General features: G+C 49.9%; 49 protein-coding genes, 4 tRNA genes, 1 other RNA gene and 1 pseudogene (1 of these 55 running past the window's edge). 34 read left to right on the top strand and 21 right to left on the bottom strand.

Annotated features, from left to right (window positions below; genetic code table 11):
• Positions 1 to 536, top strand: the final stretch of a protein-coding gene (gene arsJ / locus BZG84_RS11985) for an organoarsenical effux MFS transporter ArsJ (RefSeq protein ID WP_077479053.1). It extends 694 nt beyond the left edge of the window; 536 of the gene's 1,230 nt are visible here — the last part of the coding sequence; its start codon lies off the left edge, out of view; its stop codon occupies positions 534 to 536.
• Between the two features lie 47 nt (positions 537 to 583).
• Here the strand turns inward: arsJ and BZG84_RS11980 are convergent, their stop codons facing one another.
• On the bottom strand, positions 584 to 2,512 hold the full coding sequence (locus BZG84_RS11980; protein ID WP_077479020.1) for a methyl-accepting chemotaxis protein: 1,929 nt from the start codon (positions 2,510 to 2,512) through the stop codon (positions 584 to 586).
• 242 nt (positions 2,513 to 2,754) lie between these two features.
• Between BZG84_RS11980 and BZG84_RS11975 the strand changes: the two genes are divergently transcribed.
• Positions 2,755 to 3,729, top strand: a complete 975-nt coding sequence (locus BZG84_RS11975) for a glutathione S-transferase family protein (protein WP_077678256.1) — start codon at positions 2,755 to 2,757, stop codon at positions 3,727 to 3,729.
• Positions 3,730 to 3,786: 57 nt separating this feature from the next.
• Here BZG84_RS11975 and BZG84_RS11970 read toward each other — a convergent pair.
• From BZG84_RS11970 to BZG84_RS11955, 4 genes are all read right to left on the bottom strand, one after another.
• Positions 3,787 to 3,871: transfer RNA gene (locus BZG84_RS11970), tRNA-Tyr, on the bottom strand.
• A 19-nt stretch (positions 3,872 to 3,890) separates the two neighbouring features.
• Positions 3,891 to 3,975: transfer RNA gene (locus BZG84_RS11965), tRNA-Tyr, on the bottom strand.
• 22 nt (positions 3,976 to 3,997) lie between these two features.
• Positions 3,998 to 4,082 (bottom strand) — tRNA-Tyr (locus tag BZG84_RS11960).
• 22 nt (positions 4,083 to 4,104) lie between these two features.
• Positions 4,105 to 4,189: transfer RNA gene (locus BZG84_RS11955), tRNA-Tyr, on the bottom strand.
• Between the two features lie 356 nt (positions 4,190 to 4,545).
• Here BZG84_RS11955 and BZG84_RS11950 point away from each other — a divergent pair.
• Complete coding sequence (locus BZG84_RS11950) at positions 4,546 to 5,667, top strand: efflux RND transporter periplasmic adaptor subunit (protein WP_077479018.1); 1,122 nt, start codon at positions 4,546 to 4,548, stop codon at positions 5,665 to 5,667.
• On the top strand, positions 5,667 to 8,816 hold the full coding sequence (locus BZG84_RS11945) for a multidrug efflux RND transporter permease subunit (protein ID WP_077479017.1): 3,150 nt from the start codon (positions 5,667 to 5,669) through the stop codon (positions 8,814 to 8,816). Before BZG84_RS11950 ends, BZG84_RS11945 begins: the two co-directional genes overlap by 1 nt.
• Before the next feature lie 73 nt (positions 8,817 to 8,889).
• Here BZG84_RS11945 and queC read toward each other — a convergent pair whose 3' ends face one another.
• The gene (gene queC, locus BZG84_RS11940; RefSeq protein ID WP_077479016.1) at positions 8,890 to 9,585 is read right to left on the bottom strand and encodes a 7-cyano-7-deazaguanine synthase QueC; all 696 of its coding nucleotides are present in this window, start codon (positions 9,583 to 9,585) and stop codon (positions 8,890 to 8,892) included.
• A gap of 181 nt (positions 9,586 to 9,766) precedes the next feature.
• On the opposite strand from queC, the gene BZG84_RS11935 reads away from it, so the two are divergent.
• Positions 9,767 to 10,291: an RES family NAD+ phosphorylase gene (locus BZG84_RS11935; protein WP_077678255.1), complete on the top strand. Its 525-nt coding sequence runs from the start codon at positions 9,767 to 9,769 to the stop codon at positions 10,289 to 10,291.
• A gap of 2 nt (positions 10,292 to 10,293) precedes the next feature.
• Here the strand turns inward: BZG84_RS11935 and BZG84_RS11930 are convergent, their stop codons facing one another.
• A complete protein-coding gene (locus tag BZG84_RS11930) occupies positions 10,294 to 10,728 on the bottom strand; it encodes an acyl-CoA thioesterase (RefSeq protein WP_231637397.1) in 435 nt (144 codons plus the stop codon).
• A gap of 244 nt (positions 10,729 to 10,972) precedes the next feature.
• Here BZG84_RS11930 and dbpA point away from each other — a divergent pair, with 244 nt between their 5' ends.
• The 4 genes from dbpA (at position 10,973) to BZG84_RS11910 (ending at position 14,151) form a co-directional block, all read left to right on the top strand.
• Entirely contained in the window at positions 10,973 to 12,355 is a 1,383-nt protein-coding gene (gene dbpA / locus BZG84_RS11925; protein WP_077678258.1) for an ATP-dependent RNA helicase DbpA, read from the top strand.
• Between the two features lie 39 nt (positions 12,356 to 12,394).
• The gene (locus BZG84_RS11920; RefSeq protein WP_077678254.1) at positions 12,395 to 12,778 is read left to right on the top strand and encodes a nuclear transport factor 2 family protein; all 384 of its coding nucleotides are present in this window, start codon (positions 12,395 to 12,397) and stop codon (positions 12,776 to 12,778) included.
• Complete coding sequence (locus tag BZG84_RS11915) at positions 12,771 to 13,574, top strand: phosphotransferase family protein (RefSeq protein WP_108743619.1); 804 nt, start codon at positions 12,771 to 12,773, stop codon at positions 13,572 to 13,574. Before BZG84_RS11920 ends, BZG84_RS11915 begins: the two co-directional genes overlap by 8 nt.
• 79 nt (positions 13,575 to 13,653) lie before the next feature.
• A complete protein-coding gene (locus BZG84_RS11910) occupies positions 13,654 to 14,151 on the top strand; it encodes a DUF1003 domain-containing protein (protein ID WP_077479012.1) in 498 nt (165 codons plus the stop codon).
• A 42-nt stretch (positions 14,152 to 14,193) separates the two neighbouring features.
• Here the strand turns inward: BZG84_RS11910 and BZG84_RS11905 are convergent, their stop codons facing one another.
• Positions 14,194 to 15,255 carry a PLP-dependent cysteine synthase family protein gene (locus tag BZG84_RS11905; protein WP_077479011.1) on the bottom strand — a complete coding sequence of 354 codons (1,062 nt, stop codon included), beginning with the start codon at positions 15,253 to 15,255 and terminating at the stop codon, positions 14,194 to 14,196.
• A gap of 133 nt (positions 15,256 to 15,388) precedes the next feature.
• Here BZG84_RS11905 and BZG84_RS11900 point away from each other — a divergent pair, with 133 nt between their 5' ends.
• The 3 genes from BZG84_RS11900 to BZG84_RS11890 are packed head-to-tail and all read left to right on the top strand — an operon-like array spanning position 15,389 to position 19,412.
• Positions 15,389 to 15,856 carry an Lrp/AsnC family transcriptional regulator gene (locus tag BZG84_RS11900; RefSeq protein ID WP_077479010.1) on the top strand — a complete coding sequence of 156 codons (468 nt, stop codon included), beginning with the start codon at positions 15,389 to 15,391 and terminating at the stop codon, positions 15,854 to 15,856.
• A 42-nt stretch (positions 15,857 to 15,898) separates the two neighbouring features.
• A complete protein-coding gene (locus BZG84_RS11895; protein ID WP_077678253.1) occupies positions 15,899 to 17,659 on the top strand; it encodes an ABC transporter transmembrane domain-containing protein in 1,761 nt (586 codons plus the stop codon).
• On the top strand, positions 17,652 to 19,412 hold the full coding sequence (locus tag BZG84_RS11890) for an ABC transporter transmembrane domain-containing protein (protein ID WP_069588012.1): 1,761 nt from the start codon (positions 17,652 to 17,654) through the stop codon (positions 19,410 to 19,412). The genes BZG84_RS11895 and BZG84_RS11890 overlap by 8 nt, the downstream gene beginning before the upstream one ends.
• Before the next feature lie 89 nt (positions 19,413 to 19,501).
• Here BZG84_RS11890 and tesB read toward each other — a convergent pair whose 3' ends face one another.
• On the bottom strand, positions 19,502 to 20,365 hold the full coding sequence (gene tesB, locus BZG84_RS11885) for an acyl-CoA thioesterase II (RefSeq protein WP_077479008.1): 864 nt from the start codon (positions 20,363 to 20,365) through the stop codon (positions 19,502 to 19,504).
• A gap of 99 nt (positions 20,366 to 20,464) precedes the next feature.
• Here tesB and BZG84_RS11880 point away from each other — a divergent pair, with 99 nt between their 5' ends.
• The 7 genes from BZG84_RS11880 (at position 20,465) to BZG84_RS11850 (ending at position 27,306) form a co-directional block, all read left to right on the top strand.
• Positions 20,465 to 20,884, top strand: coding sequence for a YbaY family lipoprotein (locus BZG84_RS11880; RefSeq protein WP_077479007.1), 420 nt, complete (start codon positions 20,465 to 20,467; stop codon positions 20,882 to 20,884).
• Between the two features lie 41 nt (positions 20,885 to 20,925).
• A complete protein-coding gene (locus BZG84_RS11875) occupies positions 20,926 to 21,654 on the top strand; it encodes a hypothetical protein (RefSeq protein ID WP_077479006.1) in 729 nt (242 codons plus the stop codon).
• A gap of 128 nt (positions 21,655 to 21,782) precedes the next feature.
• Positions 21,783 to 21,879: signal recognition particle sRNA small type (gene ffs / locus BZG84_RS11870), an RNA gene on the top strand.
• Between the two features lie 178 nt (positions 21,880 to 22,057).
• Positions 22,058 to 23,455 (top strand): ATP-binding protein, encoded by a 1,398-nt coding sequence (locus BZG84_RS11865; RefSeq protein WP_077479005.1) that lies wholly within the window; start codon positions 22,058 to 22,060, stop codon positions 23,453 to 23,455.
• Positions 23,452 to 24,096, top strand: coding sequence for a response regulator transcription factor (locus tag BZG84_RS11860; protein ID WP_077479004.1), 645 nt, complete (start codon positions 23,452 to 23,454; stop codon positions 24,094 to 24,096). The genes BZG84_RS11865 and BZG84_RS11860 overlap by 4 nt, the downstream gene beginning before the upstream one ends.
• On the top strand, positions 24,093 to 24,971 hold the full coding sequence (locus BZG84_RS11855) for a DUF2861 family protein (protein WP_077479003.1): 879 nt from the start codon (positions 24,093 to 24,095) through the stop codon (positions 24,969 to 24,971). The genes BZG84_RS11860 and BZG84_RS11855 overlap by 4 nt, the downstream gene beginning before the upstream one ends.
• A 205-nt stretch (positions 24,972 to 25,176) precedes the next feature.
• Positions 25,177 to 27,306 carry a glycoside hydrolase gene (locus tag BZG84_RS11850; RefSeq protein WP_241825785.1) on the top strand — a complete coding sequence of 710 codons (2,130 nt, stop codon included), beginning with the start codon at positions 25,177 to 25,179 and terminating at the stop codon, positions 27,304 to 27,306.
• Positions 27,307 to 27,380: 74 nt separating this feature from the next.
• On the opposite strand, the gene BZG84_RS11845 is transcribed toward BZG84_RS11850, so the two are convergent.
• The 3 genes from BZG84_RS11845 to BZG84_RS16550 form a co-directional block, all read right to left on the bottom strand.
• Positions 27,381 to 27,857, bottom strand: coding sequence for a Dps family protein (locus tag BZG84_RS11845; RefSeq protein ID WP_069588020.1), 477 nt, complete (start codon positions 27,855 to 27,857; stop codon positions 27,381 to 27,383).
• A 156-nt stretch (positions 27,858 to 28,013) separates the two neighbouring features.
• Complete coding sequence (locus BZG84_RS11840; RefSeq protein ID WP_241825788.1) at positions 28,014 to 29,330, bottom strand: HD-GYP domain-containing protein; 1,317 nt, start codon at positions 29,328 to 29,330, stop codon at positions 28,014 to 28,016.
• A 168-nt stretch (positions 29,331 to 29,498) separates the two neighbouring features.
• Positions 29,499 to 30,794, bottom strand: coding sequence for a methyl-accepting chemotaxis protein (locus tag BZG84_RS16550; protein WP_077479000.1), 1,296 nt, complete (start codon positions 30,792 to 30,794; stop codon positions 29,499 to 29,501).
• A 422-nt stretch (positions 30,795 to 31,216) separates the two neighbouring features.
• Here BZG84_RS16550 and BZG84_RS11830 point away from each other — a divergent pair, with 422 nt between their 5' ends.
• The 10 genes and pseudogenes from BZG84_RS11830 (at position 31,217) to choV (ending at position 41,963) form a co-directional block, all read left to right on the top strand.
• On the top strand, positions 31,217 to 31,780 hold the full coding sequence (locus tag BZG84_RS11830; RefSeq protein ID WP_069588024.1) for a GbsR/MarR family transcriptional regulator: 564 nt from the start codon (positions 31,217 to 31,219) through the stop codon (positions 31,778 to 31,780).
• Between the two features lie 18 nt (positions 31,781 to 31,798).
• A complete protein-coding gene (locus BZG84_RS11825) occupies positions 31,799 to 33,142 on the top strand; it encodes a cytochrome ubiquinol oxidase subunit I (protein WP_077478999.1) in 1,344 nt (447 codons plus the stop codon).
• Positions 33,139 to 34,137 carry a cytochrome d ubiquinol oxidase subunit II gene (cydB, locus tag BZG84_RS11820; protein ID WP_069588028.1) on the top strand — a complete coding sequence of 333 codons (999 nt, stop codon included), beginning with the start codon at positions 33,139 to 33,141 and terminating at the stop codon, positions 34,135 to 34,137. The genes BZG84_RS11825 and cydB overlap by 4 nt, the downstream gene beginning before the upstream one ends.
• Before the next feature lie 665 nt (positions 34,138 to 34,802).
• A pseudogene (locus tag BZG84_RS16225) lies at positions 34,803 to 34,940 on the top strand (transcriptional regulator BetI); the annotation flags it as partial.
• 68 nt (positions 34,941 to 35,008) lie between these two features.
• Complete coding sequence (gene betI, locus BZG84_RS11815) at positions 35,009 to 35,611, top strand: transcriptional regulator BetI (RefSeq protein WP_069588030.1); 603 nt, start codon at positions 35,009 to 35,011, stop codon at positions 35,609 to 35,611.
• A gap of 54 nt (positions 35,612 to 35,665) precedes the next feature.
• Positions 35,666 to 37,126 (top strand): betaine-aldehyde dehydrogenase, encoded by a 1,461-nt coding sequence (betB, locus tag BZG84_RS11810; protein ID WP_077479145.1) that lies wholly within the window; start codon positions 35,666 to 35,668, stop codon positions 37,124 to 37,126.
• A gap of 23 nt (positions 37,127 to 37,149) precedes the next feature.
• The gene (gene betA, locus BZG84_RS11805) at positions 37,150 to 38,874 is read left to right on the top strand and encodes a choline dehydrogenase (protein WP_077678252.1); all 1,725 of its coding nucleotides are present in this window, start codon (positions 37,150 to 37,152) and stop codon (positions 38,872 to 38,874) included.
• 19 nt (positions 38,875 to 38,893) lie between these two features.
• Complete coding sequence (locus BZG84_RS11800; protein ID WP_077678251.1) at positions 38,894 to 39,853, top strand: choline ABC transporter substrate-binding protein; 960 nt, start codon at positions 38,894 to 38,896, stop codon at positions 39,851 to 39,853.
• A 54-nt stretch (positions 39,854 to 39,907) separates the two neighbouring features.
• Positions 39,908 to 40,750, top strand: coding sequence for a choline ABC transporter permease subunit (gene choW / locus BZG84_RS11795; protein ID WP_077479142.1), 843 nt, complete (start codon positions 39,908 to 39,910; stop codon positions 40,748 to 40,750).
• Between the two features lie 10 nt (positions 40,751 to 40,760).
• On the top strand, positions 40,761 to 41,963 hold the full coding sequence (choV, locus tag BZG84_RS11790) for a choline ABC transporter ATP-binding protein (RefSeq protein ID WP_077661769.1): 1,203 nt from the start codon (positions 40,761 to 40,763) through the stop codon (positions 41,961 to 41,963).
• 127 nt (positions 41,964 to 42,090) lie between these two features.
• Here the strand turns inward: choV and BZG84_RS11785 are convergent, their stop codons facing one another.
• Complete coding sequence (locus BZG84_RS11785) at positions 42,091 to 42,585, bottom strand: fasciclin domain-containing protein (RefSeq protein ID WP_077479140.1); 495 nt, start codon at positions 42,583 to 42,585, stop codon at positions 42,091 to 42,093.
• 371 nt (positions 42,586 to 42,956) lie between these two features.
• On the opposite strand from BZG84_RS11785, the gene BZG84_RS11780 reads away from it, so the two are divergent.
• Entirely contained in the window at positions 42,957 to 43,262 is a 306-nt protein-coding gene (locus tag BZG84_RS11780) for a hypothetical protein (protein ID WP_077479139.1), read from the top strand.
• A gap of 67 nt (positions 43,263 to 43,329) precedes the next feature.
• Here BZG84_RS11780 and yjjG read toward each other — a convergent pair whose 3' ends face one another.
• The gene (gene yjjG / locus BZG84_RS11775; RefSeq protein WP_077678250.1) at positions 43,330 to 44,013 is read right to left on the bottom strand and encodes a pyrimidine 5'-nucleotidase; all 684 of its coding nucleotides are present in this window, start codon (positions 44,011 to 44,013) and stop codon (positions 43,330 to 43,332) included.
• A gap of 143 nt (positions 44,014 to 44,156) precedes the next feature.
• Complete coding sequence (locus BZG84_RS11770; protein ID WP_077678249.1) at positions 44,157 to 45,380, bottom strand: NupC/NupG family nucleoside CNT transporter; 1,224 nt, start codon at positions 45,378 to 45,380, stop codon at positions 44,157 to 44,159.
• A gap of 641 nt (positions 45,381 to 46,021) precedes the next feature.
• Between BZG84_RS11770 and BZG84_RS11765 the strand changes: the two genes are divergently transcribed.
• The 4 genes from BZG84_RS11765 to BZG84_RS11750 all read left to right on the top strand — a co-directional run bounded on the left by BZG84_RS11765 (position 46,022) and on the right by BZG84_RS11750 (position 50,783).
• A complete protein-coding gene (locus BZG84_RS11765) occupies positions 46,022 to 47,638 on the top strand; it encodes a BCCT family transporter (protein WP_443216364.1) in 1,617 nt (538 codons plus the stop codon).
• Positions 47,639 to 47,815: 177 nt separating this feature from the next.
• Positions 47,816 to 49,693 carry a DUF294 nucleotidyltransferase-like domain-containing protein gene (locus BZG84_RS11760; RefSeq protein WP_077661764.1) on the top strand — a complete coding sequence of 626 codons (1,878 nt, stop codon included), beginning with the start codon at positions 47,816 to 47,818 and terminating at the stop codon, positions 49,691 to 49,693.
• Between the two features lie 9 nt (positions 49,694 to 49,702).
• Complete coding sequence (locus BZG84_RS11755; RefSeq protein ID WP_077479134.1) at positions 49,703 to 50,434, top strand: 3'-5' exonuclease; 732 nt, start codon at positions 49,703 to 49,705, stop codon at positions 50,432 to 50,434.
• Positions 50,435 to 50,579: 145 nt separating this feature from the next.
• On the top strand, positions 50,580 to 50,783 hold the full coding sequence (locus BZG84_RS11750) for a hypothetical protein (protein ID WP_069591341.1): 204 nt from the start codon (positions 50,580 to 50,582) through the stop codon (positions 50,781 to 50,783).
• A 78-nt stretch (positions 50,784 to 50,861) separates the two neighbouring features.
• Here BZG84_RS11750 and BZG84_RS11745 read toward each other — a convergent pair whose 3' ends face one another.
• The 6 genes from BZG84_RS11745 to dinG all read right to left on the bottom strand — a co-directional run bounded on the left by BZG84_RS11745 (position 50,862) and on the right by dinG (position 57,485).
• Positions 50,862 to 52,292: an alanine/glycine:cation symporter family protein gene (locus tag BZG84_RS11745; RefSeq protein ID WP_077456478.1), complete on the bottom strand. Its 1,431-nt coding sequence runs from the start codon at positions 52,290 to 52,292 to the stop codon at positions 50,862 to 50,864.
• Between the two features lie 577 nt (positions 52,293 to 52,869).
• Positions 52,870 to 53,055 carry a DUF2496 domain-containing protein gene (locus BZG84_RS11740; protein WP_077479133.1) on the bottom strand — a complete coding sequence of 62 codons (186 nt, stop codon included), beginning with the start codon at positions 53,053 to 53,055 and terminating at the stop codon, positions 52,870 to 52,872.
• Between the two features lie 9 nt (positions 53,056 to 53,064).
• Complete coding sequence (locus BZG84_RS11735; protein WP_077479132.1) at positions 53,065 to 53,970, bottom strand: histone deacetylase family protein; 906 nt, start codon at positions 53,968 to 53,970, stop codon at positions 53,065 to 53,067.
• A gap of 83 nt (positions 53,971 to 54,053) precedes the next feature.
• The gene (locus tag BZG84_RS11730; RefSeq protein ID WP_077479131.1) at positions 54,054 to 54,608 is read right to left on the bottom strand and encodes a primosomal replication protein; all 555 of its coding nucleotides are present in this window, start codon (positions 54,606 to 54,608) and stop codon (positions 54,054 to 54,056) included.
• Positions 54,609 to 54,623: 15 nt separating this feature from the next.
• Positions 54,624 to 55,397, bottom strand: a complete 774-nt coding sequence (locus BZG84_RS11725; protein ID WP_077479130.1) for a sulfite exporter TauE/SafE family protein — start codon at positions 55,395 to 55,397, stop codon at positions 54,624 to 54,626.
• 15 nt (positions 55,398 to 55,412) lie between these two features.
• Positions 55,413 to 57,485, bottom strand: coding sequence for an ATP-dependent DNA helicase DinG (dinG, locus tag BZG84_RS11720; protein ID WP_077678248.1), 2,073 nt, complete (start codon positions 57,483 to 57,485; stop codon positions 55,413 to 55,415).
• Between the last annotated feature and the right edge of the window lie 186 nt (positions 57,486 to 57,671).

Genomic DNA, 57,671 nt, shown 5'->3' with positions numbered 1-57,671 from the left:
TTGTGGTGGCGTTGCCAATTTATCTTGGCACCACATTTGGTTGGAGCCACAGTGCGGTGGGCGGCTTTCTTGCCCTTTGGGTGATCGCTTACGGCATGGTGCAAGGGATTGCGCCGAAAATCACTGGGCGCCAAGCTGGCCATTCGCCGGGCAGTAAGGCGGCGCTCGGTTGGTCATGTTTACTGGCGGTGGTAACTGGCATCATTGCTTACGCAATTGGCGAACAGTGGCATCCGCAAGGGGTGATTATCGTCGGGCTTATGGTGTTCGGAGCGATCTTTGCGATTAACTCTTCACTGCATTCTTACTTGATTGTCAGCTACGCCAAAGGCGACGGCGTGTCGCTGGATGTGGGGTTCTATTATATGGCAAACGCCATGGGACGCTTAATTGGTACTGTGTTATCCGGTTGGGTGTTCCAAGTGTGGGGGCTGGCGGCATGCCTTTGGGTGTCGTTTGGATTTCTCACCGTAACCACGGTCATTTCGCTGTGGTTACCGAACCGTCAACCACAGCCTCTGCAGCCTTCGTCATAAGCGCAGAATGAGATAAATGCCACCCAGCAGGCTGGGTGGCAATTCGGTTACCATTTAAACACGGTACTGAGGCGACGCAGCTCTTCGCCGACGGATGCCAAGTCTTGGCTGGCCACCGAGGTCTGCTCGGAGGCTTGCGAGGTTTGGTCGGCCACATCTTGAATGGTATTCATGCGTTGGCTGACATCTTCCGCCGCGTGCCCTTGCTCTTTGACGGCTTGTGCGATTTGGGTGTTCATTTCCGTGATATTGCTAATTTCTGCTGAAATAGACTCAAGGGCTTCACGAACTTGTTCGGTTTGCTCGACCACTTCTTCGACTTGTTGCTTACTTTTCACCATTTCACTCACGGCGGATTCGGCACCTGCTTTAAGGGTCTCGATCATTTTTTCAATCTCGACGGTCGATTCTTGGGTTTTCTGTGCCAGTGAACGGACTTCGTCGGCCACTACCGCAAAGCCACGACCTTGCTCACCCGCGCGGGCGGCTTCGATGGCGGCATTGAGTGCGAGTAAGTTGGTTTGATCCGAAATTCCTTTGATCACATCCAAGATAGACGCGATGTTTTCACTGTCGTCTTTCACCGTGTTAATGACCGACTCGGACTGTCCAATGGCTTCCGCTAAGGTCGAAATACCGGCGACTGTGGTGCTCACTAACGCGTTACCGCGTTGCGCTTGATCGTTCGCCTGATGGGCGGAGTCCGAGGTTGCCTCGGCTTTATGCGCCACTTCTTGTGCCGAGGCGCTCATTTGTGTTGCTGCTGCGGCCACTTGTTCAATGTCCTGTTTCTGCGTCTTCACGCCGTGGGAGGTTTCGTTGGTCAGCGAAGATAATTCCTCTGACGAGTTGGCGATGCGGGTAATGTTGTCCGACAAATCGCCAATCATGGTTTTTAGACGGGTCGACATGGTGGAAATGGATCCGAGCAGCTCACCAATTTCATCTTTCCTGTCGGTCGCAATGTTGACGCTTAAATCGCCATTGGCGATTTGTTGGCTGGCTGCCACTGCGCGCTGTAAGGGTGGCACGATCATGGCAGTCATCAGCCAAGAGACACCGATACCGATTACAACTGCGGCGACGGCTAGCACGACATTACTAACCAGTAAACTTTGCTCATTTTCAGAGAGCTCTTGTTTGCCTATATCACGGCCTTTCTCGGCGAGATCTTCCACGGCTCTCGCTTTGGTTAACATGGTGTCGTTAATTGTTTGGCTTTGTTGATATGTGCTGACGTAGGTTTGGAATGCGTTGCGATAGGACGCGATGCCTTGTCGAACGGCTGACTTGTCTATTTCATCCGGAAGGGTATCGATCAACTTGTCCATGTCGACCAAGGTTTTATTGACGGCATCCATGAACTGCGTATCGTTCGAAAGAAGAAAATTCTTCTCGGCGCGACGAGATTCGAGCATCCATTTAATTAAGCGATTTGCTTCATCGGCAATTTTCAAAGTATCGATGACCACTTCCGGCGCGCGCCCTTGGGCAAGATAACGGTTGACGCGATCCTTTTGTGTTTGGCGAATGTCTATCAGCGCTTGCTCAACCCGCCGAGCCTGATCGCGCATCCCTGTTTCCGCTTGCGCGAGCTTATCAAACTGCGCCACATACTGATCCATCGCCGCTTGGTAGGCTTTATTTTCAGTCATGATTTGCGAAAGCAGTGTGAGGATTTCTTGCTCATTGACTTTGGCGGTTGTGGTGGTTACTTGCTGATTGATGGTGTCAGTAAGTTGTTTGATTTCATCCACGTAGCTGTTATCGCGACGTAAAATATAATTCTTTTCGGTAATCCGCACTTCTTTTATGTATTTAACAATTCGATTGAGATCATCGGCAGCCGAGACATCATCATTCAGCTCATCCACACCTGTGACAGCGTTCAGCGTCACTAATGCAGTTAATAACACCAAAATACCAAATGCGATCATGAGCTTAAGCCGCACTTTAAGGTTATACATCCATTTCATTGGGCGCCTATTCAGTTAAGATCGGACCTATTTAATATAGTGGAATTTTACTAACTGGCATGTTTTCAGTCTGACAGGTCACTATGGTGCGTGCTATGGCTTATGATTTTTCGGTGGCCTCGTACTCCTTTCATTCTGCGACGATCAGCCACTTGAACAGCTTTTTCGAATAACTCCAACAAGTTGAATGGCCGACTTTCTCGTTGTGGCTTTTTATACTGCAAAGAGAAAAAGGAGGACGTATGGGAAAACTGATCGATGGTGTGTGGCACGATGTGTGGTATGACACCCAATCATCCGGCGGCCGATTTATCCGTGAAGACGCAGGGTTTCGTCATTGGATAACGCCTGATGGTGATTCAGAGTCCAGCGGGAGCGCGGGCTTTAAAGCAGAATCAGGACGTTATCATCTCTATGTCTCTTTGGCATGCCCGTGGGCGCATCGCACCCTGATTATGCGTCATTTGAAAGGGCTTGAGCCTCATATTGCTGTCACTGTGGTGGCGCCTGAGATGCTAGAACATGGCTGGACGTTTTCGAAGCCAGAGCCCTTATATGGGTTTGACTACGCGCACCAGTTGTATACCAAAGCCAAACCTGACTACACCGGACGGGTCACTGTGCCAATTTTATGGGACAAGCAAACCGAGACGATTGTCAGTAATGAATCCGCCGACATTATTCGAATGTTCAATTCGGCGTTTAATGGTATTACGGGCAATCATGACGATTATTACCCAGAAAACCTACGTGCGGCGATTGATCAGTGGAATGAATTTGTTTACCCCAATGTAAACAATGGCGTGTACAAATGTGGCTTTGCCACCGAGCAAGCGGCCTATGAAGACGCTTTTGATAAGTTATTTACTGCCTTGACGGTGTTGGATGATCATTTAAGTCGCAACCGTTATCTTGCCGGAAACCAGATCACAGAAGCCGATTGGCGTTTGTTCACCACCCTGATTCGTTTTGATCCTGTCTACGTGGGCCACTTTAAATGTAACAAGCAACGTATTGCCGATTACTGCAATTTGTTTTGCTACATGAAAGAGCTGTTTCAAGTGCCAGGGGTGGCTGAGACCGTCGATATGCAGCACATCAAAACCCATTACTATTACAGCCACGGGAATATCAATCCAACCCGAATTGTACCGAAAGGACCGGAGCAAGATTTATGGTCGCCGCATGGGCGAGCATCACTAACATGCGGGAAATAATAGGGCTGCTAACGACACAACAACGAAAAAGGGCCAGCAGATGCTGGCCCTTAAAGATGGTGGTGGAGGAAGGATTCGAACCTTCGAAGGCTGAGCCGTCAGATTTACAGTCTGATCCCTTTGACCGCTCGGGAACTCCACCGGAGTCTTACTTTGTAAAGTGGTGGTGGGAGAAGGATTCGAACCTTCGAAGGCTGAGCCGTCAGATTTACAGTCTGATCCCTTTGACCGCTCGGGAATCCCACCACGGGGTATTGCTTTGTAAAAGTGGTGGTGGAGGAAGGATTCGAACCTTCGAAGGCTGAGCCGTCAGATTTACAGTCTGATCCCTTTGACCGCTCGGGAACTCCACCACGGAGTATTGCTTGGTAAAAATGGTGGTGGGAGAAGGATTCGAACCTTCGAAGGCTGAGCCGTCAGATTTACAGTCTGATCCCTTTGACCGCTCGGGAATCCCACCACGCGAACGGGGCGAATATTATCAAACCGATTGGTGCTGTAAAGGATTTTCTTGATCCCGTGTAGCGGTTGATGTTTTTTTCAACGCTTTACGGTGTTTTTGACCGCCAACATCGAATTTTATGCGTTTTTTGAAACCGTTGCTTATTGCCGCAGTCTCATGCCCAGTCTCGATGATGCGTGGGTAGGTCACAACCCATATATCGCAGAAAGATCAATCATAAAGCAATTATGAGTTCTGATCGAATCTCATATTTCAATGTAATAAGTATAAAAAATAGCGTCTTTACAATTCTTTAAGGACAAAAAGAAGCAGATCAGTACACTGGTGCTATTCAAATTATGAGGTGTGATGCAATGAAAAAAGGGATGCTAGTGGGCGCCGTGATATTGGGCGGCGTTGCGTTCTGGTTATGGAATGGGTCGGGGCCCACGAACGAAGATATCGTAGCCTCAGCACCGGGGGCACGATCTGTGGATGTGATGACGGCGGAAGTGGAAACCAAACCGATTGCGCCGTCGTTGTCATTGGTGGGCAATGTTAAAGCCCATCAGCAGATTGATATTGAATCAGAAGTCTCGGCGCGCATTGAAACTGTGCATGTAAAACCGGGCGAGACGGTTGAAAAAGGGGCGCCTTTGGTGACCTTTAATCGCGCCAAAGCTCAAGCCGCGGTGCTGGAGGCGTCGGCTTACCTCAATGATGAGCAGCGCAAGCTAAAGGAGTACACCAAGCTGGCGCAACGTGGTGCCTTAACACAAACCGAGTTGGATGCGCAGCAAGCCAGTGTCAATATTGCCAAGGCCCGTTTGCAATCGGCGCAATCTGATCTAGATGATCATCGTTTAATCGCGCCTTTTTCTGGTCGCATTGGTTTGTTTGATTTAAGCGTCGGCCAGCGCGTGGATGTGGGCGAAACTCTTTTTAGTCTCGACAACCTGTCACGCATGAACCTCGATATTCAGGTGCCAGAGCAATACATCGGACTGCTTTATCCCAATATGCCAGTGGCCGTCACGTCGCAAGCCTATCCCGATGAGGCCTTTACCGGCACGGTGAGTGTGGTGGACTCTCGGGTAGATAAAGACGCGTTATCGGTCAGTGTTCGCGTTGCGCTGGATAACCCTGAACGCCAATTGCAGCCCGGTATGCTGATGGAGGCGAAACTGACTTTGCCTGAGCAATACGCGGTGATAGTGCCTGTACAAGCTCTGCAGTATTCCGGTACGCGCCGCTATGTCTTCCGCGTTGATAACGAAGGCATTGCCCATCGTACCGAAATTACCCTTGGCGCGCGGATTGATAATCAGGTAGTGGTGAGTAAAGGACTCGAGCCGGGTCAGCACATTGTGGTGCAAGGTTTAGTGAACATGCGTGATGGGGCGCAAGTCTCGGTATTAAATGCGGAAGCGCGTAAAAACCAAGCTGATGATCAAAGCCGTGTGACTGAGACCGTTTCTGAGACGGAGGCCAGCTAATGTGGTTGTCTGATGTCTCGGTAAAACGGCCAGTGATGGCGATCGTATTGAGTTTGCTGTTATGTGTCTTTGGCGCGGTTTCTTTCTCGACCTTATCAGTGCGTGAAATGCCTGATATCGATAGCCCGGTGGTGAGTATTTACACCGGCTATTCTGGCGCCTCGGCCAGCATTATGGAAAGCCAAGTCACGCAGTTGATTGAAGATGAGCTTTCTGGCATCAGTGGCATTGAAGAGATCACCTCGGTCAGCCGCAATGGCTCATCACGGATCACGGTGGAATTTAAACTCGATCACCCGCTGACCGAGGGGGTGAGTGATGTGCGTGATGCCGTGGCGCGCGCGCAAGGGGGATTGCCTGATGATGCCAACGATCCGATTGTGTACAAAGACAACGGCACTGGCGAAGCGGCGGTCTATATTAACTTAGCCTCGTCAGAGATGGACCGTAACCAACTGACGGAATATGCCCAACGTACGTTGGAAGATAGATTCAGCTTGATCTCTGGGGTGAGCTCGGTCGATTTATACGGCGCGCTGTATAAAGTGATGTATGTGAAGCTGGATCCTACCCAAATGGCGGGGCACGGTGTCACCACCCAAGATATTCTTGACGCATTGCGGGATGAAAACTTAGAAAGTCCGGGCGGGGAAATCCGCAATGACGTGATGACCATGCCGGTACGTAGCGATCGTTTATATCGTGACGCAGAGGACTTTAAACAACTGGTGGTACGCACCACGGCGAACGGCACTGCGATTTATTTGTCGGATGTCGCGGAGGTGGCAATTGGTTCACGTAATGAAGATGCCACCTATAAAAACAATGGTATTAATAATTTAAGTTTGGCGCTGATCCCACAATCCGATGCCAATCCGCTCGATATATCCGCACGGGCGCATAAACTTGTCGATGAGATGCAGGCCTTCCTGCCCGAAGGTACACGTCTTTGGGTGGATTACGATACCACGGTATTTATTGATCGCTCGATTGAGGAAGTGTATAGCACGCTATTTATTACTGGGGCGCTGGTGGTATTAGTGTTGTATATCTTTATTGGCCAAGCGCGCGCCACCTTGATCCCAGCAGTGACTGTGCCGGTATCCTTGATTTCCGCCTTTATCGTTGCCTCAGCAATGGGCTTTTCGATTAACCTATTGACTTTAATGGCGCTCATTCTCGCGATTGGTCTGGTGGTGGATGATGCCATTGTGGTGGTCGAAAATATCTTCCACCACTTACAACAAGGCGATCCACCCTTGGTGGCCGCTTACCGTGGTGCACGGGAAGTGGGCTTTGCGGTGATCGCCACCACCGCGGTGTTGGTGATGGTGTTTCTCCCCATTACCTATATGGATGGCATGATTGGTAAGTTGTTCACCGAGTTTGCCGTGATGCTTGCTGTCACCGTGCTCTGTTCGTCCTTAATAGCGTTAACGCTCACGCCGGTGCTTGGTAGTAAATTACTGCGCTTAAATGTGGCATCTACTCCCGTGAACCGCGTGATCACCCGTGGGTTTGATGTGCTTGAAAGTTACTATCGCCGAGTGCTGGCACATGTCCTGCGTTGGCGTTGGGTGGCTCCGGTAGTAATTCTGCTTTGTATTGGTGGCAGTGGCGTGCTGATGCAGCACTTACCGTCGCAATTAGTGCCACAAGAAGATCGCGGGGTGCTGCTGGCGTTTGTCCGTGGTGCGGAAGGCACGGCGTACAACCGTATGGTGGGCAATATCGAGCAAATTGAGCAGCGTTTAATGCCCTTGGTCGAGGCGGGTACTCTGAGCTCGGTTAGCTTACAAACACCAGCGTTTGGTGGCCGAGCTGGGGATCAAACAGGCTTTGTGATCATGCTATTGCCGGATTGGGATGAGCGCGATCGCTCCGCACAAGATATCTTGGCGGAAGTCCGGCAGGTGTTAAATGGTGTGCCAGATGTGCAAGTGTTCCCGTTTGCGCCTGGCTTTGGGGGCGGTAGTTCAGAGCCCGTGCAGTTTGTGTTAAGTGGTCCAGACTATCCTGAACTTCATCGCTGGGCGGAAAAATTGGGCGAAATGGGCCGCGAGGCAGGCATGATTGACAGCCCTGATTATGACTACAACCAAAACACCCCTGAGTTGGTGGTCAAAGTAGACCGTCGTCGCGCCTCAGAACTTGGGATTTCGGTGCGGGATGTCTCCGATACCTTAGAGGTGATGCTCGGTGGCCGGGCCCAGACCAGCTATGTGGATCGTGGTGAAGAATACGATGTGTATGTACGCGGCGATGAAAAGGCCTTTAGCAGCAAAGGGGATCTCAGTCGTATTTATATGCGCAGCCGCAGCGGCAAGTTGGTCTCGCTCGATGCAGTGAGCACGGTGGAAGAAACAGCATCCGCGCAGCGCTTGAGCCATACCAACAAGCAAAAGTCGATCACCTTATCGGCGCATTTAGGCGATGATGTGACACTGGGTCAAGCACTCGATTATCTGGATCAAATCGCGGCTGAGAACTTGCCGGCCGATATCTCGGTGGGCTATTCAGGGGAGTCGAAAGATTTTCGTGACAACCAAACCAGTGTGCTGGTGGTGTTCGGTTTAGCGCTCTTGGTGTCTTACTTGGTGTTAGCGGCGCAATTTGAAAGCTTTATTAACCCCTTGGTGGTGATGTTGACGGTGCCCATGGGGATGCTAGGCGGCTTTTTAGGCCTGTGGCTGACCAACCAAGGGATCAATATCTACAGTCAAATTGGTTTGATTATGCTGATTGGGATGGTGACGAAAAACGGTATCTTGATCGTGGAGTTTGCTAACCAACTGCGTGACCGTGGCATTGCATTTGAAAAAGCGATTATCGATGCGTCAGTCCGTCGCTTGCGACCGATTCTGATGACGGCGTTTACCACCTTGGCAGGGATGATCCCACTGATCCTCTCCACTGGCGCGGGGGCGGAAAGTCGTATTGCGGTTGGGACAGTGATCTTCACCGGCATGGCCTTTGCGACCTTTGTTACCTTGCTGGTGATCCCTGCGATGTATCGCTTACTCTCCATTCATACTCACTCGCCTGAGTATGTGGCGCAGCAATTGGATAAAGCGCTCGCGGTGGAAACTGTGCATCGGGCCAGTCATGGTGAGTTTGATACCCATCCGCATGATGAGCCGCATAAATAACCGCTGTTGTATTCTCGATACAAAAACCGCCTCTTCATAATGAGGCGGTTTTTTATTTCTTGTCGCTGCGCTATTACGCGTTTTCGGCTTGTTTGCGTTGCAGCGCGGCTTGTACGTCTGCTTGGTTGGCGAGGTACTCATCTAAGCCACGCTGACGCAAGTGACAGGCTGGACACTCGCCACAGCCAGTGCCTTTAATGCCGTTATAACAGGTTAGGGTGTGGTCGCGTACAAAATCGAGGGCGTGATACTGGTCGGCCAGTGCCCAAGTCTCGGCTTTATTCAGCCACATCAGTGGTGTGACTAAGGCGAGTTTTCTATCCATGCCTTGCTCAAGGGCTTGCTGCATTGATTGAATAAAATCGTTACGACAATCTGGGTAGCCAGAAAAGTCAGTTTCGCAGACACCGGTGATCACCGCCTCAGCGCCAATTTGATAGGCGTAAATGCCCGCCAAAGTCAAAAACAAGATATTACGACCCGGCACAAAGGAATTGGGCAGGCCGTTTTCGTTCAGTGCATTGGAAACAGGAATATTGTCGCGTGTGAGCGAGCTAATCGCCAATTCATTGAGCAAACCAACATCCAGTACCTTGTGCGCACTGACGTTGCGGTTTGCAGCAATCTCACGGGCAACATCAATTTCTTGCTTGTGGCGCTGGTTATAGTCGAAAGTGAGGCAATGCACTTCGTCGTATTCTGCCTGCGCTTGAATCAAACAGGTGGTTGAATCCTGTCCTCCGCTAAATACCACAACGGCTTTTTTCATTGGTTTGTCCTTTGGCGGTGCTACTTACCCAGTGTTACACAGAGCACGGATGGTACCCCTGTGCGGTATCGACAGCAAGCCAGATGCGATGATGCAATCCGTTAGTCGGCACGCAATTTGCGTCCTCTTTGTTTGCTAAGCTACGCCTTGATGGTTGATTTATAAAGGACATTCACAAGTTATGGACGTACTTGAACCGCAAGCAATCCCCCGCCTGTGCCGCACACCTATCTCGGGTATTTTTGTCAGAGTATGTCACCCTGAGCATATCGACGCTGCCTTGATGCGAGAAAGTAAATACAGACCGAACGGTCGGTATAATCGTCAGGGTGAAAGTGCGCTGTATTTAACCGAGAGTGCAGAGAGTGCGCGCGTAGCCATGCAAAAGTACGCCAGCCAGATCACAACGCCACGCGTGCTTGTGCGGTATCAGGTTGACCCCTGTGAGCTGGTAGATTTGCGTCATCCTGAACTCCAGCAATACAAAATCTTATCCAGCGTTGATTGGCAAGCGGCCTTAGCAAAAGGCGAATCACCATCCAGTTGGTTGGTGGCCGATACGCTGAGAAGTGGTAATGAAATTGGCTTGATTGACCCGTCGCGAAAAGATCCCAGCACTTGGCATATCACCTTGTTTCGCTGGAACGCCCCAGGCGCGCCGTCTGTAACCAGAGTGGGCGAGCCTGAAGAGGTTAGTTTGGAATAAAGTTACTGTTTCGCCACAAAAGCTTTTAACCCTTCGAGCGTCTCGGCTGGGATAGGGCAGCTTTTACCGGTTTTAAAATCGCAATAGACAATCAAGGCCTCGCCCTCGGCCACACAGCGTTCTTGATTGTGACTGTAGATTTCATACTTCATCGCATAGCGCTTTTCTTGAATATCCTCGACCCAAGCGACGGTGGTGATGGTATCTGGATACACCAAAGGGGCGCGATAATCGCAGCGAGTTGAGGCGACCACGGGGCCTACATGCAGCCGTTTGGCTAGCTCGAATACTTCCAGTTTTTCAAGCATCACCACACGCACATCTTCAAAATAGCGAAAGTACACGGTGTTATTGATGTGTTGCAGGGCATCCATGTCGTTCCAGACAATCGCCTGCGTATGAGAGAGCGGGTAGTTTTCTACTGGGATATTTGCCACAAGACAATCCTCCTTAATTGTGTGTCTTGATTGCACACCAAGCACAATGACAAGACAAGCCGCGCAAAGGTAAATACGGAGCTTGGTCTAACAATTACGCAACAAAATACATGAGGCGACAAAGCGGTTATCAAGAGTGTGGCGCTAATTGGTTAATGTGGCAGCAATCAGACTCTGGTATGATACGCCCCCTTTTTGGCCGTGCTTGGGCGCGGCATGATTTACTTTTGCTGTGGATACGACTTTGACTGATACCGCTTTTTCCTCGCTCGCGTTACCTGCTGATTTACTCGATAACTTGGCAACCTTGGGTTATACGCAGATGACGCCCATTCAGGCGCAGAGTTTACCGTCTGTGCTCAGTGGCAAAGACATTATTGCCCAAGCTAAAACTGGCTCGGGGAAAACGGCGGCATTTAGCTTAGGTGTGTTAGCCAAACTGAACGTAAAACGCTTTCGCGTGCAATCTTTGGTGCTGTGTCCAACCCGTGAGCTGGCCGAGCAAGTGGCGGTTGAGATGCGTAAGTTGGCGCGTGGTCGCCATAATGTCAAAGCGCTGACGCTGTGTGGCGGTGTATCGATTGGCCCACAAATTGGCTCATTGGAGCATGGTGCACACATTATTGTCGGCACTCCAGGGCGTGTGGATGACCATTTACGCAAAGGCACCTTGCGCCTTGATGATGTTGAGACCTTGGTGTTGGATGAAGCCGATCAGATGCTGGATATGGGCTTCCAAGATACCTTGGATGCTATCATTGCGCGTGTTCCAGCTCATCGCCAAACCTTGTTATTTAGCGCCACTTTCCCGCGCTCGATCAATGCGATTGCCCAGCGAGTGCTGAGCCACCCTGTCTCCGTTAAAGTGGATGAGGTGCAAACGCAAAGTACAATCTCGCAACACGTTTATAAAGTCGATGACAATAAGCAACGTTATCAAGCGTTAAAGCTACTGTTATTGCACTTTCAGCCGCAAAGCTGCGTGGTGTTCTGTACGACCAAAGCTCAAACACAACAAGTTTGCGATAACCTAGAAGATGATGGTTTTAGCGCCGTTGCCTTGCATGGCGATATTGAACAGCGTGGCCGTGAGCGCACCTTGGTAAAATTTGCCAACAAAAGTGCGTCTGTGCTGGTGGCCACTGATGTGGCCGCGCGCGGCTTAGACATTGATGACATGGATATGGTGATCAACTATCAACTCGCCCACGATCCACAAACTCATGTACACCGTGTCGGCCGTACCGGTCGCGCTGGCAAAAAAGGGGTGGCGTGTTCGTTATATAACGATGCCGAGCACTATAAATTGGCGATGATTGGCGATCAATATGATCGTGATTTTCTCCCCGAAGCCCTGCCGCCGCAAGATTTGCTCGACACTGCGCCTTACCAGCCTGAAATGGCAACCTTGATGATTGACTCAGGTAAAAAACAAAAAGTACGCGCGGGTGATATTTTGGGCGCGCTGACGGGCCAAGCGGGCATTGATGGTAAGCAGGTCGGCAAAATCAATGTACTCGACAATGTGGCGTTTATTGCCGTGTCACAATCTTGCGTTAAAGCTGCATTGCGTAAGCTCAATGATGGAAAAGTGAAAGGCCGCACCATCCGCGCCCGCCGGATTTAGTTTGTAAGGACATATCAAAGACATAACCAAGGAATAAGCATGACGAACAAGGATGTTGTTCTCGCGTTTTGGGAAGCCATGCAACGAAATGACTTCTCAAAAGCGAGTGAGTACTTCAGTGATGACTATCAATGCTTCTGGCCTCAGTCAGGAGAATTGATCGTTGGGCGCGATGACTTTGTCGCACTAAACACGGCCTATCCTGCAAATGGTCTATGGACATTCTCCGTTTACTCTTGTATTGCTGAAGGCGATAGGGTGGTGACAGATGTTGGAGWGACTGATGGTGTTGTTAACGATCGAGTAATTACTTTTCATACACTGAAGGCTGGTCGTATCGCGTATCAACAAGAGTTTTGGCCTGACGACATGCCAGCACCTGAATGGCGATCCAACTGGGTGAGGTGTGTTGGCAATGAATAGACAAAACCTAGCTCAAATGGGGGAGGCGTCGGTCTGCCGTTCAACGTATCAGGGTCGGGCTTGTATCACCAAAACTCATGCAACCTCAGTTGAGCGGGACTTTTACCTATCCGTTGCGCCTTATATCAACGAAGTCGGTGTGAACACGCCAGCCTTGTTCGAGGTGAGTGAGACGACTCTCTGTATGGAATGGATTCCACATGCGGTTTCGATAGAAGAACTTGCGCAAGATACCAATACGTTTGAGCAATTAGCTCGCCTACATGGTATCGAGCTACCTATCCAGCCACACTTCAAACACCACCAATGGTCTTTACCGCAAACACAATTCGCGCTTGAACAGCTCAGCTTGACTCCCGAGCTTGAAAGTATGCTGTATCAGTTACAACATCACAGCGATGTATTGTTCACGCCCCGTTGTGTACTCTCTGGTGATACTAATCCGGGCAACTGGGGAAGACGTGAAGACGGTACATTAGTGCTGTTTGATTGGGAGCGCTTTGGGCAAGGTTCACCAGTGATTGATTTAGCACCTTTGGTCGCGGGAATGGGAGATAAAACAGCCTATCAAGCGATAATCGCGCTCTACAAAGCAGCAATTCCAAGTGTGGATAGTCATTCACTGTTTGTTGAGCTTGTCTTGGCAAAAGCATGGATAGTTGTAGAAGTCGTTAACCTATTGACCCAGCGTGGCACACCCAATCGCGACCGCTATTTTAATTGGTATAATTCAGTCTTACCGCAGTGGTTGCCTCAGGCTTTCGGGTGGGCATCACTTGCGGAGTCCCTACGTTAATCTACTCTATTTCAATCGCTTAATGATAAGCGCTGCATCATACCCCGTTGGTATTGTGCGTGTTGGCATGGAGTCATAGATGAAAAAATATTTTGAGAACTTAGCCAAAGCTTTGCTCGGCCAGCCATTTGGTAGCCTTAGTTCGGGAGAACAAAAAGTTATTGAAAGCATTGCCAATAACACCGCAGTGTCTGAGAACGTCAACAAGTCCTTCCACGAAAGTTTGACCACTGGGCAAATGGTGGCGGACAAAATTGCCTCATTTGGTGGCTCTTGGTCATTTATCGGGCTTTTCTTCGCATTCATCATTGGCTGGATTGTCGTGAATACGGCTTGGTTAGTGGGAGACGCGTCATTCGATCCCTATCCCTTTATTTTACTGAACCTTGGGTTATCCAGTCTGGCGGCTTTCCAAGCGCCGATCATCATGATGTCGCAAAACCGCCAAGCGGCAAAAGACAGGATGGAGCAAAAAGCCACCTACGAGATCAATCTAAAACTCGAGCTTGAACTAATGCGCCTGCACGACAAATTTGATGCCTTGCAGGCCGATGTCCGTCGAGGCGAGCGAGAATAATTCACTCGCCTTTTTGTGAACCTAGTTGGAGACGATGACGCGTTACCCCAACACCGTCTGCAAATCATGGGTCGCTTGGTCGAGATCCCCAATGTGCTCGCGTACCCAATCAGGGTTGTAATAGGTGTCTAGGTAGCGCTCGCCGCTGTCACACAGCAAGGTGACAATAGAGCCTTTCTCGCCGTTGGCGCGCATTTCATTTGCTAACATCAAGACGCCGTACAGGTTGGTACCGGTAGACGCGCCGGCTTTGCGGCCAAGCTGGCTTTCTAGCCAGTGAATGGTGGCGATACTGTGAGTGTCCGGCACTGTGGTCATTCTATCAATCACGCCGGGAATAAAGCTGGGCTCGACACGTGGCCGTCCAATCCCTTCAATGCGGCTGCTTTTATCGGTGGTTAATGCACTGTCGCCAGTGAGGTAGTAATCGTGAAACACCGAATGCTCAGCATCGGCCACCATCAGCTGAGTCGGTTGACAACGATAACGAATGTAGCGGCCAATGGTCGCTGAGGTGCCACCGGTGCCCGGGCTCATCACAATCCAGCTAGGGATCGGAAAGCGCTCGTACTGCATTTGATCAAAAATGCGGTTGGCAATGTTGTTATTGCTACGCCAGTCGGTCGCTCGCTCGGCATAGGTAAACTGGTCCATGTAATGGCCATTGAGCTCCTTAGCAAGGCGACGAGACTCGGCATAGATCTGATCTGACCGCTCGACAAAGTGCGCTTCACCGCCATAAAAACGGATTTGCTCAATCTTCTTACACGCGGTGTTTTTGGGCACTACGGCAATAAAACGTAAGCCAAGCAGACGGGCAAAATACGCTTCGGAAATGGCAGTACTGCCTGACGAGCTTTCAATGATGGTGGTGTGCTCATCAATCCAACCATTACACAAGCCGTACAAAAACAAAGAACGCGCCAAGCGGTGCTTCAAGCTACCGGTTGGATGGGTGCTTTCGTCTTTCAGATAAATATCAATGTCTGTAAAGCTAGGGAGATCGAGCTTAATTAAATGGGTATCTGCAGAGCGTTTAAAGTCGGCTTCAATCAGGCGAATCGCGTTACCGACCCAAGTATGGCAAGGATGTGAGGTTGTCATCATGCGTCTCCGAATGCGTAATTAGCACCAGTTTACGTAAAGTGTGGGATAAAAACCTTGCTATTTTTGCTCTATAATGCCACCAAAAGAGAAAAATAAACTCACGTATAGCACTTAATGGAAATAATTTTTCATGACTGTCACTTTAGATGAGATAGATCGCACTTTACTCGCGGCGCTACAGGAAGATGCCAACTGGTCTGTGGCTGCGTTGGCCGAACGGGTGAATTTAACCACGACTCCCTGTTGGAAGCGGCTGAAACGGCTGGAATCACAAGGGGTGATCCGCGGGCGGGTGGCATTGCTTGACCCCGAAACCGTTGGCCTCGCATTTACCGCTTTCGTCCATATCAAAACCAATGACCACAGTGAGCAGTGGTACAAGACCTTTACCGAGGTGGTGACCGAGTTCCCTGAGGTGATGGAATTCTACCGTATGGCGGGAGAATATGATTACATGATGAAGGTGCAGGTGGCTGATATGACTCGATTTGATCATTTTTATAAAAAGCTGGTCAATTCTGTGCCAAGTCTGAATAATGTGACATCAACATTCGCCATGGAAGCGCTTAAGTACACCACCGCCTTACCGATCCGATAGGTCGTTCTGATGATAAAAAGGCGGGGATAAAAAGGAGACCTCATGAAGGTGTTTTGGCAGTTAGGCTGGTTTTTTAAACGTGAATGGCGTCGTTATGTCGGCGCCATGATTATTTTGGTATTTGTCTCTGTCTTCGAGCTCATTCCACCGATGGCTGTGGGCCATGTGGTCGATGGCGTGGTCGCGGGCGAGATTTCCACTGAGCTATTGATGTGGTTACTTGCGGGTATGCTAGCCATTTGGGTGGTGGTATATGTGCTACGCATTGTGTGGCGAGTCTGGCTATTTGGTGCCGCGGCCGAGCTAGGTACTGTGCTGCGCAACCGGCTTTATGATCATTTTACTCGCCAATCACCGCATTTTTTCCGTCGCTATCCGAGTGGCGATATCATGGCTCGCTCTACCAATGATGTAAAAGCAGTGGTAATGACCGCCGGTGAAGGAGTCCTGACCGCTGGGGATTCTATTATCACAGGTGCGGCCGTGCTCATTGTGATGGTGAGCCAAATTAGCTGGCAGCTCACACTCTTAGCCCTGTTACCGATGCCGGTAATGGCAGTACTGGTCAATCGCTTTGGCCGTCGTTTGCACCATACCTTCACCGAATCACAAGCTGCGTTTTCTGAGCTGTCAGAGGTGAGTCAGTCCTCACTGTCGGCGGTGCGTATGGTACGTGCATTCGGCTTAGAGCAGCACCAGATGAATCAGTTTGATCAAGTTGCCGATCGTACTGGGGAGAAAAACCTCGCGGTGGCACGGGTTGATGCGCTGTTTTCGCCGGTGATCCAAGGCACCATTGGCGCCTCGTTTTTCCTAACCGTGTCTGGCGGTGGCTACTTGGTCGCTAACGGTGAGATTTCGCTTGGGGATCTTACCGCATTTACCTTGTATCAAGGCTTGATGATCTGGCCGATGCTCGCGGTGGCGTGGCTGTTTAATATCATTGAGCGTGGGCGCGCGGCTTGGACGCGGATTGATGCGTTGCTGCAAGAGCAACCAGACATTGTTGGCGGTGACACGCCGCTGCCTGACACCATGCAGCCGCTAGCACTGGCCATTGAGCAGTTTAAGTGGCAACCGGATGACAGTTTTGCCCTCAAAGATATCCATGTGACGCTTCCGCCTGGGGCCATGCTGGGGATTGCCGGCCCAGTCGGCAGTGGTAAATCAACCTTATTGCAATTGCTGCTTCATCTGACCCAGCTTGAAAAGGGCGATATTCGCTATGGTGATGTGTCGATAGCGGAGGCTGACTTGTCGTCATGGCGACAACGTTTCGCGGTGGTGACGCAAACGCCGTTTTTGTTTTCGCGCTCGATTGCGGAAAACATCGCCCTTGGTCGTCCGGATGCGACCCAAGCAGAAATCGAGCAGGCGGCGACACTTGCCTGCATTGATGAAGACATCCGTCAGCTGCCGCACGGGTATGAAACCGCGGTGGGTGAAAAAGGGATCACCTTATCTGGCGGTCAAAAGCAGCGTATTTCCATTGCCCGCGCCTTGTTGGTGGAAGCGGAGTGCTTGATTTTGGATGATGCCTTGTCGGCGGTTGATGGTGACACCGAGCACCGCATTTTGCAGAACCTGCAACAGCATCAGCATACCCGTACCACGATAGTGATTGCCCACCGCTTATCGGCACTCGAAAACGCCGATGAAATTGTGGTACTCAGCCACGGGCAAGTCCGAGAGCGTGGCCAGCATCGCCAATTGATTCAACAGCCAGGATGGTATCAAGAAATGCACCAATATCAGCAGCTGGAAGCGGCATTGGAAGCCGATGAGGAGCCGCGCCATGACTAAGCGAGAGATCTTATTTCGATTGCTAAGCTACATGCGCCGCGACAGGCGTCAATTTGTGATTGCCACGATTTTCTTGCTGGTGGCGGCTGTGGCCGAAGTAACAGGGCCTTATTTGGTGCAAATCTTTCTCGATAATTATGTCGCCAAAGACCATTATCCGGCGATGATCATGTGGGCACTGGCAGTCGGTTATATCGTATCGACCATTGTCTCCGCGGGCTTTCAGTATCAGTACGAGCTGCGTTTTAACACTATGGCGGTGGCCATCATTCAACGTATTCGCAAAGCGGTGTTCGCCAATGTGATTAAACAGCCTCTGTCAGCTTTTGATTATGTGCCAATGGGGCGGATTGTATCGCGCTTGACCAATGACACCGAGTCGTTGAAAGAGCTGTATGTGTCGGTGCTTTCTACCTTTTTACGCAACATCGCACTGATTGGTGTGATGCTGGTGGCGATGCTGATGCTCAGTGTGCAACTGACAATGGTGGTTTTGGTGCTACTGCCGTGTGTGGTGCTGGTGATGGCGCGCTATCAAAAACGCTCAGCGCCTGCGTATCGTCGGGCGCGAGATCGGCTAGCAGATATCAACGGGGTGATGAATGAATCTGTGCTCGGTATGAATTTGATCCAGCTAATGCAGCAAGAGCGGGCGTTCTCCTCGCGATTCAGTGATATGACTGCGGATCACTTGGATGCCATGGTCACCATTCAGCGCCTGAACGGGATCTATCTCCGCCCTTTGATTGATTTATTGGCGGGGGCCGCCTTGCTGTCTTTGGTGGCTATCTTCGGCTTTAGCGGCACAGCAGTGATTGGTGTTGGGGTGCTGTACGCCTTTTTAAGCTATTTGGGGCGGATCACCGAGCCATTAATTGAAATGATGCAGCAACTGTCACTGCTTCAGCAGGCTATCTCGGCCGGTGAGCGGCTTTTCGAAATGATGGATACGCCGCCTGAGCAATATGGTCATGACACCACGCCGATCCCTGATGGTGCCATTGCACTGCAGAATGTGTCGTTTTCCTATGATGGTGAAACACCGGTGTTGTCAGACGTGAATGTAGACGTCCCGGCCGGCGGCTTTCTGGCGTTGGTGGGACATACGGGCAGCGGTAAATCAACTTTGGCGTCGTTACTGATGGGATTTTATCGCGCAGGTGAGGGGACGCTGACGCTGGGTGGATTACCAATTGAAAGCTTGAGTCATCAAAGCTTGCGTGAGGGCGTTGCCATGGTGCAACAAGATCCGCACATGCTGACGGGGAGTTTGCGAGAAAACATCGCGCTGGGGCAGACGCTGGACGATGAAAAAATCTGGCATGCGCTCGAACAAGTGGCGCTGGCAGATTACGTGAAAGGGTTGCCAGCGGGGCTGGATACCTTACTTGGCGAGGGCGGGATGACCTTTTCTGCCGGTCAGCGCCAGTTGTTGGCTCTGGCGCGCGTGTTGGTGCGTCAGCCTAAAATTCTGATCCTTGATGAAGCCACCGCCAATATCGACTCCGGTACTGAAGAGCTTGTACAACAGGCGCTGAATCGGTTACGCCAACAGATGACGGTGGTGGTGATTGCGCACCGCTTATCGACCATTGCCGAGGCCGATAACATCCTTGTCTTGCATCGTGGCCGCGTGATTGAGCAAGGACGTCATCAAAGCCTGCTGCGTCAGCAAGGCCGCTACTGGCAGATGTATCAACTCCAGCAAGCCAGCGCGCATTTAGCCGCATTAGAGGAAGAGGCGCAGGTGTAGCGGTCCAGTCATGGGTGAAACAGATAAAAAGGGGCGCAATGCCCCTTTTTTGTATTGCTCAGACTCGTTCACACTCGAGACGTTGATGGCTAGGAGAGTTTACGCATCAAGCCTTCTTGGGTGGCTGAGGCGATAAGATCGCCTTGCTGATTGAAAAGTTCGCCGCGTACAAAGCCACGCGCACCACTGGCGGAGGGGCTTTCAATCGCAAACAACAGCCACTCATCCATTCTAAACGGACGGTGGAACCACATGGAGTGATCAATGGTGGCCACTTTCATGCCCGGCGTAAGCAGCGTCACTGCGTGAGGCTGCAAGGCCGTGACCAAAAAGCCCCAATCGGCGGCATAGCCGAGTAAATACTGATGGACATGAAAATCGTCTCCCGCTTCACCATTGGCGCGGATCCATAGATATTGCTTAGCCGGCGCGGCATGGGGCTTAAGTGGGTTGATCACCGTGGCAGGTCGCACTTCAATTGGCTTGTCACCCCCAAAGGCTTTGACCACATTGGGGGGAAGCTTGTGAGCGATATCATTGACAAGTGACTGCTCAGAGCGCAAGGTCTCGGGCGCTGGCACGTCGGTTGGCATGGTGTTTTGATGCTCAAAGCTTTCTTCCTCCTCTTGATAAGACGCCGTCAAATAGAAGATGGGTTTGCCGTTTTGCACCGCTTTGATCCGTCGCGTACTGAAACTTTTTCCGTCTCTGAGTATCTCAACGTCGTAGATGATCGGCTGCTCAGGATCGCCTGGGCGCAGAAAATAACTGTGGAATGAATGCAAAAAGCGATCAGGGTCGACCGAGGTTTTAGAGGCCGATAGGGCCTGCCCAATGACCTGCCCACCATACACCTGTGGCAGTCCAAGGTTTTCACTTTGACCTCGGTAAAGGCCAGTATCTAACCGCTCAAGCTGCAGTAATTGTAAGAGTTCTGTCAGTGGTTGGCTCATAAGTCTTTGATACGTGCTATGCTTCCAGTGTTATTGATCAAGCTATCATAACCTTAGCGTTTTTGCCGCATTCAAACGCGTACCAGTGAGGATTCTTTAATGAAGAAACTATCGTTTCTGTTGTTCGCCTTATTCACTGCCTTAGTGTTTACTGCCTGTTCAGGGAATAGCCAACCTAATGATTTAGCGAGTGTTTCCGGCACTTTAGTGTATCGTGAGCGACTTGCTTTACCTGAGAATGCCAGCGTCACGGTCCGTTTGGTAGAAATGAAAAAAATGGGTTCACCCGGTAAAGAGATTAGCCGACAATCATTCGTAACCGAAGGCCAGCAAGTGCCTATTCTCTTTTCACTGAATTACGATCCGAGCCAAATTTCTCCAATACACACATACGTCGTCACGGCACAAATTGATGTGAACGAACGCCCGCTGTTTATCACCAATACCGTCAATAAGGTGATCACGGATACGAATCATACCTTTGATCCCACCCTGACACTGGTGCGAGTCGGCAACTAATCACTACACTGAGAAGAGTCAGTGGAGCACAAGGAGTGTGCATGCGGATCTCTTCTTTGCTTTGGCCTGCGTTGCTTGTCGCTATTGCAGCGGCAGCCAGTTTGGTCTCCGGTTTTTCGTTATCCAGTTGGGCGATTTTCGTCCCGGCTGTTTTTTTCTTTTACCCCGAGACACTCACGAGTTGGTTACTTGTGTTGGCGATGGGGGCGTTTGCCTATGCCATGCCCCAGCTGCCTGCATTGCTCAGTGCAACCAGTTTACTGATGCTGCCCGCCTTGTCATTGTTGATGAACCCCTTGCGTCATATACATGTCAAACTATTGCTGGGTTCAGTGATGGTTGCAATGTTGACCGGCATTATGGCACTGCAATCGGAGGCAAAACTCGCCGGTTCACCTTGGCTATTCACTGTCTTATTGCTGGGATTAGTCGTGGCATGGGGCGCGCTACAGCAATGGCGCTCGTACATGCCACCTCGGCAAAGTGCATGGCTTTTGCTACCAGTGCTTGCCGTGCTGCTTGGTTGGCCGACTGCGCTTTGGTGTGTTTCTGTTGTGGCGGTGATCTGGTTATTGCAGTGGATAGGGCTGACTCCACGGTTTGCCTCCTCGCGTCCCATCGCTTTACATGTATTACCTTGCGTTCCTTTTTTGGTGATCACGCTAGTGACACCCTCACAACTTACCATGTCGCTTTTGGTCGCGTGGGCAACGATGCTAGCGGCAATTTGGATCGGGGAATACTTGTTTTTGGAAGAGCCGGACGACTGACTGGGTGGATATTGCTCATAAGATCAACAGTTAAGCGGCGAAGCTATCAATCCTCCTTGCATTGCATCCAGCCATGCCACATAATGCCCCGCAGTTAAGCAAGCTTAACGACATATCGATGGAGGCCTCCTTGGTTCTCCCGCAACACTATCTTGTGTACTGGGTCAGGTCCGGAAGGAAGCAGCCCGCGCTTGGGACGTGTGTGCCGGGATGCAGCTGGGGAGGCCTCCGCCCTTTCTGCTCTTCGCTTTTTCTCTTATTCTTCGTCGCGTACCCTTCTTTTAATCCATTTATGCGACACGCTTCATTGATAACGTTGATGTTGACACTCGGGTGACACAGCCCCTTACCGCTTAGCTATGATTTAATCATTAGTCGCAATGATAGGTCTGGGGAGAATCGATTGGGTTTTCGAGCGTTAGCCGCGTTACTGTTCGCTTTACTAAGCAGTCAAGTGGCGGCCAGTGAGCTACAAACGCAACTCAAGGGCTTTTATGATGAAGCGTGGCAGGCCGGTCATTTGGTGGTGGCTCAGCCTTCGCTCAATGCATACTCGCAAAACCTGCTGCAAAGCCAAGCACAGTACCCCGATTTTACGCATTTTAACTGGCAAGATCTGGCTGCATTGCATCAGGCGGCGCAGCGGTGTCAAGCCAATCCCCGCATTGTCGATCCCCAGTTATTGATTGCGCAGCGCTTTGAACTTGCTTTGTGTAACGGTCAATCATTACCGCCAGCATGGTTTGTGGAAAATCCGTTATTGCATCCAGCGGGAGGCAGTTATGCGGACCGTTATCTTGCCGCTTATCCGATGACATCACCACCACCTGAAATTATCCAACGGCTGACACTCGATAACGCACAGCACCCCCTACACCAGTCATTGAATGACCTGAGTGCGCAAGGGCGTGACGCGTTACTGAGTGGTTATCGTGCCTATCTAGATAATCACCAGTTGTGGTTGAATGGCGAATTGGGGTGGAAGGTATTGCCTCAATCTGTGTGGTCGCCGATTGCGGAGCATTATCGACTCAGTTTGTCGACTGAGTCGACCGGCTGTGACTATCGCTATGGCAATATTTGCAACCAACTCCACCCGGCTTATCAAGGTGTATTTACCGCGATACTCGTGCTGGTCTGTATTGCTTTAGTGATCGGGCTAGCGCGTAGTGTGTATGATCGTTATCAACAGCGTCGAGAGCGACAATTTATACTTCAACTGCTGACGCATGAGTTACGCACGCCGATTGCCAGCTTGGGGTTAACCGTCGAAATGCTGCGTAATCAATTCGACCAACTCAGCGAAGATGCGCAAGATGTATTGTGGCGACTGTTGGCCGATCATCAAAGGTTGAGTCAATTGACCGAAACCAGCAAAGGCTACTTGAGTACGGATAAGAGTGAGCAGTTTAAGACCCAAACGGCATCGCTGTCTGATTGGCTCGATCACGTATGTGACCCCTTTGATATTGACTATACCCTCGAGGACGATCGCACGCTGACGTTACCCTTCTATTGGTTATCGATTTGCTTGGAAAATTTGATTAAAAACGCGCATCAACATGGTGGGGAAACCGTATGGATTCGTGTGTGTGTGGGAAAACGTGTCCGTGTTTGTGTTTACGATGATGGCGTGTTTCCGTCATGGTGGCAGCGATTATGGCGGCGCTGTCAAGCGCCAACCTCGGAACACAATATGGGCATTGGATTGTTCTTGGTGGCGCGTTTAATGCGTCAAATGGGCGGAAAGCTATTGATAAAACGGCACCCGACTTGCTGTATCTTGGAGTTACCCCAATGAGCCACTTATTATTGATTGAAGACGATAAATTATTGGGTGAGGGCCTACGTCAGTTTTTAGAAACACAAGGTTTTAACTGTACTTGGTTGATGGAAAGCGCAAAGGTTGAGAAGCATTGGTATCACGCGGACTTAGTGATCTTGGATCGCCAATTGGCAGACGGCGACAGCTTGGCGCATCTCCCTACTTGGCTGGCATTGAAAGCGTTACCTGTCATTGTATTAACCGCTAAAATTGAAGTGGAGCAACGGGTTGAAGGTTTGATGGCGGGCGCTAAAGACTATGTGGTCAAGCCATTTGCACATCAGGAACTGTTGGCCCGTATTTATGCCCAGCTTCGTCCCTTGGGAGAGAGTCAACTGCTGTATGGCAGTATCAAGGTCGAGCCCGGTTCACGCGCGGTATATTGGCAAAATGAAGCGGTCACGCTAAAGCCCAAAGAGTTTGATTTATTATTGTTGCTTTTACAAAACCAAGGTCGGGTGTTTCACCGCGAGGAGCTGCTTAATAAAATCTGGGGTTATCAAGCCTTTCCGACAACTCGAACCGTGGATAATCATGTCTTGCGTTTACGGCAAAAACTCCCTGATCTTGCCATCGAAACTCACCGTGGGGTGGGGTATAGGTTGATAGCACAATGATGTGGCACCGTATCGGTATCGCAGCCCTTTGGGGCTTGACTAGTATCAGCGCGCAGGCTGAACAATCTTGGTTTATGGATACGCCCATGCGCGAGGCTTATCAGGCGCTGTTGGTCGAACAGCCCACATTAGCTTGGCAAGAGTTGATGTTTGCGCTGACGCAAGCGCCCGTTGACGAGTCGCACTGGGCGGCACTAAAACACGCCATTATTAATCAAACTGATTGCGGACAGCGTTTGACCGAGCCTAATGGCAAAGGGATCCCTCATGGTTTGACCATTTCTTTTGTACGTCGCGCGGGGGCGTCGAGCCTTGGCTATGAAATCAAGCTCTCGGCGGAGAAGGTGGTAAAAACAACGCGAGTCACACTTATGGATCCTAGTGGGCAAACGGTGTTAAGCGCCACACTTACGGCGCAAGCCAGCTATCAAGAGATTGAGTCTGGCCAATTGTTTACCCAAGTGGATCCGGGCGTTTACGAACTCAAACTTGGCGATCAGCATTACAGTTTGGTGATTTACGGACTACCGCGTCGTCCTTGGGTACAACTCACCGGCCATCCTGATATGCAACTGGCGATTGATTTACCGACAACGCCACAAAGCTGTGCCCCTGCCACGGCGTATTGGCTATGGTTGGACGATGCCTATCGTTGGGTGGATCAAGCGCCAATTTATGCCTCTGGACGAACCGCTGAGGGTGCATTACCCGTTAAGGTTGATTTGCCGACGTCTCCGCCTGCTACTGCAAGCCACTTGAGTGCAACCGTGAGTCACTTTGAATACCAAGGCTCGATCAAGGTGAGCTATGTTGAGCGATTAGCACTACCCCTACCCAATGCTGTCGAGCGCACTGACGCAGTGAATAGCGAATAAAGAGACAGCGAGGTGACAAATAAGGGAGGAAGTTGACATCTAATAGCGCGCTGACATCAACTGGAGACATCGCGTGAACCTATCATCTTTTTATTGTTCTTGTGTTGCGTTGAGCCTAACGCTATTCAGCTTAACTCCCTACGCAGCGCCTCTCACTTTGACCCATCAAGATACACACGTCACCATTAACCCTAGCGATCTGAGGATGCACTGGGACAGCCTACCCATTAATGACGCTAATTTGGCGGTGGGTCAGCAGCCCCAGCAGGTGGTGAATATACGTCACCTAGCGCCAAATCAAGTTAACTGGCGCTGGGTACCTGCCAATATCGAGGTATCTGCCACCTTGGATAACGTGTTGACGTTGTCTATGTCGTTGGATGACAACGCTAAAGTGACACGCCAACGCCCCGTTTCAGTGAATTGGTTTAATTTACCGGTCGAGGACACCCAAGCCTTATTATTGCCGTTTAGCGAAGGAATGCGAATACCCACGGATCATCCGCAATGGATTGACTATCTGCAGGCAAGCCGAGATGGTGCGAATACCACGCAAGATCTAAAAATGCCGTTTTGGACAGCTCAGATAGGTCGTCAATATGTCAGTTACCATCTAGTCACCGCCACCAATAACCGACTGAGTTTTGCTCGCAAACATGACAAACTTGCGACGGGCGCGGTTCATACCTTTACGCCGTTAAATCGCCATGACCCCTTTGTGGTAAGGATTAAACCGGGTCAGCATCCATTGGATGGGGCTAAATGGTATCGCCAGTGGCGGCAAGGGCAGCATCAAGCAACCTCGTTGGCGAAAAAAGTGCAACAAAACCCTGAAACGGCCAAGCTAATTGGCGCGACCCATGTGTATTTATTTGGTCAAGGACCGCTTGCGCGTGATGATGTGAAGGATTGGTGGGGACTTAAACATTGGGCGCTGAATACGTCACCATTGCCGCTTGATGATGAGACCAAAGCGGTGCTCCGAGAGCTTTCCGGTGACCAAGGCTGGTTTAGCAAATATCATAAAAACACTTTGGTGAATGGCATTAATCGTGCATTGGCAGAGATCTTTTCGGCGACCGCTCCCACCGAAAAAGACAATACCATCAAACAGCAGTATCAGGCCGCGCAGCAACGTAAAAAGTGGTTAGCTTCGAGGGCAGGACAGTACCTTAAACCGGCAGACCAGTGGGGGCAGGGGCTTTCCACTGAGATGCTCGACAGTTTACACAAAGCGGGTATCCGTCAATTGTGGTTAGGCTTGGACAATTGGATGCCGGCATTTTATCAGCCGCATGTCGTCGAAAAAGCCAAGCAAGCGGGCTATTTAATTGGCCCCTATGACTCCTACAATACCGCGATCCCACGTGGCGTGAACGATAGCTGGCTGACTGCACAATTACCGGATGTGATGCGCACATCGTGTGCGATTGAACAGCGCAATGGCAAATTGAAAAAAGGGTTTCGCGGCAACGGCTTCTATCTCAATCCTGCCTGTGATGTTGATTATGTCGCTCAGCGTATCGCCGATATCATTAAATATGGACATTTCAATAGCTTGTTTATTGATGTGGATGCGACTGCGATGGCGCGAGAAGATTATCGCCGGGATACTCGCGAAGTCGATATGCTGGCGGCGTTCAATCAACGGATGAAATCGATCGTAGATCGTCAGGCTGTCGTGTTGGGCTCGGAAGATGGCAACAGTTTGACCACGCAGGGCATCGCTTTTGCTCATGGCCTAGAAACGATTGGTTTTGGATGGACAGATAAAGACATGAAGTCTAATCGTGCATCTCCCTATTATCTCGGTCCTTGGTATCCGGATAACAAGCCCGCTTTTTTCTTTCAGCCGGCGAAAGTGAAGCCGCTGTACCAAGCATTGTTATTTGCGCCCCAATTTCGTATCCCGCTTTATCAAGCGGTGTTCCATGATGAGGTGATCAATAGCCACCATTGGCATAGCGATAGCCTAAAGTTTACCAATGTCCGAGCCGAGCGAGATTTATTGGCCATGCTCTATAATGTACCCGCCATGGTGCATTTAAGTCGTGATGAAGCAACGTCGCCATCGCAACCTCGGATTCGTGCGATTAAACATTACCAACAGGGCTTTATGCCAATTCATCAAGCCCTTTGGGACAAAGCCTTGGTGGACTTTCGCTGGTTGGACGAACGCGGACGCGTGCAGCAGACCCAATTTAGCGATGGGTCGACGCTAACCGCCAACTTTACCGACCAACCAGTCGGTATGTCGGGCATCACTGTGCCCGCAAAAGGCTTGATGGCGCAGTTGAGTGATGGAACGCAAGTGGTTTGGTCTGTGTCTGAGTAGGGTTAAGGTGCGCTAACAGAATATAAAAAAGCCCGCATCACGCGGGCTTTTTGCTGAATCCTACTGACTCATGGTTAGTTTAAGTAAGCGTTGAGCATCCACATCAGTTTTTCCTGCTCGCGGATGTAATCACTCATTAGCGCAGATGTCCCTTCATCGCCTGCATCACCAGCAAGGTTCATGATGTCGCGCTGCAGGGCGATCAAAACACTGAAGCCTTCAACCAGTGCGCGGACACCAGCTTGGCCATTCGCTTCAGGATCGTGCTCTTTGATCTCACTGACTTTCAAATACTCGCTAAAGCGGTGCTCAGCAGTACCACCGATAGTGAGAATACGTTCAGCGACTTCATCAATCTTGGTTTGAAGATCGGTGTAAATTTCTTCAAATTTAGTGTGCAACTCGAAAAAGTCGTTACCTTTGATGTTCCAGTGAAAGCCACGCACATTGGTGTAAAGCACTTGATAGTTCGCCAATAGTGTGTCCAAACGCGCGCCTAGCTCGGCGGCTTTGCTGCTGTCTAGTCCAATCAATGCTGCTTGTTTACTCATCTAATGCCTCCTTAGTGGCAAAATCAATGTGTTTGACGTCTACAGATAGCAAACGCCAAGCACTGGAAACGGTGTCGCTTCAAATGATGGAAATAGGATAACTGCCCGATATCAAAAAAGAAAATGGGTTAAACCTATATACCTGATAGGGCGTGCCTATGATGTGATCGACGTAGCGTCGTGGACCATAAAGTGATCGGGAAGGGTATCGAGTCCAGCAATGAGCGCATCCAAACACCGTTGGTCGATTGCCGTATCCACCTCTTCACGCATGATACTCAGCGCCTTATCCACGGGAATAGGACCACGATACGGCCGCTCTGCAGTGATGGCGTCGAATATATCCGCGGTAGTAATGATGCGTGTTAGAAGTGATATATCCCCGCCCTGTACTCCATCGGGGTAACCGGTACCATCGAGCTTCTCATGGTGCGCGCTCGCGAATTGGGCGAGATCGTGGAATTGCTGGATCTTCGAGAGAATCGTTTTACTCAATGCGGCATGTTGCTTGACCTGCTCCCACTCGTCGTCGTCAAGTTTACCGGGTTTATCAAGAATATCGTTGCTAACACCCAGTTTACCGACGTCATGGAGCAACGCGCCGCGCTTGAGCCACTTTTTGTCCTGCTCGCTCACGCCAAGCTCGTCTGCGATCAAGCTTGCATACACAGCTACTCGCTCGCTATGGCCGGACGTGAACGGGCTCTTGGCATCGACAATACGGCCAAAGGCAGCGGCTATCGCATCAAGGTAGTTGTCATCCACCCACACCGTTGCGGTAGCAGGAGCCATCGATAGGACCTGTTCTTTCAGTTGGGGGGCATCAAGGTGCTGCCAAAAGTGGGGGGCGTTAGCGCATTCAATAAATGTATCTACCAGGTGAGGGTCAAACCAAGTTCCTCGCCGCGCTTTGATTTCTTGTAGTGCCGCTTCAATGCCGGATTCGGTGCGAAAAACATCAATAACTTGGGTCATCAAAGCGATACGTGCATAAAGAGGGATCGCGTCACCGCTTAAACTGTCAGGGCGTCCACCTCCATCATAGTGCTCGTCTAGGGCGTAAACCGCGTTGGCAACTGCCTCGCTAAACCTTAGTTCACGCACAATTTCTGCACCACGCGTACAACGGGTTTCAATCAGCTCCTGGGCATACATATCCCCGTTTCGTATGATATCTAACGTCGTGGAAAGCTTTTCCATGAAGCTCCGTTTAACACCGGTATTTTTGAGCACGAAATTGAGCACGCTAGATAAACTGCCATCGACAATTTTATAGCGTTGCTTAAAGGATAAATCGTTAGTGAGATAAAGCTCGCAGATCCGTGCGGCATTGCTACTGCACCCCGCATCTTTTAACAGCAAGGCATAGAAAAGATCGTGACGCTGCTGGGGCGAAAAATCGAGCGCATCGGCCAGCTTCATGCCCATCCAAGCACAACGCATACAGTGCTCGGGAGGTTGACCTTCGGTCATGTCGAGCGCCGTACTCAGCGCGACAATGAGCTCCGATAGGCGTAACTCGGACGATGGCTGGCAAGGTATATCTGGCACGCTAATCTCATCTGATTGTTGACGCATAATCCAATGGCTCGGTGTTAGGTTATTAGTTATCTATACGGCCGTTGACGATGTGTATTTTATTCAGTGAGTCAGTCCTCGAACCGTATCCGAGACTTCTTGCGCACCGGCATGGATATCTTTCATCACTTCATCCACCGCCGTGACTTTTTCTTGTCCGAGCGTGGACTGTTCACTTACTCTTTCCATCGCCTCACTGACCCCCTTAATCAGTTGCAGGTTTTCATCAACCACATCCGCGATTTCGGTGGTCGATTTACTGGTTCGCTGTGATAAACCGCGTACTTCATCTGCCACGACCGCAAAACCACGTCCCTGTTCACCGGCTCGAGCAGCCTCAATAGCGGCATTCAATGCGAGCAAATTGGTTTGCTCGGCAATTTGTTTGATGGTGGTGACGATGTTTTCAATGCTTTGCGCATGTTGGTTCAGCTGATTGACCTGGTTGGAGGCTTCTATTGCTTGTTCAGAAACGTTTTGCGATAGCTGCACCGCTTCTTGCAATAGCACGCTACCGCTTTCACTGTCTTTTAGCGTTTGCTCAGACGACGCTTGAGCCAGTTCAGCTGCATGATTCACAGCCTGATTTTTCTTGACGGTATCTGTGATGTTAGTAGCAAATTTAATCACTTTCACTACTCGTCCATTGGCATCGAACACAGGGTTGTACGTGGCTTCTAGCCATACCTCATTGCCGTATTTATCGCGGCGTAAATATTGTCCTGCGGTGAATTGACCGTCTGCCAGTGATTGCCAAAAGTGGGGGAGCTCATCGTAGAAGTCTTGGTCGCAAAAAATACGGTGATGCTGACCGATAATCTCACTGTCTTTATAGTGGACCGTACTAAGAAAATTTTTATTGGCGCGAATAATAGTACCGTCCGGCTCAAATTCTATTACTGCCAATGAGCGATCAATGGCTTCCAATATAGCGTCTTGACGCTTTGATTGTTGGTATCGCTGGGTAACGTCAGCGGCAAGTTTACGTATCTTGGTGACTTTCCCATTTTCATCTTTGATGGGCACATAGGTTGCTTCCATCCAGATTTCATGCCCCTCTTTGTGGCGGCGTCTAAACACGCCTTGCTGAGATTTTCCTTGCGCCAGTGCTTGCCAGAATTGGCGATATTCTGACGAGTTTGCCGTGTCCTCAAAACAGACTGCGCGGTGATGCTGACCGATTACCTCGTCTCGCTGGTAACCGATAATGGCAAGTAAACGATCATTCACATCGATGACCGTCCCGTCGGGCGTAAATAAAATTGAGGCGATGTGTTGTTGGAGAGCATTAAGCTCTGCTTGAAGCTCTGCTTTTTCTTTCTGGCAAGCGTCTAGCGCGCGTTGAGTCTTTTTGAACATAACTACTTACTTCCCGTTGTCCAAACCCGCGGAGTCATTACCTTTTTATAGACTCCACATATGCTCGTAAAAGTGTAGATGTCCGAGTAAGGCTAGGCGCAGTTTTTCCAGAAAATTATTCATCGCTCATAATGATAGCTACCTTATTTGTTGGTGATTCAAATGACTACCGTTGTTTATAAATCTATCAAATATGTATCTGAGTATGTCATCGCTCTTTCGCTGTGCGGCGAAAGCGCTTAACCTATGCAGTCTTAGTCGATTCTCCTTCCCGCAAATGTAACGTATTCATAACTCTCCTTCATTCCTTGTTACAAATCGACTTTTTTATTTTCAATAATTTCTGAAAATTCGAAATATTCATTGATCCTCAGCAAAGAAACTCCGTATCATTCCCCAGAAGCACTGTGAGGGAGATCAAGATGGAGCTGTCGCAAGAGCTAAGAAATGTGGTGATGCATTTCGGCGAAATGGGAAGTCGGTGGGGATTTAACCGCTCGGTCGGCGAAATGCTGGCACTGATTGTGTTGAGTGAAAAACCGTTAAGTGCCGATGACATTGTGTCGGCGCTCAATATATCTCGTGGCAATGTCAGCATGGCAACCAAAGAATTGCACGGCTGGAACTTGATTCGCTCACAGCGTACCCCCGGAGATAGAAAGGATTACTTTGTGCCTAACGGCACCATCTGGGAGTTGGCGCAGCAGGTACTCGCTGAGAGGAAGAAGCGAGAGGTGGATCCCACCTTATCTATGCTGCGTGCACACTTTATGCGAAGTGAAGATGACGCTGAGAGTCATTCGGTTAAGCAGTTGCATGAGATCCACGATCTTCTCGAGCTGTTTAACCATTGGTTTGACGATGTTCAGCAAATGAAACCTGAGCATTTGAAGAACCTGATGAAACTGGGCAGCAGTGTCGGCAAGCTTCTCGAGCTGTCTGGCAAGTTGTTTCACAGTAAGTCCAACGAACAATCGGGCAGTTAAACTCCTGAGGGTAATGTCATGTTAGATACCTTAATGTTGTCGCGGATCCAATTTGCGGCCAACATCAGCTTTCACATCCTTTTTCCCACTATAACGATCGCCTTAGGGTGGATGCTGGTGTTTTTCAAGTTCAGATATAACCGTACCGGTGAGCAAATCTGGCTAGATACCTATTACTTCTGGGTCAAAGTGTTTGCGTTGACCTTCGCGCTGGGCGTAGTGTCCGGCATCACGATGAGCTTCCAATTCGGGACCAACTGGCCCGGATTTATGGAGAAAGTCGGCAACATCGCTGGCCCATTATTGGGTTATGAAGTGATGACGGCATTTTTCATGGAAGCCACCTTCCTTGGCATTATGTTGTTTGGTAAGAACCGTGTGCCGAATTGGGTTCATACCCTCGCAACCCTGCTCGTGGCGATTGGTACCACCATTTCTGCATTCTGGATTTTGGTGCTCAATAGCTGGATGCATACCCCAACCGGTTTTGAAATCATTGATGGTGTGGTGCACCCAACTAGCTGGTTTGAAGTGATTTTCAATCCGTCGATGCCATACCGCTTAAGCCATATGCTATTAGCGTCTGGTTTGACCGCTTCTTTCTTAATCGCGGGGATCTCTGCTTATCAGAAATTAAAGTCACCGACTTCAGGCGTATCGGACAAGCCTTTGAAAGTGGGTATTACCGCTGCAGCAATTCTGATCCCATTGCAGGTGCTTGTTGGTGACATGCACGGCCTAAACACACTCGAGCATCAGCCACAAAAAATCGCGGCGATGGAAGGTGTGTGGGAAACCGAGCAGGGCGCGCCTTTGCTGCTGTTTGCGGTTCCAAACGAAGAAACACGCTCTAACGACTTTGAAGTGGGGATCCCGAATCTGGCGAGCTTGATTTTGACTCACAAACTCGACGGTGAGATCAAAGGCTTAGAAAGCTTTGAGTATCATCCGCCGGTGAAGCCATTGTTCTTCGGCTTCCGCATTATGGTCGGAGTGGGTGTGCTTATGCTGGTGGTGAGCTGGTTTACCGCTTATCGCGTATGGCGTAATCAACCGATGCCGAAGTGGCATCTGATGGGGCTGGTCGCCATGACATTCTCGGGTTGGGTAGCCACGCTTTCAGGCTGGTATGTCACAGAGATCGGTCGTCAACCTTGGCTAGTGCAGGGGGTGCTAAAAACCGCGGATGCGGTGACACCCGTGGCAAGCTCGCATGTCGGCATTACGTTAACTATCTACCTTACGCTCTACGCGGTGTTGATGGTGGCGTATATCCGTACCTTGTTCTTCTTAGCCAAAAAACGTCTGCCCGAGTACCAGTCAGACAACCACGCTCAGCCGAATAAAGAGGTGAACGCATGAGCATAACTCCTTATCTGCCTGAAATTTATCTGCTGCTGTTTGGCTTCTCGGTATTTATGTATGCCGTGCTCGATGGCTACGACCTTGGAGTGGGGATGCTGTTGCCGAGCTGCAACCAAGCGCAGCGAGACCGTATGATTGCATCGATTGGCCCATTCTGGGATGCGAACGAGACGTGGTTGGTACTGGCGGTAGGTTTGTTGTTGATTGCCTTTCCTGCGGCACACAGCATGATTTTGACCGAGTTGTATTTGCCTACATCCGTGATGCTGGCGGGTCTTATTCTACGTGGTGTGTCGTTTGATTTTCGTGCCAAAGTGAAACCAGAGCGCAAAGACCTTTGGGATCGCTGCTTTAAAGCGGGCTCGTTTATCGCGTCGATGACACAAGGCTACATGATTGGCCGCTATGTACTGGCGTTTGATGACAGCACAGGGGCGTATTTGTTCGCACTGTTAAGTGGCCTTTGTGTGACCGCCGCCTACATCTATATTGGTGGCACTTGGCTGGTGATGAAAACGGAAGGGGACTTGCAAAAGCGCGCGGCGAAATGGTCTCGCCGCGGTGGCTGGCTTGCGGCGCTTGGCGTATTAGCTATCAGTATTGTCAATCCGCTGGTGAGTGAGACAGTAGCCGAGCGTTGGTTTGGCTTCCCTGAGATTTTATTACTGGCACCCGTGCCACTGGTGTGTCTTGCCATTATGTTGTTGGTAGACCGCTATCTGCGTCACGTACCGGTCGAAAATGATGTGGGCTATCAGTTCCCATTCATTGGCGCGATCATTTTGTTTGCAATGAGCTTTTTTGGCTTAGCATACAGCTTCTTCCCTGACATTATCCCCGGCGTGATGACGGCGAAAGAGGCGGCGAGTGCCACTGGTACCCTGTTGATTGTCGGTTACGGTGCGATGTTCGTGCTACCGATGATCTTCTTATACACCCTCTTTGTGTACCGTGTCTTCTCAGGAAAAGCCACCGAGCTTAACTACGAGTAAGCCATACGTAACACACCCCTAGTCGATGAGCCCAGCGATAGACGCTGGGCTTTTTTTTGCTCGGCGTTTGAGTGTGATAGCGATGGTATGCCCGTCACGATAAAACGGTTAGCGGTAACCAGCCTTTTTGATCAATATTTCGGGCCCTAAATATTGGTCGCGCGAAAGGTTATATCTCGTTATAGTTTGTGCTTCTCGACGCTCTAGCTGGAGTGGCCCATCATGGTTTGTGATCAGCTGATGCGTGCTTTCAGACTGGCGTCCCTCCTCTTTTTGTAGATAACGTCGGTTAAATTTTGCGTTTTGTCGCTCATTTTCGCATTTTTGGCTCAGCGTTGAGCGTGTTTTGAATCCTTGACTCGCGGTTGGTTTCGGCCCGCATTGAGTGAAAATGAATCCTTATTCCCCTTACTATTTCCTGCGCCACCATAGCTTTGTGGTGGAATTTCGACCGATTTGTTCACAAATACTGCTATCAGCACAAAAGATTTGATCTGGAACAAACCTTTTTGAAATTGACCTAAATCATTGTTGTAGTTGTATGTTTCTGTTTTTTGAGGGTTGGTCGTGTAGCGATTTGGTTAAAAAATCTATTTGAGATCTAAATATTAGCGTGTAAGATTATATTTAACTAATCGTTCAATTAAAAACGAATGGGAGCAACAATGCCTAAGGTAGGGATGCCGGAAGTACGTAAACCGCAGCCCGTTAATGCCACTATGACTGTGATTGGTCGCGTTGGTCTACATGCGGCACGTATCTCTTTGATTAGTAAGGAAGCCGGCGTATCAACAGGCATTATCNGATCTAAATATTAGCGTGTAAGATTATATTTAACTAATCGTTCAATTAAAAACGAATGGGAGCAACAATGCCTAAGGTAGGGATGCCGGAAGTACGTAAACCGCAGCTCGTTAAAGCCACCATGACTGTGATTGGTCGCGTTGGTCTACATGCGGCAAGTATCTCTTTGATTAGTAAGGAAGCCGGCGTATCAACAGGCATTATCAACCACTATTTTGGTGGTAAGCATGGTTTGCTGGAAGAAACAATGCGCGTGGTATTGCGCGAGCTTTCAGCCACTGTCATTAACACGTTGCGTGGGATCCCTCGTCATCACCACCAAGCGCGTATTAATGCGATCATTAACGCGAACTTTGAAGGTTTTCAGGCCCAATCCGATGTGGTGAAAACTTGGCTCGCGTTCTGGTCATATGCCATGCATGACAATGAGTTACATCGTTTACAGCGCGTGAACGAGAAGCGCTTGCTGTCGCATTTGCGTATTGAGCTTAAAGCGCTATTGCCGGTCGAGCAGGCTGTCATGGTTGCTCAGGGGATTGCAGCATTGATTGATGGTATTTGGTTGCGCGGTGCATTGAACCCTAAAGGTATTGATGCCAATAACGCTCGCACCATTATCAATGACTATTTAGATAAGCAACTGACCTTTTATGGTCGTCCTCAGGGCTAACCCGGGATAGCAGCTGACATGCACACACGAACAGAAAAGAATTCAGGATTAATCATGGACGCGAAAACGCTTTTTATTAATGGTCAGTTAACTGACGTATCCAGTGGTGAATACTTTGCCACCGTGAACCCTGCAACGGGTGAAACACTGGCACAGATCGGCCAAGCTTCTGCAGACGATGTGCAGAAAGCGATTGATGCCGCAAAAGAAGGCTTTGCCGTTTGGTCTCGCATGACCGCGATGGAGCGTAGCCGAATTCTATTGAAGGCGGTTGCTTTGTTGCGTGAGCGCAATGATGAACTGGCGAAACTGGAAGTCCTTGATACGGGTAAGCCGTTGCAAGAAGCGATTGAGGTTGATGTGGTAACCGGTGCTGATGCGATTGAATATTTCGCCAATCTGGTGCCATCCATGCAAGGTGAGCAGCAACCGCTGTCTGACAACCAATTTTTCTACACCCGTCGTGAGCCACTTGGCGTGTGTGCAGGCATTGGTGCGTGGAACTATCCGATTCAAATTGCGATGTGGAAATCAGCGCCAGCATTGGCGGCAGGCAATGCCATGGTATTCAAGCCATCGGAAGAAACCCCGCTTACAGCCCTTAAGTTGGCAGAGATCTTCACTGAAGCCGGTATGCCTGACGGCGTATTCAATGTGGTGCAAGGTGATTATCGTGTTGGCCAAATGCTGACAGCACACCCAGAGATTGCCAAGGTTTCTTTCACCGGTGAAGTCGGTACCGGTAAGACCGTGATGGGTGATGCCGCGAAGACCCTGAAATCAGTCACCATGGAACTGGGTGGTAAGTCACCTTGTATCGTGTTTGATGATGCGGATTTAGACAATGCGGTATCTGCGGCTATGGTCGCCAACTTCTATACCCAAGGTGAGGTATGTACACACGGTACCCGTGTCTTTGTTCACGACAGCATTTATGACGCGTTTGTCGAGCAGCTGAAATCGCGCACCGAGAAACTGGTCGTCGGCGATCCAATGGATATGAACACCCAAGTTGGTGCATTGATTTCAACCGAGCACCTTGAAAAAGTGATGACGGCCATTCAAGGCGCGAAAGCAAGTGGTGCCACCCTGCTAACTGGCGGCGAACGCTTAATGGAGAATGGTCTCGACAAAGGTAACTTTGTGGCCCCGACTATCTTCACCGATTGTGATGACAACATGGCGCATGTGCGCGACGAGATCTTTGGCCCTGTGATGTCAGTGTTGCGTTTCTCAGACGAGGAAGAGGTCATTCGTCGTGCCAACAATACCCATTATGGGTTGGCAGCGGGCATCTTTACCCAAAACCTGTCGCGTGCGCATCGCGTGATCCATCAGCTTGAAGCCGGTATTTGTTGGGTGAACACCTGGGGTGATTCGCCAGCAGAAATGCCTGTCGGTGGCTACAAGCAATCAGGCATCGGCCGTGAGAATGGTGTCGAGACCCTGACTCACTATACCCAAACCAAGAGTGTACTGATTGAGCTAGGCGATTTCGCTAGCCCATACGCCTAACCTCAGTTAACGGAGCGACCAATATGTCACAACGCTACGATTATATTATCGTCGGCGCGGGTTCGGCCGGCTGTGTGCTGGCGGATCGGCTCACCGAGTCCGGCGAACATCAAGTGCTATTGCTTGAAGCCGGTGGCACCGATAAAAGCATTTTTATTCAGATGCCTACGGCGCTGTCTTATCCCATGAATACCAAACGCTATGCTTGGCAGTTTGAGTCTTTGCCTGAGCCAGGCTTGGATGGCCGTCAGCTACATTGCCCACGCGGTAAAGTGCTGGGTGGTAGTTCATCTATTAATGGCATGGTCTATGTGCGTGGTCACGCTTGCGATTTCGAAGAATGGGTTGAGCACGGTGCCAATGGCTGGGATTACGCTAGCTGCTTGCCTTACTTCAAACGTGCAGAAAGCTGGTCAGGCGGTGAAGATACTTACCGTGGTGGTCAGGGCCCTGTCGGTACGTGTAACGGCAACGACATGAAACTCAACCCGCTTTATCAAGCATTTATTGATGCGGGTGTCGAAGCAGGCTATCCAGAAACCAAAGATTACAACGGTTATCAGCAAGAAGGCTTTGGGCCGATGCATATGACGGTTGATAAGGGTGTGCGCGCTTCAACGTCAAATGCCTACCTACGTCGCGCGCTGAAGCGCAGCAATCTGACCTTGAAAAAGGGTGTTGTGACTCGTCGTGTCTTGCTGGAAGGCAAACGTGCGGTAGGTGTGGAATTTGAAAAAGGCGGCAAAATTGAACGCGTGATGGCAGACAAAGAAGTCATTTCCAGCGCGGGATCAGTGGGCTCACCGCAACTGCTGCAACTTTCAGGTATTGGCGCACGTGACGTACTGGAAAATGCCGGTGTTGACGTCAAGCATGAGTTGCCGGGTGTGGGTGAAAACCTGCAAGACCACCTCGAAGTTTACTTCCAGTTCCATTGTAAAGCGCCGATTACGCTCAACAGCAAGCTGGGGTTAATTAGCAAGGGAATGATCGGTACTGAGTGGATCTTGACCCGTAAAGGCTTGGGTGCCACCAACCATTTTGAATCATGTGCCTTTATCCGTTCACGCAAAGGGTTGAAGTGGCCAAATATCCAGTACCACTTTTTACCTGCAGCGATGCGTTACGACGGTAAAGCGGCGTTTGATGGGCATGGTTTTCAAGTCCATGTGGGCCCAAACAAGCCTGAAAGCCGCGGCCATGTGCGTATCAAGTCAGCGGATCCGCAAGATAAACCGTCGATCCTGTTTAATTACATTACTACCGAACAAGATCGCCAAGACTGGCGCGACACCATTCGTTTGACCCGTGAAATCATGGATCAAAGTGCTATGGATCCCTTCCGTGGTGAAGAGATTCAACCGGGTCGTGATGTCACCACAGACGAAGCGATTGATCGTTGGGTGAAAGAGAACGTGGAAAGTGCGTATCACCCATCGTGTACCTGCAAAATGGGTGCAGACAACGATTCGATGGCGGTACTCGATGAGCAGTGCCGTGTTCGAGGGATTCAAGGTTTGCGCGTGGTGGATTCATCGATTTTCCCCACCATTCCAAATGGCAACTTGAATGCCCCAACCATCATGGTAGCGGAGCGCGCCGCTGACATGATTCTCGACAAGCCACTCTTGCCTGCTGAGCAGGTGCCAGTATGGATTGCGGCTGAGTGGCAGCAGAAGCAACGCAATCAGAACGCGCAAAGTGAGAAAGCCACCGAAGGTGCGCCTTCACTGGAAACTAATCAGTAAGCATTACAAGGAATCCAAGATGTCAATGAACAAACGTAAGACCACCAAAACCCTGATGACCGCGGTTGGCCTGAGCTCTATGGTGGCGTTTAGCGCTGCTGCCAACCAATGTGAGACGGTACGTTTCTCGGATATCGGTTGGACGGACGTGACCTCAACCACAGCCATCACCACAGAAGTGCTAAAAGGCATGGGCTACAAAACAGAGACAGACTTGCTGTCACTGCCTGTAACTTTTTCATCTCTGGCGTCGGGCGACATCGACGTATTCCTCGGTAACTGGATGCCAACCCAAACGGGCGATATTAAAAAATATCTAGATGAAGGCTCGATCGATAGTGTTCGTGCCAACCTGACTGGCGCTAAATACACGCTTGCCGTACCTAAGTACGTCTACGAAGCAGGCGTGACCAGTGTTGCAGATATCGCGGAATACGCTGACAAATTCGACTCACGCATTTATGGCATCGAGCCTGGTAACGACGGTAACCGTCAAATCCAAAAAATGATTGATACTAATGATTTCAATCTGGGAGATTTCCGCCTGATCGAATCAAGCGAAGCGGGCATGGTGTCACAGGTTTCGCGTGCCGTTCGCCGCGACAAATGGGTTGCTTTCCTAGGTTGGGCCCCACACCCAATGAATAGCAACTTTGATATGAAGTATCTGTCTGGTGCAGATGACTACTTCGGCCCTAACTACGGCGGTGCCACGGTTCATACCAATGTTCGTAGTGGCTATGTCGAGCAATGTTCGAATGTGGGTCAAATGCTCGAGCAGCTTGAGTTTAGCCTCAAGATGGAAAACGAAATGATGGGCAAAATCCTGAATGACGGCGAGAAACCAGAGATTGCAGCGCGCGAATGGCTACGTAACAACCCAAGTGTGTTGAACAAGTGGCTAGATGGTATCACCACACTAGACGGTAAAAATGCCGTAGAAGCTGTGACTGAATATCTTAAAAAGACTGAAGCGTAACAAAAAAGTGTAGAAGGAGAGGGCGGTTTAATCGCCGCCCCCTAAGGTTTTATTGTGAATATTATTACAGATAACAAGATCCCACTCGGTCAATGGATGGAAAATGGCGTTGACTGGTTAACCATGAACGCCGCGGGCTTCTTTGATGCCATCTCGATTGGTTTAGATACCAGCATCATGTTTTTGGTCGACATCTTTAAATGGATGCCACCTGCAATGCCTATCATCATGACAGCTGCGTTAGCGTGGTACCTGCAGCGTCGAATTTCCATCGTGATCTTTGTTGTGAGTGCGCTCTTGTTGATCCTCAACCTGGGCTACTGGCAAGAGATGCTGGAAACCTTTGTTCTGGTGTTTGCCGCGACAACGATTTCCGTATTAATTGGCATACCGCTTGGGATAATGGCTGCTCACCGGCCCTTAGCGTATACCATCATGCGTCCACTCTTGGACTTAATGCAGACGGTACCGCCTTTTGTATATTTGATTCCAACGCTGGTTCTGTTCGGCTTAGGGATTGTACCGGGACTGATTTCCACCATCATCTTTGCGATTGCGGCACCGATTCGTTTGACCTATCTCGGCATTACACGTGTGCCAGAGGAGTTGGTGGAAGCTGGCCGTGCATTTGGCGCCAACCGCATGAAGCTTTTGTTTAAAGTGGAATTGCCCGCGGCACTGCCAAGCATTATGACGGGTGTGACGCAATGTATTATGTTGTCACTGTCGATGGTAGTTATCGCCGCACTAGTGGGGGCTGACGGCCTCGGTAAGCCAGTGGTTCGCGCACTAAACACTGTCAACATTTCTCAAGGTTTTGAAGCGGGTCTGGCGATTGTATTGGTAGCCATCATTCTTGACCGCCTGTGTAAAGCACCAAACCAAGGCAACGAATAAGGGGGATACCATGGACGCAATCGCAATTAAAAATCTTGATGTTGTTTTCGGTGACAACGTACAACCAGCACTCGACCTGCTCGACAAAGGCTTAACGCGATCAGAGATCATCGATCAAACTGGTCAAGTCGTGGGTGTGGACAATGTGTCACTTAATGTAAAAGAAGGTGAGATTTGCGTATTGATGGGCTTATCTGGCTCAGGTAAATCGAGCTTGTTACGGGCGGTGAATGGCCTTAACCCGATTAGCCGTGGCAGCCTTGAGGTGCGCGATGGTGACCAAATGGTGGATATGGCGAGTGTGGATGCACAAACGCTGCGTCATCTGCGTACCAACCGTGCCTCAATGGTATTCCAAAAATTCGCTCTGATGCCTTGGTTAACTGTGGTGGATAACGTTGCCTTCGGTCTAGAAATGAAAGGCATCAGTAAAAAAGAACGCCGTAAGCAAGCATTAGAAAAACTTGAAATGGTGGGATTGGCGGATTGGGCCTATCAGTATCCACATGAACTGTCTGGCGGTATGCAGCAGCGTGTTGGCTTGGCCCGTGCTTTTGCGATGGACAGTGACATTCTACTGATGGATGAACCGTTTTCCGCACTGGATCCCTTGATCCGTGCTCAGCTACAAGACGAGCTACTGGAGCTGCAGAAAAAACTCAACAAAACGATTTTGTTTGTGAGCCACGATCTGGACGAGGCACTGAAAATTGGTAACAACATTGCCATCATGGAGTCCGGTCAGCTTATTCAGCACGGTAAGCCTGAAGACATTGTTCTGCGCCCGGAAACGGACTATGTTCGCGACTTTGTGGCACACACTAATCCATTGAACGTACTGAAAGGTCGCTCAATGATGAAAGATATCGACACCATGCCGCACGTTGAAAACCGTTGGAAGGTGTGCGATCAGCGTGATATCTGGGTGACAGTAGAGCCTCAGGGAGCATTGTCGGCCATGGCGGGCACACAGCATTTGCGTGTGGCTGAATGGAAAAAAGACATGGAAAACTTATCACAAGTAAGCTCGGATACCATTGTAATGGCATCGCCTGATATCGAAATGCGTGATGCGATTGAAATCCGCTATCACACCAACAAACCCGTGCTACTGGTAGAAAATGGCAAATTGGTTGGCACGCTTTCCGATCACGATTTCTACCATGCCTTGCTCGGCAAGTATCAGCAGTCGTGCGATAGCCAAGCGGCTTGACTCACGTCAGCGAATAAATCCTAACCAACGACAAAGCCTGCTCATGGAGCAGGCTTTTTTGTCACTGACGACTGACCGCACAGGTCAAATCACTATCTGTACAATCGTAGGCTCAGTAGCGTGGTCGCTAAGGCATGATCACGGTATCAATCACATGAATGACACCGTTTGACGTCATAATATCGGCTTTGGTTACAGTCGCGTTATCGACTTTAACTTTGCCATAAGAGGTCTTAATCATAATGTCACGGCCTTGTACCGTGGTGGCGGACGACATACCCATCACTTGTTCCGCGGTTACCTTACCCGGCACGACATGATAGGTGAGGATATCGACAAGCTTATCCTTGTTTTCGGGCTTGAGAAGCATGTCCACCGTCCCTTCTGGCAGTTTAGCGAATGCTGCGTTGGTGGGCGCAAAGACGGTAAATGGCCCTTCTCCTTTGAGGGTATCCACTAACCCTGCAGCTTTGACTGCGGCCACAAGGGTAGAAAAGTCATCATTTTTTGCGGCTGTGTCCACAATATCGTGGCCGCCTTTGTGGTGCGCAGCCATCGCGCTTCCCATTCCTAGAATCAAGGCGGCAGTCACCGCAAATTTCGTGAAGGTACGTTTTAGCATGTTGCTCTCCTTTTCATCGATTAGTCATTCCTCACCAAACCATCATCAACAATGACAGTGAGTGACTGCTCAGGAATGTCATGGCTCTTGGCAAAACGAGTGAAACGGCAAAGAGGATCACTTTTGGTAGGCAAGGAGAGGCACACATCTATGATCTTTTACGCCTGATTGATCGTGAAATCACGTGCAATTTTTCGAACAAGTCATTCGCATAAACGTGATTGTGAGCACACTTTTATCGGCGTACCTTCTCTCTCGTCCCGCGACGAAAGGTCGCAAAGAAAATCTTCAAATAGAGACATTGTGGTGACAATTGGTCACCGAGATTGGCGTTTAATAACAATCAATCGACAACGAGAGAGGAAACAATCATGAAAAAATTAGCAGCTATTTTTGCACTGACACTCGCATCAACCTCAGTAATGGCGAGCGGTCTTAACCTTGACGTACAACCTGCAGAAGGCGGTGCTTGGGTATCAGTGACTGAACAAGGTCAAGCCGTTAAAGGCGCGAAAGTGACCAGCTCAAAAAGCATGGACAGCAAAGTGACTGACGAATCAGGTCGTGTATTCATTTACAGCCAAGACCAAAACAGTGGTTCAGTGACTTATGTTGCAAATACCGACCAAGGCCAACAAGCAGAAAAAGCCGCTTTTGTTGCCGGTGACCGCAGCTAATTTGCCCCATTAGGCAAAGACATCGTTGGAAAGCAAAAAAGAGAGCATTGGCTCTCTTTTTTTATGATTAGGCGTTGTCAGGCATGAGCCACGCTTGGAGCGCATGCAGTGAGTCCACTTGGTGGGTGGGCGTCACGCCTTCTGGCAGGGGCTTTTTGTTGCGATTCAACCAGCATGTGTCTATTCCTGCGCGCATGCCACCGAGGACATCGGCCATTGGGTTATCGCCGACCATAAGGATTTGAGACTTAGGAGGATGGCCCATCTTTGCAAAAGCATGCTCGAAGATGCGTGGGTCAGGTTTGGCAAAACCGACTTGCTCGGATACCACGAGAGTAGAAATGGCTGGCTTGAACCCTGTTTTTTCTAAACGGACATCCTGTAACGCGGTAAAGCCATTGGTGATAATACCAATGTGTGCGTGTGGACGAATCGCGTTTAGCAATGCTTCTGCGCCTGGGAGTGGCTCACAGATTTCGGCCATGGCATCCAAAAAGTGCTGATTTAGCGTTGTCGGTGCCACTCTAAGCCGCTTTCCCCAATGGGTAAAGCGTTTGGTTTGCAGTGTGTGTGCGTCTATCTCGCCATTTTGATATTGCACCCACAAAGGTTTGTTTAGTTCTGAATATTCGGCAAAGGCGTGTTGGTCGAAATCGACATCATAGTGTGAAAACATGCGTTGCAGTCCTGCAAACGCATCAAAGTGAAACAGTGTTTCATCTGCATCAAAAAGAATCCAAGGATACCGCATGGTGACTACATCTCTTTACGTTAAGTAAATGAAGTGTAACAGATGAAGCCCGTTCTCTTCGAGGCTTTTTTGTGCACTCACCGTCCTTGGTGAGAAACACTGAACCGTCAGAATGATGGTAAAACGATCTAGCGTGATTGAGGTTACAAAGTCAGATACAGCCCTGCTAATGTTGCGCTCATCAGATTTGCTAAGGTGGCGGCAAGAATGGCACGCATTCCTAATTTGGCGATATCACCTCGGCGCTCTGGAACAATACCGCCCAGTCCGCCCATCAACATCGCGATCGAAGTGAGGTTGGCAAAGCCGCACAGAGCAAAGGTAACAATGGCTTGGCTATGGGGAGAAAGTGCACCTTTTAGATTCATAAAATCAGCAAACGCCACAAATTCATTCACCGCAATTTTCTTACCAATCAAGGTACCCGCAGTCATTGCTTCCCCCCACGGAATACCGATGAGCCAAGCAACTGGTGCAAACACATAGCCGAATATCCACTCCAGGCTCAACTGAGGCATATTGATCATAGGACCAAGTTTACCCAACCCGCCGTTAATCAGCGCAATCATGCTGATCACGGCCAGTAAGCTAGCCCCGACTGCCATCGCAATTTGTAATCCACTTAAAGCACCTTGTGTGCCTGCATCGATCAAGTTGACAGGCTTATCGTGGTTATCTTGCTCGGCTTGCGCTTGGGTATGGCTGATAGGCGCTTCGGTCTGCGGGACCATAATCTTTGCCATCATTAGACCGGCTGGTGCGGACATAAAGGCGGCAGCGATCAGGTATTTCATTTCAACACCGAGGCCTGCGTATCCAACCATGGTGCCTCCAGCGACGGAGGCTAACCCGCCGACCATGACTGCAAATAATTCTGAGCGCGTCATTGAGGCGAGAAAAGGGCGCACGACAAGAGGGGCTTCTACCGATCCGACAAAGATATTGGCAGTGGCTGACATCGATTCAGTGCGCGAGGTGCCGAGTACGCGTCGTAGTACGCCACCGATCAGGCGAATAATCCAAGCCATGATCCCTAAATGGTAAAGCACCGCGATCAGAGCGGAGAAAAAGACGATAGTTGGTAAAACGTTGAAAGCAAAGATAAAGCCAAGTTTAAATTTCGCGAGATCACCAAATAGAAACTCAGCACCAATATCGCCAAAGCTAATAATTGCGGACACGGCTTCTGATGCGTTAGCCAGAATGCGCTGACCAAGCGGGACGGAGATAATAAACCCGGCAAAGACGATTTGAATAACGAAAGCGCCACCGACGGTACGCCAGTTGATCGCGCGACGATTTTCTGAAAATCCAATCGCGATAAGAAAGAGGACGCTAATCCCCAAAAGGCCGATGCCAAATTGCATGATGCTTGCTCCGCAAACGTTAAACTGGGATGGAAAACGATTGCGGCGGTATTGTACTTATTTTTCTCAGTGTGACAAGTGTCACGAATAAATCATATTGTTGCATTATTTTGCATTTTTGTGGCTTGGAGGTTATGCGCTCGTAGGCGAGTCGTGCGAGCTCAGAGCGGCTTCACGATAGGTACTTGAACAGACGCATGCTATTCACGATGTCTTTGTGATCCATCAAAAGTTTTGCTGGTGAACATAGGTATTTTTTGTGAGCACTATCAATGAATTCTTTTTATGATACGGCGTATTTCCGCTAAACCTAGAAGAGGAATGTGTATGACACGATCCTTTATAGCTCTGAAATAAAGAGTTCAAATGAGTTCTAGGCCGCGTCTAGTCTGGGATTGAGTGGATATATTGATTAATAGCTGGTTATAAAATCGACATTTGGTTAGTGCCCTAATTAAATCGTTACGCATTTATGTTAGGGTAGTGAGCTGTGTGGATGTTGCGGTTCTTGCTGCTGGTCAACTTTTTTATCCGCGTTTTGCGATGAAAAGGCCAATTGAGCGCACAGGCCACCGACACTCACAGGCTTCCGAACAAACGGACTAAGGAGTTAACTCGTGAGCGATAAAAGCCATGAAGATATGATGAAACCGGACGGGAAAGTTAACCCGATCGATACTGACTACCAGGTCGGTCAGGATAACGTGGCCGTTAAACTTGGCCCGTTTGGTTTTGATATTCACAACCGAGTATTTATGGTCTCGGGGCTGGCCATTATGGCCTTTGTATTTGTCACTTTGGCATTTCAAAACCAAATCGGCCCTGTTTTTGGTGATCTTCGGGGTTGGTTGACCTCGAACCTAGACTGGTTCTTCCTTTCTGCAGGTAATATTTTTGTTATCGCCTGTCTAGTGCTGATTGTGTCACCTTTGGGTCGCGTTCGTCTCGGCGGGACAGAAGCTAAGCCGGATTATAGCTATGCGGGTTGGTTTGCGATGTTGTTTGCCGCCGGTATGGGTATTGGTTTGATGTTCTACGGTGTTTCAGAGCCGTTAACACACTTTCAAACCTCATTGGGCGGTACCGCTGTTGATGCAAACGGTATTCGTACCGACTGGGCACCGTTAGGTGCTGCAGCCGGAGATGCTGAAGCGGCTCGACGCCTAGGTATGTCTGCAACGATTTTCCACTGGGGTCTTCACCCTTGGGCTATCTACGCTGTCTTGGCGCTAGGTCTGGCTCTGTTTGCCTACAACAAAGGTTTGCCTTTGACCATGCGTTCTGTCTTTTACCCGCTCTTTGGCGAGCGTGTATGGGGCTGGACCGGCCACGTGATCGATATTCTTGCGATCATCGCGACCCTCTTCGGCCTTGCAACGTCATTGGGTCTCGGAGCATCACAGGCGTCTGCTGGTCTTCACTATCTGTTTGATACCCCACTGGGTAACACCACTGAGGTGCTGCTTGTCATGGGTATCACCGCGATGGCCATCCTGTCTGTGGTTGCCGGGGTAGATAAAGGGGTGAAACGCCTTTCCGAAGTGAACATGCTGCTTGCGCTGCTACTGCTTATCTTTGTGATTGCAGTGGGTCCAACGCTAGCCATTTTGACCGGTTTCTTTGGTAACCTCGCCGCGTACCTTCAAAACTTGCCTGCGCTGTCTATGCCGTTTGCACGTGAAGATGCCAACTTTACGCAGGGCTGGACTTCGTTCTATTGGGCATGGTGGATTTCATGGTCCCCATTTGTAGGTATGTTTATTGCGCGTGTATCTCGTGGCCGCACAGTGCGTGAGTTTATCACCTGCGTATTGCTGATCCCATCTGCTGCTTGTGTGTTATGGATGACCGCATTCGGTGGCACCGCGATTGGTCAATTTGTAAACGAAGGTTACACCGCAGTTGTTGATGCAGAGCTGTCACTGAAACTGTTTGCGATGTTGGATGATTTGCCGTTGGCATCGATTACCTCATTCATCGGTATCATTCTGGTTATCGTGTTCTTTGTGACCTCGTCTGACTCGGGCTCATTGGTTATCGATACCATTTCTGCAGGCGGTAAAGTGAACGTGCCAGTGCCACAACGTGTTTTCTGGGCGTCTTTCGAGGGTCTAGTTGCGGTGGCGCTTATCCTTGGTGGTGGCTTGGTTGCCCTACAAGCGATGGCGGTTTCAACCGGCTTCCCGTTCACGATTGTACTCTTGGTGGCGACGGCTTCCTTGTTTAAAGGGTTGGCATCAGAGCCGCGCGCTAAGTAACTGTACGTGCTAAGTAACTAACAGTTAGCTATGATGAAAAAGGCAGGCCCTCGGGACTGCCTTTTTTATTACCAACAACTTTGATATGTGATGGGTGAGACAACGCTTTTAGGTTTCATCTATTGTAAATAGTCAACCGCATACCCTTGCACTTTCTCGCAACGCTAGGTGAGCATCATGGAAGCTGAACAAGTTGAAATTGCGACATTTCTTTCCCAATACGCCCCTTTTGAATCGATTCCCGAAGAGGTGGTTGCTGAGGTCGCGCAAAGCATCGAAATTAGTTATCACCGAGCGGGCACGACGATTTTTGCCTACGGCGATGAGATTCATGATTTAGCCATGATCCGTAGCGGTGCTGTCGAGCTGTATCGTCGTAATGGCACCTTGTACAACCGTATCGCCGAGGGGGATATCTTCGGTCAAATGGGGCTTTTGATGAACAACCGGGTGCGTATGCCCGCCAAGGCGATCGAAGACACCTTGGTGTACTTCATCCCTGAGGCGACATTTAACCGCTTGTTTGATGAATTTGAACACTTTGCCGATTTTGTCGAGGTCGAAGACCGGACGCGATTACGTCAGGCGGTATCGAGCCATAATGAAGCCAATGATCTGACGACGTCCAAGGTTAAGAAGCTGATTATTCGCGACCCCGTGATGATCGATAGTACCGACTCGGTACAATATGCAGCCCAAGTTATGTCGCAAGAAGCGGTCTCGTCAATTTTGGTGATGGGCGATGAGCCAGATCCAGAAACTGGCCTGAATCCAGTGCTGGGGATCATTACTGATCGTGACTTACGTAATCGCGTGTTAGCAGAAGGCTTGCCTTATGAAACGCCGGTACAAGAAATCATGTCGCCCCAGCTGATCACCCTCGATCATAATGCCTACATCTTTGAAGCCATGCTCACCATGCTGCGCTCAAACCTCCACCACGTACCGGTACTGCAACATGGCAAACCACTGGGTGTGGTCGCACTATCGGATATTGCACGTTACGAATCGCAAAACAGCTTGTTCCTCGTCGCCAGTATTTTCCGCCAACAATCGGTGGACGATTTAGTGGTGTTAGCCAAACAAGTCAAAGATTGCTTTGTACGTATGGTCAATGAGGACGCGAACTCACACATGATTGGGTCTGCGATGTCCGTGATTGGCCGCAGTTTTAAGCAGCGCCTGTTGGAGTTAGCAGAAGAAGAGCTGGGTGAGCCGCCTATTCCGTATTGCTTTTTGGCGATGGGGTCGATGGCACGCGATGAGCAGCTGATTGTAACCGATCAAGACAATGCCATTATCTTGGACGATAGTTTTAACCACGACGAGCATAACGCGTACTTTGAGGCACTATCGAAGCGCGTGTCTGATGGACTTGATGCCTGCGGGTATACCTATTGTACCGGTAACATCATGGCGACCAACCCTGAGTGGCGCAAAACGCTGAAAGAGTGGGAACAATGCTTCGCCGATTGGATTGATAATCCGAGCCCACGCTCGTTACTCGACAGCAATATTTTCTTTGATTTAGATGGTGTCTATGGTCGAACTAACTGGGCTGAGCAACTCAAAGCCTTCATTGGTCGCCGTGCACGTCGCAATAATCGCTTTTTAGCCTCAATGGCGCGCAATGCCTTAAACCGCACCCCGCCCTTGGGCTTTTTCAAAGATTTCGTGATGGAGCAAGATGGGCGACACAATAACTCTATTAACCTCAAACGCCGTGGTACAGCGCCATTAGCCGATCTTATCCGTGTACACGCATTAGCTATCGATTCGCGCTCACAAAACTCGTTTGAGCGCTTAGACGACATTATTGAATCTGGGATCTTGCCCAAAGGCCGAGGGCCAGACCTTCGAGATGCGATGGAATTTATTTCCATGGTGCGTATTCGTCACCAAGCGCTGGATATCGAAGCGGGGCGTGATCCAGATAACAACGTAGAACCGGAGAATCTATCCGATTTTGAGCGCCGTAACCTCAAAGATGCATTCCAGATTTTAAGTAACGCTCAGAAGTTCTTGAAATTCCGCTATCAGCCGAATCGGTCATAAGGGGTTGGCATGTTGCATTTTGACCTTAAAAAGAAAGCCCCGGCGCAACACGTAGACTGGCAAGCCATGCTGGATACCAAACGAGAGCAAGTGAAACATGAGACGTTACAGGCGTTTTATCAACAAGGCTGGGTAGCACCAGATACGCCTCTAAAGGATGTACCTTTTGTTGCACTCGATTTTGAAACCACGGGTCTAGACAGTGAAAAGGATGCCATTGTCAGTATTGGGCTGGTGCCTTTTACCCTTAGTCGCGTTCGCTGCCAACAGGCGCAGCACTGGATTGTGAATCCCAATCGGCCGCTGGCGGAGTCTTCGATTGTTATTCATGGCATCACCCATTCAGACATTATGAATGCACCAGACTTTTCTCATGTGATTGAACCACTGCTAAGCGCGCTCGCCGGTGCGATCGTTGTGGTGCATTACCGCCGTATCGAGCGAGAGTTCCTTGACCGTGCCATTAAGCAGCGTTTAGGGGAAGGGATTATTTTTCCGATGGTCGATACGATGGAGCTTGAGGCGCGGAAGCACCGCACCGGTAAGCGCAGCTTAATGGACCGTATTATGCGTCGTCCGCCGGTGTCAATTCGGTTAGCCGACAGCCGCACTCGGTATCAGCTGCCTTTTTATCAAAGTCATCATGCCTTAACCGATGCCATTGCCACGGCAGAGCTGTTGCAAGCTCAAGTGGCCCACGACTTTTCCCCTGACACACCGATTAGCGATGTATGGAGCTAATGTTAAGACGGCTATCGCTTTTTGATTGAACCATAGACACGGATGGTTCGTAGACCCGTTTACAGGCGATAGCACGTCGAGTGCTGGTTTTCAGTGCAATAAGAATGTGCTACAACATCAGCGACTGATAATCAGAGGAAAGCACATGACATTTATCCATGCAGTAGAAGGGCTGGTGTTTGGCCTTGGGGTGTTGTTGTTGTCATCAGGCATTGGCTTTGCTTACTGGGGACTCACGTTAAAGCCCGAAGAGGCCGAAGACATGACGGCACGTAAAATTGAGTTGGGCTTTTATGCCGGTGCGTGCATTGTGTTTGCGCTGTTAATTGCCTATTGGCTCACTTGGTGATCCGCACTGACTTTAACGATAAAAAAACCACCGCTTGAACGGTGGTTTTTGTAGGTTGATACCGACAGATCGGTGTTGTTACCACACGTCTTTATCGATTTGCTTGTCCAGTTTCGGGAACTTAGTACGATCAAACGTTGGCTTCTTACCCGCTCGGCGTTGGTCTTCATAATCTTTCATCAACGCAAACGCAATGCCAGATAGTAGCGCAATTGCCACTAAGTTGATCACCGCCATCATACCCATCGATAAGTCAGCAAAACTCCAGATCAACGGCAAGTCAGTAATTGACCCCACCAATACCATAGAGAGAACCGCGATACGGTACAAAGTGATGGCTTTACGACACTTGAAGATATACTCGATGTTAGATTCACCATACGAGTAGTTCGCAATGATAGACGTAAAGGCGAACAACAAAATCGCAATGGCAATAAAGCCTGCACCCCAGTCACCCACTTGGCTCACCAAGGCTTCTTGAGTCAGTGCAATACCGGTAAGACCACTTTCTGGGTCGAGCATACCAGACATCAAGATAATCGAGGCGGTTGCAGTACAGATCACAATGGTATCGACAAACACCCCCAGCATTTGTACATAGCCTTGTGCAGCAGGGTGGTTAGGCTTGGTGGTGGCTGTTGCTGCGGCATTGGGTGCAGAACCCATACCGGCTTCGTTCGAGAACAGGCCGCGTTTGATACCTTGCATCATTGCTTGGGCAATGGCATAACCCATCGCACCGCCGGCAGCTTGTTCAACGCCCAGCGCACTCTTAACAATCATCGAGATAACGGCAGGAAGCTGCTCGATATTCATCGCAACGACAAACAGTGCCACGGCAAGATACGCAAGTGCCATGAACGGAACGATAAGCTCCGCTACACGCGCCACTGAGCGCATACCACCAAAAATTACCGGTGCGGTGACCAGTGTAATTGCGATCCCGACTGCGAGTTCATTGACTCCAAATGCCGTATTCATTGCAGCGGCAATTGAGTTGGATTGTACCCCGTTAAAGGCCAGGCCGAATGCAATAATCAGACACACGGCGAAGGCGATACCGAGCCAGCGCTGACCAAGACCTTTTTCAATGTAATACGCCGGACCACCACGATAGCTGTTGTCTTTGTGGTTGACTTTGTAAGCTTGCGCGAGGGTGGATTCGACAAAGCTGGTGGCCATACCGACCAATGCGGTTAACCACATCCAGAAGATAGCGCCAGGGCCACCTAAGTAAATCGCCACAGCGACACCGGCCATGTTTCCGGTACCTACACGTGCCGCCAAGCTGGTGCTAAATGCTTGGAAAGAAGAGATGCCGCCTGATGCGCCATCACGGCTATTGGCCATGAGTTTGAACATATGGCCAAAGTTACGAAATTGAATAAAGCCGGAACGTACAGTGAAGTACAGACCTAGACCAATCAATAAGTAAATCAGTACGCTTCCCCAAAGGAGGCTATTACCTGTATCGATTATGGACACAAATAGGTTTTCTAGTAGTTCCATCATAAAACTCTGTTTTTCGTCTGTTGGGAGACGCCTTGAGCTTGAAAAGTCGAGTGTTTGCAAAGGTGACGACAAGCGCCAAGGCCGACAACCACTGTCCATGTGACTTAACTGCAGTCCATGCAGGCGAACGGCTGGTCCCCATCTTGAGGGGCGGTTAGGTTGGTGGCCTAACGTGGAACCAGCGTGGTGTGCAACAGCATTTTGAATCCATGCTCGACTGTTGCCAGAGTGCTCTCACGTTAGTTATGCACCTTGATTGAATGAGTAGGTACACAACGCGGAGCGCACCGGATAATACCGATATTTGTGAGACAAAACACTATGAGAAGGGCGGTTTGATTAAAAATTAACCTGCTCGGTATATTGATTTTGGTGATATTGACTGTAAATAAAATGTAATGCTTTTCATGCTAATTACTTGAACTTACGCGATTTAGTCAAATACAATATTGCATAAATTTTCGTTAAAAGCGACTAAAGGCGGACTATGTCAGAGCGCGTAAAATTGTGATCAAAAACACGTGGGTTTGATGAAAATGTCGTCACATGAAAGAAGCGAGCACGCTATGTCTGCCTATTTTTGTGTCGATCTGCTGCCTTTTTTATTGAGCAAGTCTGTTTTGACCATATCAATGGCTGACAGCGCAACGTCGATGTCAATTTGATGACTTTCGAGCAAATAAATCAGGTCAACGGCGAGCTTAACGTCATCGGGAGCGTTCTCAAGGCCGTTCGGGGTGTGGGATGCTTCTTTGTTCATGAGGGCTCCTTATTGCTTTTCGGTCACGTGTAACGCGGCACGGATCAATTGTTCATGAAGTGGGACGAGGGTGTCGTGATTATCGTGATAACCACCACCAATGACTGCCGCGACAGGAATTTGGTTGTGCTTGCAACACGAGAGTACGCCTAGATCGCGCTGATAGATGCCGTTTGTTGACACATCGAGATAGCCGAGCGCATCGTCCCGATGAATGTCGACCCCGGCGTCATAAATGACCATGTCAGGACGATACTGCGCGATGGCGAGTTCGAGCAAGGGCAAAAATGCGCTGAGGTAGTCATCATCACCGGTGCCTTTAGGTAACGGTAAATCTATCGTCGACGGCGGCTTACGCGAGGGGAAATTCTTCTCACAATGAACTGAAAAGGTGATGATATCAGGGTGGTCTGCCGCTAAAGCGGCTGTTCCATCGCCATGGTGTACGTCACAATCAACAATTAACACCTTGTCTATGCCAGGGTGAGACAGTGCGTGGCGTGCCGCAATCATTAAGTCATTAAATAAACAGAAACCACTGCCAAAATCGTAGTGAGCGTGGTGGTAGCCACCGGTTAGATGAATGGCAAGTCCGGTCTCAAGCGCGTGGTCAACGGTCAAGGTGGTGCCGCCTAACGAAGTGAGACTGCGGGTGATTAAGGCCTCACTCCATGGAAAGCCTATTCGACGCATTTTGGCCAGCGGTAGCTCGCCTTTGATTAAGTGATTGATATAGTCGTGATCATGCACGGGGTCGATCACCCGACGGTCTGCCGCTGTCGGTTGGTCGAACGTGACTGGCAAGTTGCATGCGCTGAGACGCTCGTATAGAAGGCGGTACTTCTGAAGGGGATACCTATGACCTTCTGGGAGTGGGAAGTCAGAATAAATAGGATGGTAAATCAGAGGTAACACCCTAAGCTCCTTTGTGCTGATTTGCGCGTATTGGCTAATGCCGTAACAGATTTAATATGATGTTGGGTTTACCCCGTGCGCCCCTAGGTCTTGCGCTCACGATAACTGATGGTACTTTCAATACGTTCTCGAGCTTGGCGGCAACGGGCTAAGCGTTGCTCTAGGGCTAAAACTTGCTTCTGGTAGTCTTGGCGGACTGCCGGAGTGCTTGCTGCATCGACGCTAGCATTCGCATCTCTGAGTTTGTCTTCCAAGCGTCGTTCCCAATCTTGGTGTTTGGCGAGCTCTTGGTAAAGTTCACCTATGGATTGGCGACGACGTCCACGGGATGCTTGTTCTTGTTTACGTAATGGAAGTGTCGCCAGCTCACGTTGCAGCGCACTGATTTGTGCCAATAAGGTTTCACAAATATGTGTCGCTCTTGCTTCGGTCAATAGCCCTTGCTCGTCGTCGCGTCGCATCACATTAAGCAGCCCCTGCGCTTCGTTTACACAAGGGGTGAGCAGCTTGCCTTGGCATTGAAAAAGCTGAATGGAGAACAAAGGCGCGTTTGCTTCTCCGCGACGTCTATCGACCTCAGCGGCACGCTTAGCCAGTTGGTCGAGTAACTGGTGCATTGTTTCGAGCTGGGCTTTCATGATTGTTAAATTACCTTAAAACCATGCGTCTAATGCTAGCTTACCCGCGAGCACGACCACGGCCGTGACAAAAATCGGACGGATAAACCGGCTACCAAAGCGAATCGCAGAATGGGCCCCAATAAAAGCGCCTAACATCAAGCAGACACCCATCGTCAGACCGAGTGCCCAGTTAACATGCCCCAGCAGTGCAAACGCAACCAAGGAAGTGAAGTTACTGGTAAAATTCATCGCCTTGGCAAGTCCCGATGACAGCAAAATGTTCATGCGATACATCGACATGGTCGAGACTGTCCAAAACGCGCCAGTTCCGGGTCCAGCTACCCCATCATAAAAGCCCAGTGATAGGCCTTGCCCCCATTGCTTAATGGGGAGCTTTGGGCAGGGCGCGGGCAATTTATGGTTATCGACCTTGGGCTGAGGGTGCCATACCGTATAAACCGCGGCGACCAGCACCACCAAAGGAATCGCCTTTTCAAGCCACTCGGTGCTCAATACATCAACCAACAAAGTGCCTAAGGTGGCACCAATTAATGTTGCCCAAAAGGCATGTTGCCAGAACCGAGGCGAAAAAAGCCGCTTCTTATAATAGGTAAAGGCGGCGGTACTTGACGCAAAAGTGGCGGCAAGTTTGTTAGTTCCTAAGGCAATATGTGGGGGTAAACCTAATGATAGCAAGGCGGGGACAGTGAGCATTCCACCACCACCAGCCACCGCATCAATAAAGCCGGCGACAAACGCCGTGAGCCCTAAAATAATCAGGGTAGAGAGGTCAATCAGTTCAAGCATGCGAATTCTTTCTAGTTATTGTTCGACGACGCGCTTAAAGGGTGGCAACGAGTCGAGTAATGATTGGCCATATCTGCGGGTGATAATGCGCCGGTCAAGGAGCACCACTCTACCAGAGTCTTCCTCTTTGCGCAGTAAGCGTCCGACCGATTGCACCAGCTTTTTGCTTGCCTCGGGAACCGAAATTTGCAAAAACGGATTACCGCCGCATTTTTCTATGTATTCGGCATGGGCCTCTTCCACTGGTGAAGTGGGTACAGCAAAGGGAATTTTGGTAATAATCAAGTTTGTCAGTAGGTTACCGGGTAAATCTAGCCCTTCAGAGAAACTGCCAGTCCCAAAAATAATACTGGTTTTCCCGGCGGCTACCGCCTCTTTATGTTGGTCTAACAGTGCACTACGTGACAGGGTGCCTTGGCAGAGCAGTTGCCATTGATGACGGCGACAGTGCGGCTCCAAGGTTTTAGCCACTTGATGCATTTGCCAATAGGAGGCGAATAGCACCAGTGATGCGGTTTCGCCTTCCAAATACTCAAGCACTTTATCGCTAAGCACATCGGTGAACTGTTTTGCTTGTGGCTCACAGGGCATAGCAGGCACTATCAGCCTTGCTTGATTGGTATAGTCAAAGGGGGAGGGTAACGCTAAATAGCGCGTGCCATCGCTTTCGCTTAGACCGACTTGGCGACAAAAATAGCTAAACCGATTGAGAGCTCGCAATGTGGCAGAGAACAGCCCGACACCAGCTGCCCGAGACCACAGCATTTGATCTAGGCGCCAGCCGACTTCTAACGGTGAGACGTGGACCCAGCGATCATCCTCACGCTCTTGGCAACGTTGTACCCAACGCGCGAGAGGTGCACCTTTGTTTGCGTTGGGTTGTGCCATCAGGGACCAGACTTTTTCTAGGTTCTCGAGCCGTTGTAAGAAAAAGGCACTTTCCGCAAGCGCAGGGTCGGCGAGCTTGGCCGAAATGTCATTTTCTTTCAGTCGCTCGTTGATCAAATCGTGAATTTTCGCCAAGCTCTGGTTGGCTTTTTTACTCGCTTGCTTCAATTGCTGGCAGGGCTCTACCAAGGCGTCAGGCAGTTCGCCATCAACAAAACGGTAGCAGCCATCCTCATTGATGGGTAACCCACTAATAATTTGGTTGGTGTCGCGTAAAGTGGGGATCAGCACTTGGATCGCGTCTAATAAACTATCCACGAAGCGGCTTGCGCGCTTCATATCCGCGGTATTACCGAGCTTAACCGCGGCTTGGTTGAGCTTTTCTAGCCATCCAGTCGCACCGAGTAAACTGGCATTGGCGGCAGAAAAGTCGCGCGCGACTGTGGGTAAATGGTGGGCTTCATCAATCATATAAAGACATTGCTCTGGCTCGGGCAAGATCACCCCACCACCCAGCTCGAGATCGGCCAGTAGTAGGCTGTGATTGACGACCACAACATCCGCTTTATCCATCGCCTCGCGTGCCTTGGCGAAGGGGCACTGACGATGAGCGTTCAATCCGGCGTGGCAGGTGTGCTTGTCTGACGCAATGGCTTGCCAGAGGTGATCGGCAATCGGCTTGGGCCAGCTATCGCGGTCGCCATCCCACTTTCCGCGGCTAAATGCCGAGTACATGTCATTGAGTAGCCGTTGCTCGTTTTGCTTGGGCTCTTGGGTGAACAGCGCGCCTTGAATGCTGTCTGTATCTGCCACTGCACTTAATTTGTGTGCACAACAATATCGTTGGCGCCCTTTTGCCAGAATAAAATCAAACGGTTTTGGGCAGATGCGACGAAAAAATGGAATATCTTTATTGGCTAACTGCTCTTGCAAAGCCACTGTTGCGGTCGAAATCACCACTTTTTTATTGTTATTAAGCGCAAAGGGGATGGCCCCCATAAGATAGGCCATCGATTTGCCCACACCTGTACCCGCCTCCGCCACAAATAGCCGGCGCTTGTTGTCGTAATCGCCTGCTAGCGTTTTTGCAAGCTCTGCCACGAGATAGTTTTGTACCTTTCTAGGAACAAAGTGGGGAAGTTGCGCTTGTAGGGTTTGATAGCAGGCGCGGATGTCTGATTTTACGGCAGGGCTGAGCATCAATATGTCCGGCTTAAGGGAGAATGGCGCGCAGTATAGCACGACTCAAAAACGTGAAAACGATCCCGAACTGCAAGATTTCTTTACATTAATGAGATCCCAATCACGAATTTATATTGAACCAATTTGCCCTATCTTGCTGTTCTACTTGTCGATTAGGAAAGCGCCTATTTTAAGCTATTGAAT

Source organism: Salinivibrio sp. PR932 (assembly GCF_001996125.1).
GTDB lineage: Bacteria > Pseudomonadota > Gammaproteobacteria > Enterobacterales > Vibrionaceae > Salinivibrio > Salinivibrio proteolyticus.
Note: the sequence above shows the minus strand (reverse complement) of the source record. Positions and strands in the feature narration are given on the sequence as shown.

What these genes read in the sequence shown, in the direction of transcription:
- BZG84_RS11980 (WP_077479020.1), bottom strand. Translation starts at nt 2,512, where the DNA reads ATGAAATGGATGTATAACCTTAAAGTGCGGCTTAAGCTCATGATCGCA.
- BZG84_RS11975 (WP_077678256.1), top strand. Translation starts at nt 2,755, where the DNA reads ATGGGAAAACTGATCGATGGTGTGTGGCACGATGTGTGGTATGACACC.
- BZG84_RS11950 (WP_077479018.1), top strand. Translation starts at nt 4,546, where the DNA reads ATGAAAAAAGGGATGCTAGTGGGCGCCGTGATATTGGGCGGCGTTGCG.
- BZG84_RS11945 (WP_077479017.1), top strand. Translation starts at nt 5,667, where the DNA reads ATGTGGTTGTCTGATGTCTCGGTAAAACGGCCAGTGATGGCGATCGTA.
- queC (WP_077479016.1), bottom strand. Translation starts at nt 9,585, where the DNA reads ATGAAAAAAGCCGTTGTGGTATTTAGCGGAGGACAGGATTCAACCACC.
- BZG84_RS11935 (WP_077678255.1), top strand. Translation starts at nt 9,767, where the DNA reads ATGGACGTACTTGAACCGCAAGCAATCCCCCGCCTGTGCCGCACACCT.
- BZG84_RS11915 (WP_108743619.1), top strand. Translation starts at nt 12,771, where the DNA reads ATGAATAGACAAAACCTAGCTCAAATGGGGGAGGCGTCGGTCTGCCGT.
- BZG84_RS11910 (WP_077479012.1), top strand. Translation starts at nt 13,654, where the DNA reads ATGAAAAAATATTTTGAGAACTTAGCCAAAGCTTTGCTCGGCCAGCCA.
- BZG84_RS11905 (WP_077479011.1), bottom strand. Translation starts at nt 15,255, where the DNA reads ATGACAACCTCACATCCTTGCCATACTTGGGTCGGTAACGCGATTCGC.
- BZG84_RS11900 (WP_077479010.1), top strand. Translation starts at nt 15,389, where the DNA reads ATGACTGTCACTTTAGATGAGATAGATCGCACTTTACTCGCGGCGCTA.
- BZG84_RS11895 (WP_077678253.1), top strand. Translation starts at nt 15,899, where the DNA reads ATGAAGGTGTTTTGGCAGTTAGGCTGGTTTTTTAAACGTGAATGGCGT.
- BZG84_RS11890 (WP_069588012.1), top strand. Translation starts at nt 17,652, where the DNA reads ATGACTAAGCGAGAGATCTTATTTCGATTGCTAAGCTACATGCGCCGC.
- tesB (WP_077479008.1), bottom strand. Translation starts at nt 20,365, where the DNA reads ATGAGCCAACCACTGACAGAACTCTTACAATTACTGCAGCTTGAGCGG.
- BZG84_RS11880 (WP_077479007.1), top strand. Translation starts at nt 20,465, where the DNA reads ATGAAGAAACTATCGTTTCTGTTGTTCGCCTTATTCACTGCCTTAGTG.
- BZG84_RS11875 (WP_077479006.1), top strand. Translation starts at nt 20,926, where the DNA reads ATGCGGATCTCTTCTTTGCTTTGGCCTGCGTTGCTTGTCGCTATTGCA.
- BZG84_RS11860 (WP_077479004.1), top strand. Translation starts at nt 23,452, where the DNA reads ATGAGCCACTTATTATTGATTGAAGACGATAAATTATTGGGTGAGGGC.
- BZG84_RS11855 (WP_077479003.1), top strand. Translation starts at nt 24,093, where the DNA reads ATGATGTGGCACCGTATCGGTATCGCAGCCCTTTGGGGCTTGACTAGT.
- BZG84_RS11850 (WP_241825785.1), top strand. Translation starts at nt 25,177, where the DNA reads ATGCACTGGGACAGCCTACCCATTAATGACGCTAATTTGGCGGTGGGT.
- BZG84_RS11845 (WP_069588020.1), bottom strand. Translation starts at nt 27,857, where the DNA reads ATGAGTAAACAAGCAGCATTGATTGGACTAGACAGCAGCAAAGCCGCC.
- BZG84_RS11840 (WP_241825788.1), bottom strand. Translation starts at nt 29,330, where the DNA reads ATGACCGAAGGTCAACCTCCCGAGCACTGTATGCGTTGTGCTTGGATG.
- BZG84_RS16550 (WP_077479000.1), bottom strand. Translation starts at nt 30,794, where the DNA reads ATGTTCAAAAAGACTCAACGCGCGCTAGACGCTTGCCAGAAAGAAAAA.
- BZG84_RS11830 (WP_069588024.1), top strand. Translation starts at nt 31,217, where the DNA reads ATGGAGCTGTCGCAAGAGCTAAGAAATGTGGTGATGCATTTCGGCGAA.
- BZG84_RS11825 (WP_077478999.1), top strand. Translation starts at nt 31,799, where the DNA reads ATGTTAGATACCTTAATGTTGTCGCGGATCCAATTTGCGGCCAACATC.
- cydB (WP_069588028.1), top strand. Translation starts at nt 33,139, where the DNA reads ATGAGCATAACTCCTTATCTGCCTGAAATTTATCTGCTGCTGTTTGGC.
- betI (WP_069588030.1), top strand. Translation starts at nt 35,009, where the DNA reads ATGCCTAAGGTAGGGATGCCGGAAGTACGTAAACCGCAGCTCGTTAAA.
- betB (WP_077479145.1), top strand. Translation starts at nt 35,666, where the DNA reads ATGGACGCGAAAACGCTTTTTATTAATGGTCAGTTAACTGACGTATCC.
- betA (WP_077678252.1), top strand. Translation starts at nt 37,150, where the DNA reads ATGTCACAACGCTACGATTATATTATCGTCGGCGCGGGTTCGGCCGGC.
- BZG84_RS11800 (WP_077678251.1), top strand. Translation starts at nt 38,894, where the DNA reads ATGTCAATGAACAAACGTAAGACCACCAAAACCCTGATGACCGCGGTT.
- choV (WP_077661769.1), top strand. Translation starts at nt 40,761, where the DNA reads ATGGACGCAATCGCAATTAAAAATCTTGATGTTGTTTTCGGTGACAAC.
- BZG84_RS11785 (WP_077479140.1), bottom strand. Translation starts at nt 42,585, where the DNA reads ATGCTAAAACGTACCTTCACGAAATTTGCGGTGACTGCCGCCTTGATT.
- BZG84_RS11780 (WP_077479139.1), top strand. Translation starts at nt 42,957, where the DNA reads ATGAAAAAATTAGCAGCTATTTTTGCACTGACACTCGCATCAACCTCA.
- yjjG (WP_077678250.1), bottom strand. Translation starts at nt 44,013, where the DNA reads ATGCGGTATCCTTGGATTCTTTTTGATGCAGATGAAACACTGTTTCAC.
- BZG84_RS11770 (WP_077678249.1), bottom strand. Translation starts at nt 45,380, where the DNA reads ATGCAATTTGGCATCGGCCTTTTGGGGATTAGCGTCCTCTTTCTTATC.
- BZG84_RS11765 (WP_443216364.1), top strand. Translation starts at nt 46,022, where the DNA reads ATGATGAAACCGGACGGGAAAGTTAACCCGATCGATACTGACTACCAG.
- BZG84_RS11760 (WP_077661764.1), top strand. Translation starts at nt 47,816, where the DNA reads ATGGAAGCTGAACAAGTTGAAATTGCGACATTTCTTTCCCAATACGCC.
- BZG84_RS11755 (WP_077479134.1), top strand. Translation starts at nt 49,703, where the DNA reads ATGTTGCATTTTGACCTTAAAAAGAAAGCCCCGGCGCAACACGTAGAC.
- BZG84_RS11750 (WP_069591341.1), top strand. Translation starts at nt 50,580, where the DNA reads ATGACATTTATCCATGCAGTAGAAGGGCTGGTGTTTGGCCTTGGGGTG.
- BZG84_RS11745 (WP_077456478.1), bottom strand. Translation starts at nt 52,292, where the DNA reads ATGGAACTACTAGAAAACCTATTTGTGTCCATAATCGATACAGGTAAT.
- BZG84_RS11740 (WP_077479133.1), bottom strand. Translation starts at nt 53,055, where the DNA reads ATGAACAAAGAAGCATCCCACACCCCGAACGGCCTTGAGAACGCTCCC.
- BZG84_RS11730 (WP_077479131.1), bottom strand. Translation starts at nt 54,608, where the DNA reads ATGAAAGCCCAGCTCGAAACAATGCACCAGTTACTCGACCAACTGGCT.
- BZG84_RS11725 (WP_077479130.1), bottom strand. Translation starts at nt 55,397, where the DNA reads ATGCTTGAACTGATTGACCTCTCTACCCTGATTATTTTAGGGCTCACG.
- dinG (WP_077678248.1), bottom strand. Translation starts at nt 57,485, where the DNA reads ATGCTCAGCCCTGCCGTAAAATCAGACATCCGCGCCTGCTATCAAACC.